The 40854-nt window shown below is 59.2% G+C and carries 37 protein-coding genes and 1 other RNA gene; 17 read left to right on the top strand and 21 right to left on the bottom strand.

Annotated elements, in window-relative coordinates; all coding sequences use genetic code 11:
* Window positions 1-136: 136 nt before the first annotated feature.
* From ACVW0C_RS10345 to ACVW0C_RS10330, 4 genes are all read right to left on the bottom strand, one after another.
* Window positions 137-538: a SaoD/DsrE family protein gene (locus tag ACVW0C_RS10345; RefSeq protein WP_457385289.1), complete on the bottom strand. Its 402-nt coding sequence runs from the start codon at window positions 536-538 to the stop codon at window positions 137-139.
* Between the two features lie 268 nt (window positions 539-806).
* Window positions 807-2129 carry a dihydroorotase gene (locus ACVW0C_RS10340; RefSeq protein WP_457385287.1) on the bottom strand — a complete coding sequence of 441 codons (1323 nt, stop codon included), beginning with the start codon at window positions 2127-2129 and terminating at the stop codon, window positions 807-809.
* A 101-nt stretch (window positions 2130-2230) separates the two neighbouring features.
* On the bottom strand, window positions 2231-3424 hold the full coding sequence (locus ACVW0C_RS10335) for an RNA-guided endonuclease InsQ/TnpB family protein (RefSeq protein ID WP_457385300.1): 1194 nt from the start codon (window positions 3422-3424) through the stop codon (window positions 2231-2233).
* A 45-nt stretch (window positions 3425-3469) separates the two neighbouring features.
* The gene (locus ACVW0C_RS10330) at window positions 3470-3967 is read right to left on the bottom strand and encodes a MarR family winged helix-turn-helix transcriptional regulator (protein WP_457385298.1); all 498 of its coding nucleotides are present in this window, start codon (window positions 3965-3967) and stop codon (window positions 3470-3472) included.
* A 409-nt stretch (window positions 3968-4376) separates the two neighbouring features.
* On the opposite strand from ACVW0C_RS10330, the gene ACVW0C_RS10325 reads away from it, so the two are divergent.
* From ACVW0C_RS10325 to ACVW0C_RS10315, 3 genes are all read left to right on the top strand, one after another.
* The gene (locus tag ACVW0C_RS10325; RefSeq protein WP_457385285.1) at window positions 4377-5669 is read left to right on the top strand and encodes a D-alanyl-D-alanine carboxypeptidase; all 1293 of its coding nucleotides are present in this window, start codon (window positions 4377-4379) and stop codon (window positions 5667-5669) included.
* 197 nt (window positions 5670-5866) lie between these two features.
* Window positions 5867-6163 (top strand): IS630 transposase-related protein, encoded by a 297-nt coding sequence (locus ACVW0C_RS10320; protein ID WP_083757663.1) that lies wholly within the window; start codon window positions 5867-5869, stop codon window positions 6161-6163.
* A 161-nt stretch (window positions 6164-6324) separates the two neighbouring features.
* Complete coding sequence (locus ACVW0C_RS10315) at window positions 6325-7248, top strand: fructosamine kinase family protein (RefSeq protein WP_457385283.1); 924 nt, start codon at window positions 6325-6327, stop codon at window positions 7246-7248.
* 72 nt (window positions 7249-7320) lie between these two features.
* Here ACVW0C_RS10315 and glyS read toward each other — a convergent pair whose 3' ends face one another.
* On the bottom strand, window positions 7321-9513 hold the full coding sequence (glyS, locus tag ACVW0C_RS10310) for a glycine--tRNA ligase subunit beta (RefSeq protein WP_457385296.1): 2193 nt from the start codon (window positions 9511-9513) through the stop codon (window positions 7321-7323).
* 482 nt (window positions 9514-9995) lie between these two features.
* Window positions 9996-12074 (bottom strand): cation:proton antiporter domain-containing protein, encoded by a 2079-nt coding sequence (locus ACVW0C_RS10305; RefSeq protein ID WP_457385282.1) that lies wholly within the window; start codon window positions 12072-12074, stop codon window positions 9996-9998.
* 277 nt (window positions 12075-12351) lie between these two features.
* On the opposite strand from ACVW0C_RS10305, the gene ACVW0C_RS10300 reads away from it, so the two are divergent.
* A complete protein-coding gene (locus ACVW0C_RS10300) occupies window positions 12352-14001 on the top strand; it encodes a serine/threonine protein kinase (RefSeq protein ID WP_457385280.1) in 1650 nt (549 codons plus the stop codon).
* Between the two features lie 97 nt (window positions 14002-14098).
* Here the strand turns inward: ACVW0C_RS10300 and ACVW0C_RS10295 are convergent, their stop codons facing one another.
* The 3 genes from ACVW0C_RS10295 to ACVW0C_RS10285 form a co-directional block, all read right to left on the bottom strand.
* The gene (locus ACVW0C_RS10295; protein WP_414407224.1) at window positions 14099-14698 is read right to left on the bottom strand and encodes a superoxide dismutase; all 600 of its coding nucleotides are present in this window, start codon (window positions 14696-14698) and stop codon (window positions 14099-14101) included.
* Window positions 14699-14961: 263 nt separating this feature from the next.
* On the bottom strand, window positions 14962-15342 hold the full coding sequence (locus tag ACVW0C_RS10290; protein ID WP_414329401.1) for a hypothetical protein: 381 nt from the start codon (window positions 15340-15342) through the stop codon (window positions 14962-14964).
* Window positions 15339-17327, bottom strand: a complete 1989-nt coding sequence (locus ACVW0C_RS10285; protein WP_457385279.1) for a transglycosylase domain-containing protein — start codon at window positions 17325-17327, stop codon at window positions 15339-15341. Before ACVW0C_RS10285 ends, ACVW0C_RS10290 begins: the two co-directional genes overlap by 4 nt.
* A 202-nt stretch (window positions 17328-17529) precedes the next feature.
* Between ACVW0C_RS10285 and tyrS the strand changes: the two genes are divergently transcribed.
* Window positions 17530-18771, top strand: coding sequence for a tyrosine--tRNA ligase (gene tyrS, locus ACVW0C_RS10280; protein WP_457385278.1), 1242 nt, complete (start codon window positions 17530-17532; stop codon window positions 18769-18771).
* 39 nt (window positions 18772-18810) lie between these two features.
* Here the strand turns inward: tyrS and ACVW0C_RS10275 are convergent, their stop codons facing one another.
* Window positions 18811-19521, bottom strand: a complete 711-nt coding sequence (locus ACVW0C_RS10275) for a hypothetical protein (protein WP_414330718.1) — start codon at window positions 19519-19521, stop codon at window positions 18811-18813.
* A gap of 447 nt (window positions 19522-19968) precedes the next feature.
* Between ACVW0C_RS10275 and ACVW0C_RS10270 the strand changes: the two genes are divergently transcribed.
* The 6 genes from ACVW0C_RS10270 (at window position 19969) to ACVW0C_RS10245 (ending at window position 27185) form a co-directional block, all read left to right on the top strand.
* Complete coding sequence (locus tag ACVW0C_RS10270; RefSeq protein ID WP_457385277.1) at window positions 19969-21027, top strand: vWA domain-containing protein; 1059 nt, start codon at window positions 19969-19971, stop codon at window positions 21025-21027.
* 158 nt (window positions 21028-21185) lie between these two features.
* On the top strand, window positions 21186-21374 hold the full coding sequence (locus ACVW0C_RS10265) for a hypothetical protein (RefSeq protein ID WP_457385275.1): 189 nt from the start codon (window positions 21186-21188) through the stop codon (window positions 21372-21374).
* A 20-nt stretch (window positions 21375-21394) separates the two neighbouring features.
* On the top strand, window positions 21395-22012 hold the full coding sequence (locus ACVW0C_RS10260; RefSeq protein ID WP_457385274.1) for a hypothetical protein: 618 nt from the start codon (window positions 21395-21397) through the stop codon (window positions 22010-22012).
* A 497-nt stretch (window positions 22013-22509) separates the two neighbouring features.
* Window positions 22510-22773, top strand: coding sequence for a hypothetical protein (locus ACVW0C_RS10255; protein WP_457385272.1), 264 nt, complete (start codon window positions 22510-22512; stop codon window positions 22771-22773).
* Between the two features lie 501 nt (window positions 22774-23274).
* Window positions 23275-25881 carry a choice-of-anchor Q domain-containing protein gene (locus tag ACVW0C_RS10250; RefSeq protein ID WP_457385270.1) on the top strand — a complete coding sequence of 869 codons (2607 nt, stop codon included), beginning with the start codon at window positions 23275-23277 and terminating at the stop codon, window positions 25879-25881.
* 197 nt (window positions 25882-26078) lie between these two features.
* Window positions 26079-27185, top strand: a complete 1107-nt coding sequence (locus ACVW0C_RS10245) for a peptidylprolyl isomerase (protein ID WP_457385269.1) — start codon at window positions 26079-26081, stop codon at window positions 27183-27185.
* Here the strand turns inward: ACVW0C_RS10245 and ACVW0C_RS10240 are convergent.
* From ACVW0C_RS10240 to ACVW0C_RS10230, 3 genes are all read right to left on the bottom strand, one after another.
* Window positions 27169-28209 carry a succinate dehydrogenase/fumarate reductase iron-sulfur subunit gene (locus ACVW0C_RS10240; RefSeq protein ID WP_457385294.1) on the bottom strand — a complete coding sequence of 347 codons (1041 nt, stop codon included), beginning with the start codon at window positions 28207-28209 and terminating at the stop codon, window positions 27169-27171. The genes ACVW0C_RS10245 and ACVW0C_RS10240 overlap by 17 nt on opposite strands.
* A gap of 86 nt (window positions 28210-28295) precedes the next feature.
* The gene (locus ACVW0C_RS10235; RefSeq protein ID WP_457385267.1) at window positions 28296-29063 is read right to left on the bottom strand and encodes an MlaE family lipid ABC transporter permease subunit; all 768 of its coding nucleotides are present in this window, start codon (window positions 29061-29063) and stop codon (window positions 28296-28298) included.
* Window positions 29064-29073: 10 nt separating this feature from the next.
* A complete protein-coding gene (locus ACVW0C_RS10230) occupies window positions 29074-29736 on the bottom strand; it encodes a GerMN domain-containing protein (protein ID WP_414383625.1) in 663 nt (220 codons plus the stop codon).
* 190 nt (window positions 29737-29926) lie between these two features.
* On the opposite strand from ACVW0C_RS10230, the gene atpD reads away from it, so the two are divergent.
* The gene (atpD, locus tag ACVW0C_RS10225; RefSeq protein WP_414407185.1) at window positions 29927-31360 is read left to right on the top strand and encodes a F0F1 ATP synthase subunit beta; all 1434 of its coding nucleotides are present in this window, start codon (window positions 29927-29929) and stop codon (window positions 31358-31360) included.
* A gap of 184 nt (window positions 31361-31544) precedes the next feature.
* On the opposite strand, the gene rppA is transcribed toward atpD, so the two are convergent.
* Both rppA and rsmI read right to left on the bottom strand, forming a co-directional pair.
* Complete coding sequence (gene rppA, locus ACVW0C_RS10220) at window positions 31545-32246, bottom strand: two-component system response regulator RppA (RefSeq protein WP_457385266.1); 702 nt, start codon at window positions 32244-32246, stop codon at window positions 31545-31547.
* 28 nt (window positions 32247-32274) lie between these two features.
* Window positions 32275-33264 carry a 16S rRNA (cytidine(1402)-2'-O)-methyltransferase gene (rsmI, locus tag ACVW0C_RS10215; protein WP_457385264.1) on the bottom strand — a complete coding sequence of 330 codons (990 nt, stop codon included), beginning with the start codon at window positions 33262-33264 and terminating at the stop codon, window positions 32275-32277.
* Between the two features lie 206 nt (window positions 33265-33470).
* On the opposite strand from rsmI, the gene ACVW0C_RS10210 reads away from it, so the two are divergent.
* From ACVW0C_RS10210 to ACVW0C_RS10200, 3 genes are all read left to right on the top strand, one after another.
* Window positions 33471-33926: an Rrf2 family transcriptional regulator gene (locus ACVW0C_RS10210; RefSeq protein WP_457385292.1), complete on the top strand. Its 456-nt coding sequence runs from the start codon at window positions 33471-33473 to the stop codon at window positions 33924-33926.
* 13 nt (window positions 33927-33939) lie between these two features.
* The gene (gene cbiB, locus ACVW0C_RS10205) at window positions 33940-34944 is read left to right on the top strand and encodes an adenosylcobinamide-phosphate synthase CbiB (RefSeq protein ID WP_457385262.1); all 1005 of its coding nucleotides are present in this window, start codon (window positions 33940-33942) and stop codon (window positions 34942-34944) included.
* A 324-nt stretch (window positions 34945-35268) separates the two neighbouring features.
* Window positions 35269-35463 carry an IS630 transposase-related protein gene (locus ACVW0C_RS10200; RefSeq protein WP_071818172.1) on the top strand — a complete coding sequence of 65 codons (195 nt, stop codon included), beginning with the start codon at window positions 35269-35271 and terminating at the stop codon, window positions 35461-35463.
* Between the two features lie 65 nt (window positions 35464-35528).
* Here the strand turns inward: ACVW0C_RS10200 and ssrS are convergent.
* Window positions 35529-35715, bottom strand: a non-coding RNA gene (ssrS, locus tag ACVW0C_RS10195) — 6S RNA.
* Between the two features lie 85 nt (window positions 35716-35800).
* On the opposite strand from ssrS, the gene ACVW0C_RS10190 reads away from it, so the two are divergent.
* Complete coding sequence (locus ACVW0C_RS10190; protein WP_457385260.1) at window positions 35801-36325, top strand: YIP1 family protein; 525 nt, start codon at window positions 35801-35803, stop codon at window positions 36323-36325.
* A gap of 270 nt (window positions 36326-36595) precedes the next feature.
* Here the strand turns inward: ACVW0C_RS10190 and ACVW0C_RS10185 are convergent, their stop codons facing one another.
* The 4 genes from ACVW0C_RS10185 to ACVW0C_RS10170 form a co-directional block, all read right to left on the bottom strand.
* Entirely contained in the window at window positions 36596-36823 is a 228-nt protein-coding gene (locus ACVW0C_RS10185; RefSeq protein WP_011434056.1) for an indolepyruvate ferredoxin oxidoreductase subunit alpha, read from the bottom strand.
* Window positions 36824-37211: 388 nt separating this feature from the next.
* A complete protein-coding gene (mreD, locus tag ACVW0C_RS10180) occupies window positions 37212-37856 on the bottom strand; it encodes a rod shape-determining protein MreD (RefSeq protein ID WP_414331966.1) in 645 nt (214 codons plus the stop codon).
* Window positions 37834-38586, bottom strand: coding sequence for a rod shape-determining protein MreC (gene mreC, locus ACVW0C_RS10175; RefSeq protein ID WP_414387913.1), 753 nt, complete (start codon window positions 38584-38586; stop codon window positions 37834-37836). The genes mreD and mreC overlap by 23 nt, the downstream gene beginning before the upstream one ends.
* A gap of 59 nt (window positions 38587-38645) precedes the next feature.
* A complete protein-coding gene (locus ACVW0C_RS10170; RefSeq protein WP_011434052.1) occupies window positions 38646-39674 on the bottom strand; it encodes a rod shape-determining protein in 1029 nt (342 codons plus the stop codon).
* A 483-nt stretch (window positions 39675-40157) separates the two neighbouring features.
* Here ACVW0C_RS10170 and ACVW0C_RS10165 point away from each other — a divergent pair, with 483 nt between their 5' ends.
* A complete protein-coding gene (locus ACVW0C_RS10165; RefSeq protein WP_457385290.1) occupies window positions 40158-40544 on the top strand; it encodes a VOC family protein in 387 nt (128 codons plus the stop codon).
* Here the strand turns inward: ACVW0C_RS10165 and ACVW0C_RS10160 are convergent.
* Window positions 40541-40780, bottom strand: a complete 240-nt coding sequence (locus ACVW0C_RS10160; protein ID WP_457385258.1) for a hypothetical protein — start codon at window positions 40778-40780, stop codon at window positions 40541-40543. The genes ACVW0C_RS10165 and ACVW0C_RS10160 overlap by 4 nt on opposite strands.
* Between the last annotated feature and the right edge of the window lie 74 nt (window positions 40781-40854).

Raw genomic sequence — 40854 nt, 5'->3', positions numbered from 1 at the left:
GGAAAACGAGTTCCTGCCCGGCGACCGCATTTTGGTGGATGTAGCCAACGAGCGGTTGATCTTCCGCAAGATCGGCTCTCAGCCCAGCCAAGAGCCGCCGGCGGCTGTGGCCGTCAGCTAAGTCGGGGTCCTTCCGTCAAAGCGTAATCACTTGGTCAGGTGGGTTGTCTTTCAAGGCCTCGTAGAGGTCGGGGAAGCAGCCCACCTGCACGCCTTTGACCACGTTTTTAGGAACGCAGTAGCCCGGCTCCTTGCACCCACGTCCCTGGGCGTCGCACCACTTGGGTTCCCCTTCCGCCAGGTTGCGCTCCAGGGCGCACATGTCGCACATCATCAGAAAAATGTTTTGCGCTTCGGCAATCTTGGCTAGGCGCTCGCCGATGGGATCCCCCTGCCGCAAAACAAAGCAGTTGTCGTCGAAAAAGAACATGCCCACCACCTGCGCTCCATGCACCCCTGCTTCTAGCTGGGGCAGGATCATCTGGCCCAACTTATAGGTGCCGCAGCGAGGGTGAGTGAACACGTAGGCAACTTTCATGAGGCCCCCTTGCCGTTTTCAATTTTGATTATCAGTAATTATCATTTTCAGAGTAACACGAGTTTCTGGGCCAGAGTTGCCGGACCCAGCAGGCCGAGGTGTGTGGTGATCGGCAAACCAGCCTGAGACCGTTCCTGAGGCTTTTGCGCCATCCCGCCCTCAGGCCTGGCTTCTCTCCCACAAAGGGAGAGGGAAGCTAGGATAGGCTACTGCGCCACTTCTGTCCTGCTGCTATCGGAAGCCCTTGCGGGATAGCAGGGATCCCTGGCTAGCGCTGAAACTGAAGAGCCTTTCCCCGCACCGAGGGATCCACCTGGCCGTTTTGAAAGGCAATCTGTCCGCCCACGATCGTGACTAGGGGCCAGCCCACCAATTCCCAGCCCTCGAAGGGACTCCAGCCGCATTTGGTCAGCAGCTCTTCCCGCCGCACCGGTTTGGGTGTGTGGCGATCCACCAGCACCAGGTCGGCGTCGTAGCCCACCTGCAGCCGCCCTTTGTTGGGGATCCCGTAGAGGCGGGCCGGCGCCTCACACATCCACCGCACCACCTGCGCCAGCGTACAACGCCCCTGCTGGGCTGCCGTCAACATCAGAGGCAAAGCGGTTTCCACGCCGGGCATACCGGAAGGGGAGTGGGGATAGGGCTGAGCCTTTTCTTCCAAAGTATGAGGGGCATGGTCGGTGGCAATGCAATCCAGGATCCCGTCCTGCAGCCCCTGCCACAGTTGGGCCAGGTTAGCGGGATCCCGCAGGGGGGGGTTCATCTGGGCCAGGGATCCCAGCCGGGCGTAATCGGCGGTGCTGAGCAGTAGGTGTTGGGGGGTCACCTCTGCCGTCACCCAGGCCGGCTTGTGCTGGCGCAGCAGTTCCACCTCTAGGCCGGTGGAAAGGTGCAAAATGTGTAGGCGATGGCGGTAGCGGGTGGCCAAGTCCAAAGCCCGCCGTGAGGCGATCAGGGCCGATTCCTCGTCCTGAATTTGCGAGTGAACGGCTACATCTGTGCGTCCGGCGAACAGGGCCTTACGAGCTGTGATGCGAGACAGATCTTCGGCATGGACGGCAATTAAAAAGTTGGGATCCGTTTCCCCGAAAATCCGCTCCAGCGCCGCCTGATCATCCACCAACAGGGGCCCATGCATGGATCCCATGAAGATTTTGATGCCACAGGCTCCCTGCACCGTTTGCAACTCTTCTAAGTTATCGGCAGTGGCCCCGATGAAAAAGCCGTAATTGACCACACACTTGCTGCCTGCACGGGCCAACTTGTCATCCAGCGTCGCTTGGTCAATCGTCAGCGGGTCGGTGTTGGGCATCTCCAAAAAGCTGGTCACCCCGCCCCGGGCACAGGCCCAGGATCCCGTCTGCAGGTCTTCTTTGTGCTCTCGGCCCGGCTCGCGGAAGTGAACTTGCGGATCGATCACCCCCGGCATCAAGGTATGGCCCTCGGCGTCGATGACCTTGGCCACCCCTTCTGGCGAGAGGTTTTGGCCGATTTGGGCAATGCGCCCCTCCCGCACCAGCACATCCCCCCGCCAGGGATCCCCTTCCGGCACCAGCAGCTCAGCATTTCGGATCAGCAAATCTCCAGACAAAGCTCCGCCCTCCCCCAAAGGCGCTCTCAAGATAAAGACTATTGACTTGGCTCCGCCAGCACAGCCGCATCTGGATCCAGTAAACTACCCGGCTCCGACCGCTAAGCGGTACGGAGCGGGCTTTCAGTAGCCCTGAGCCTGCTCTGCTCTACCAGAGAACAAAACAAGCCCGAACCTCTAGGCTGGTTTACAGCAGCCCCCAAGAGCGCAATCATATTCGCACCATTCAAATCCGCATCCCCTTCCCATCCACAGTGCCCACACTTGAACGACTTGCCACTGCGATAGGATTGCGCAGGGTCGGGATGGATGTGCAAACACCGGTGGCAGGTCTGCGACGTGTAAGCAGGCGGAACAAGAATCAGAGAAACCCCTGCAACCCTCGCCTTGTATTCCAGAAATTGACGTAGTTGGTAGAACGCCCAACTGTTGGCCCTGCGCCGCTCGGCTTTGCTGCGGGGTTGTTGATTGACTCTTTTCCGGATCCCTGTCAGGTCTTCCAGAGCGATAGCGCTGTTGGTAGCTTTTGCCCTGGAGACAATAGCTTTGGAGATGCGATGATTGACCCACGTTTGAAAGCGTCTCTCCTTGCCAGACAGCCGTTGCAACAGTTCTCTGCATCTGCGCCGCGAACTGCGTGTGCCCTTACTGGCTTTGCGTTGGAGTGCCGCCCTCAGTCGGGAGTAGTGGTCTCGGACTTTGTTCAACTGCTGTCCATTCCAGTTGTCCCCCTCTGACGTATGGGCAATATCCGTCCTTCCCAAGTCCACCCCGATCACCTTGTCGGTATCTTGTTGCTTGGGTGGTTTTTTCTCTACGCAAATCTGGATGTAGTAGGAGCCGTCCTTCCGCTGGACTAGGGTGGCCGATTTGGGGTTAGAACCAGCCAGCATCCCACGCTGGTAGTTGCCAATGGCCAGTTCAAAGCGTTCTCTCCCTTCCACCGTGGTGAGCGACACCGTCCAGTCTTTTTGACGGAACGAAAAGATGCGAGCGTCGTAGGTAACAAAGCCGCTCTTAAACTCCTTGACGGGACGCTTTTTCTGCTTAGCCACTTTGCGGGAACCCGCTACCCGTCTGCACACCTGTTGAGCCAAGTTACTGGACAAGCCAAACCGGGCTCGAATCTCGTAGTAGCAAAGGGATTGCAGCTTGACCGCGTTGACGATCTTCTCCGGCGTGTTCTGGTTGACCCAGTTCAATGCCTGCACAAAGACATCCATCGTCGCGTCCAATTTGGCGGCTTGTGACGGGAACGCCTTGAGCTTACAGGATATGGTCAGGACTTGGCTCATAAGTTCATTGTACTTCATCAAAGCGCATTCCTTCCGGCAGTGACCCTACGGGTACAGTGCGGGGCTCCTGCGATTTCTAGCTGACAGATGGGCGATCAGCCGATCCACCAACCGCGAGAGGGTTGCCTGTTCTTCTGGGCTGAGACAGCCGTAGGTTTGCTCCCGCAACTGCCAAATCAGAGGGGGTAAAACGTCTTTCAGCTCCTCCCCCGCAGGTGTGAGGTAGACCCGCCAAATCCGCCGATCCTCAGGATCTCGCTGCCGCCGGATCAGCTCCCGTTTTTCCATGCCATCCAACACCCCGGTCATGGTGCCCCCCAACTGCTGCAAGCGCTCACAAATAGTGGAAGTAGGGATCCCGTCTTCTTCCCAAAGGCAGCAGAGCACCACCCAATGGGAGATGGTTAGGCCAAAAGGCTCTAAATAGGACTGGAACTTCCGCCGCACCAATTGAGACAACAGCCGAATGCGGTAGCCCAGGGAGTTGGGGGCGAGAATGTCATTCCACCGTTCTAGGAAAGCCTGCTTTTCCGATTGAACCATCTCCCCGGTTTGACTGTTTCCCATCGGCGGCCTGGAATGCTCGGAGTCTAAATCGCCCTATTTTATCTTTTACTCAGGAGAGAAGGAGCTTGCGATCCGTTCTGCACGAGTGTATGAGCCATCTCCCACCCTCTCCAGTACAGCCTAGCCCTTGCACAGCCAACGGACGATCTGCAGCCATTGCCGTTGCAAAGGATATCCATCAGGCAACACAGCATTTTCTGGCTTCGCATCAGGCTACAGCCGACTGGGATCCCTGACAAGCAAAAGATGGGCTTGCCTTGGCCGGAGTCGATAACGCTGGAAAAGGCTGGCACAGAGATTTGCCAAGGCAGTTCGGATGGCACTAGAGTAGCGTCAAGTCTTTTGCCAGCCCGTTGTCCTTTGCAAGTGTCTTTGTGAGGTCATCATGCCGCTTATCCCACAGGGGTTGCGCCCCCATCGTCGTCTCCTCTGGGCAGGGATCCCGTTAGCTGGTGCTTTGGCCTTGGGGGCCTGCTGGAGCAACCCCACAGGTGCTGAAGTCGAGTCTCCCACATTGACTCAGAATCCCTTCCCCCCCATCCCCACTCCACCGCCGCCGCTGCCTTCCCCAAGTGGGACGCCGGGCCTTCCCCCTTGGTGGCCCCGCGCCCAATCGCCGCAGTGGGAAGATTCTCCTTACGCTTCGGTCTTGTCCGGCTTTTTGCAAGGATTGGCGGCCCAAGGGGGAGCGCTCTCTCAACAGGGGATCCTGCTCTGGACGCCGGAAGGGGAGCTGTTGGCGGAGCATGGGCTGGATCGACCTTTGCCGGTGGGAGCCTTGGATCAGTTGGCCATCAGCTTGATGGCCCTGGAGACTTGGGGTTACGAGCATCGCTTTGAGACCCGCTTCTACACCACAGGCCATCGGTTGGGCCATCGCTTGACGGGAGATTTGATCCTGGTGGGTGGCGGGGATCCCTATTTCACGGAAGCGAATGTGGCAGAGCTGGCCCGCCATTTGCATAGCCTCAACATTCGCCAGATCGACGGGGATGTGAAGGTGTTGCCCCCCTTCCGTTTGCTGGGCCAACCCGATCCTTTGGGCGGCGCTCAGCGTTTGGCAGAACTCCTCAGCAATACTCAACAACCCCATCCGGTTGTCATTCGCGGCTCGGTGTCAGTCCTAACAGCCCTCCCCGCGGACGCCCACTGCCTGGCCAGCTACACCTCGCTACGGCTGGGATCCCTGTTGCAGATCCTCAATGGCAGCAACGACCGAGCCATGGCAGAAGCCCTGTTGGCGGAACTGGGGGGCGAAACAGCCCTGCTGGAGTACCTGCGGCAGCGGTTGGTGGCTCAGCCCATTTCCCGCCTGGATTCCCAAATGGCCCCCGCCGAGCAAGACATTCGCCTGGGGCAAAGAGGGCGAGCGCTGTACCTTTCCCCCCGCGCCCTAGCTCATCTCTGGGAACACCTGGTAGATTTCACAGATGGGGATCCGACTCGGATCTTGCCCAGAGCGGGCACTGGCCACAGCACCCTGCGGGCGCGCACCTTGCCCCCAGGCACGGCTGCTCAGGTGGGATCCGCTGCGGATCGGCTGATGACGATGGGGCAGCTGCCGAATGGCATCCACTTTGTCCTGCTCAACCAAGGTCCTGACCTGGGCATTTTGCGCCAGCAACAGGATCAGTTTCTGCAGGATGTGGTGGCCATTTCTGAGCCTCTCCGCTGCTAATGCTGACCTCAATTCGAACTTAATTTGAGATACAGCTCTCCCCCCACTTTCCCCATAGGAGGCGGAAGCTCAAGACCCCAGAGCCCCACAGGTTAGGAACAGGGTCAATTCATTTAAGAATGAGACGGCCCTGCAGCTAAGAAGGCATGGAGGTAGACCTCAGGAGGAAGCTTAGACCTGAGAGAGAGTCATAGGGTATGTCCAGGAAGGGAGCAGTTGCACGGATGAACAAGGTTAGTCGTGCAACAGTTTATCGCTGGCTGAACCGAGAAGACCTGAGGCCGACAACAGTCAAGACCCGCAAGCGCAAGATAGACTCGGCTGCCCTGCAGCAAGACGGAGACCAGTACCCAGAAGCTCGACTGAAGGATAGAGCCCGGTCTGGCGTCCAACCCGTCCTGCCAGCGGGACGGAGTCCTCGCGCTATTGACTGTGCTCTTGAGAATGAGAAGGTGAAAGTAGCACAAAAAAAGAGTTATGGTCATTTCAATTAAACCAGGAGACTGCGCCCACACCTAAAACTTTGAATGCACGGGGCCATAGGGCTTTTCTCAATGGCCCAGGCAATGGCTCAGGCGTCTCACCCTAACCTGAAATGACTACCCGAAATGACCATAAGTACCTGTTTTTCTCCGACAATTGACTTTTGCTGCTGATGCAAACTCTTTGGCAGACCATCGCCCAGCACCTTTCAGAAGCAACAGGGGATCCCATCCAGCCCCTGCAGTATCGTTCTGTGGGCGGGGGCAGCATCAACGCCACCTATCGGTTTTCTTGCGCTTCCCAAAACCCTCTTGCAGAAGGGGCAAGAGACTACTTTGTCAAATTGGCCCGTGGGGGAGAAAGAGCGCTGGAGATGTTTGCAGCGGAAGCTGCGGGCTTGCGAACCCTGGCGGCTGCCCAGGCCATTCGCGTACCTCAGCCCATTGTCTGGGGATCCGTAGGAGAGCAGGCCTACTTGGTGCTGGAATACCTGGAGCTAACCTCGCCCCGTCCGCACACTGCGGGTTTGTTGGGATCCCAGTTGGCCCAGTTGCACCGCACCCTATCCCCCAACGGCAGCTACGGCTGGGAGCGCGACAACACCATCGGCTCTACGCCTCAGATCAACAGTTGGCGGCAGAATTGGCCGGATTTTTATCGGGAACAGCGGCTGCTCTACCAGGTGAAATTGGCTTGCCAACAGGGGTATCGCGGCACGTGGGTGGCCCAAGCCGAACGGGTAATGGCGGAGCTGGAAGCCTTTTTTCAGGACTACAGGCCAGAACCCGCTCTGTTGCATGGAGATCTGTGGGGCGGCAACTACGGGGCCTTGCCCGATGGATCCCCGGTGATTTTCGATCCGGCCACCTACTACGGGGATCGAGAGACGGATCTGGCGATGACAGAATTGTTTGGGGGCTTTCCAGCCGAGTTCTATCGGGCTTATCAGCAGGCCTACCCCTTGGACGAGGGGTATCCCCACCGCAAGCCCCTCTACCAGCTCTACCACTGGCTCAACCATCTCAACCTGTTTGGAGAGGGCTACCTAGGCTCGGTGCAGCGGGCTTTGCAGCAATGTCTGCGCTTCCTTGGATAATAGGTTGCATGTCCATTCCCAAGCTCCCGAGGGGCCGGGAGTGAGGGTTCCAAGCGTGTCTGGATTGGCCAGCTAGGAGGTCTTCTCCGGCGACGACTCCCCTGCCATAACCACAGCCCCCATGTCCCCCAACAGGCGGGACTGATTGCGCAATACCCCCAGCAAATTAAGCCGGTTGGCCCGCCGACCAGGATCCGGATCCATCACCAGAACGGCTTCAAAAAACTGGGCTACCTGAGGGGCTGCCGCTTGCAGAGCTTCCACCAAGGGAACAAAATCTCCCCGTAAGGCCGGCTCCACCCCCAGACGATAGATTTTCTGGCAAGCCTCGTACAACTCCCTTTCTGCCGCCTCCTGCAACTGACCGGGATCCACGGCGGCTGCCGGATCCACCACGGCGTAGTCCAAATCCCCTTGGGCTGCCAGGCGGGCACAGCGATTGAGGGTGGGATAGAGATCCGCCAATTCCCCGGTGGCCCGCAGGTGTTGCAGGTACTCCGCCCGCAGCAAAGTCAAGGGCAGGTTGCCCAGGGCCCGCAAGGTGAGCTCGGCCTTCTGGGGATCCTCGGTTTTGACGGACTCTGGATCCCCCACCACAGCCCTGACCAAGTCGTAATCAATCCGTTTTTCCTCCTGCAAAAGGGTCTGTATCCGTTGGGCCAAAAACTCCTGCAAGGCTCGCAAGGTGTGGACATCGCCAAAGGCATAGTCCTGCACCACGCTCTGCAACAGCAAGTTGAAGTCAAAAGTCCAGCCGGCATCCCAGGCAACCAGCACCAGGCTGTTGGCGGCCCGCCGCAGGGCAAAGCGATCCGAGGAACCGCTGGGGATCCGCCCCAAGCGAAACATGCCCACTAAGGTATCCAGGCGATCCGCCCAGCCCACCACCCGCCCGGTCAAGGAATTGGGCAAAGCGTCCCCCGCTCCCAAAGGCCAGTAGTGTTGCTCAATCCCCTCGGCTACCGCCTCCGGTTCCCCATCCTGCCGAGCGTAGTCGGCCCCCATGATCCCCTGCAGCTCCGGGAATTCGTACACCATTTGGGTAACTAGATCCGCTTTGCACAGTTGGGCGGTGCGCTCCACCAGCGCTTGTTCCTGGGCATCCAAGTTCAAGGCAGCGGCAATGAGGCGGCTGATGTGGCGGATGCGCTCCACCTTGTCCCGCATGGAGCCCAGCCCTTCGGCAAAAGTAACCGCCTGCAGGCGTTCCACCCGCTGCGCCAAGGGGATCCGCCGATCCTCCTCGTAGAAAAAGCGGGCATCCGCCAGGCGCGCCCGCACCACACGGCTGTTGCCTGCCCCGATCCGCTCCGATTGCCGGGGGTCGCCGTTGGAGATGGTGATGAAATAGGGCAGCAATTTTCTGGGATCCCGGCCATCCCGTACTGGGAAGTAGCGCTGGTGAGTGATCATCACCGTCTCGATCACCGCAGGGGGCAAGCGCAAAAACTCTGGCTCAAAGCGCCCCAAAACCGCCGTCGGCCACTCCACCAAGTGCACCACCTCCCGCAGCAAAGGAGCAGGGATCTGGGCTTCCCCATTCACTTGCCTGGCCAGCTTGGTCACCTCAGCCTGAATGTATGCCTCTCGCGCTGTTGGATCGGGGCTGACCCCCGCCTCTTGCATTTGCTGAACGTAGCTCTCGGCCCGCTCCAGGACAACCTGCTGGGATCCCAAAACGCGGTGCCCCCGGCTCACCCGCCCCGCCACCAAGCCCGGCATGGAATTGTCCTCGTGGGTCGGCAGCAGCAAAGGCAGCACCTGATCATCCCAAAGGGAGACCAGCCAGCGGATGGGGCGCGGAAACTTCAGATCCCCGCAGGCCCAGCGCATCAGCCGTTCACCACTCAAGTTGGTAATCCAGGCGGGTGCCAGTTCCTGGAGCACAGCTGCTGTTGGCCGGCCTCGCACCCGCTGCACCGCAAACACAAAGGAGCCCTTGCCCACTTGCCGGATTTCCAGGCTGCCGGGATCCACCCCTTGTTTTTGGGCAAATTTTTCCCCGGCAGGGGTGAGCTGGCCATCTTGGTAGGCGACCTGAACCGGCGGCCCCTTCACCTCCAAAGTGCGATCCGGCTGCTGGGTGGGCAACCCCTGCAACAGAACCGCCAGGCGGCGCGGCGTACCGAAAAGCTGCATCTGCTCCGCTTGCAGATGAGCCTCCGCCAAAGAGGCCGGGATCCCGGTTCGCCACTGCTCTAGGGCCGAATCCACAAAACTGGCCGGGAGTTCCTCACAGCCGACTTCCAGCAAATAGGCAACCATACTGATACATTTACGCTGAACACTGCTGAACATCACTGTTCAACTATGCAGCGATAGCATTCTGTTTGTTTCCATTCGCGTTAGCGGGACGGAGTCCAAACAGAATGGCGGTATCCCGCAAAGCTTTGAGTAGAATACCCAAAGCGCAGTTTCCGTGTCGTCTTACTACCAATTTTCTGCTTTGCTTTGGCTACCATGTTGGCAGACTCGAAAGTAAACAGAAAGATCAGCTGGTAGTAATCCGTACTGAACATATTATACATCATTTTCAGTATAGTTGAGCTTATTATTGACTAGAGTCATGCTCCTGTGCTCCGTAGGGTACCATCCCCACTTCCTCAATCAACATAGTCTATGGCTCTGGGCCTCCCTTCTGGCTCACGACTGCTCCGAACCTAGGGTATCCCAGTTTACCAGGGGAGCCGGGGCGTCGTTGAGACAAGAGCTCCAGTCCGCCAGACAACACCCCAATGCCATCCCTGTCAAGTGGGCTCTGCGGCCGCCAGAACCCCATCTCCTTGGCGCAAGGGATGAGCTGAATCCCGCGGCAAATGCACCACGATGATGGGAAGGCTGGGTCGGTTGCGGGCGATGGTCTCCGGCTCTCGGCCCAGACGCGACCGGTTGCCGGTTTCGCTGGGAACCAATACCAACACATCTCCTGGCTGCAGCGCTTTGAAGGCTTCCGCCACCACCCCCCCCTGCACCCGCTGAACCGGCAAGTGGGCATAGCTTTCTGCCGGCAAGGCTGGGGAGCTTTTCCGCCCAGGTCGGGTTTGCACCAGCAGGATCTGCAAACCTGCTTTCAATTCGCCGGCCAGCGTTTGCGCCAGCCCAATGGTCTGCTGCAGGGATCCGGGAGAGACCTCCAGCTCCGGTGCAACCAAGAGGATGCGGCGCGCCGTCTCGATGGGTACCGGAAACCGCGTAATCAAGACTGGGATCCCCACCTGCCGCACCACCGCGTCAATGATGCTGCCGAAAAAGTTCTCCGCATAGGTGGAGTAGCCCTTCCAGCCCAGGATCACCAAGGTTGCCTGCCGTTCCGCCGCCGAGCGAATGATCCCTTTTTCCACCGAGTCATCCACCCGCCGAATCGGCTCCACTCGGGTCACGGCGCTGTGGGCCAGAGCTTCTGCAAAGGTCAACAACTGCTCCTGCCGGGCCAGGGCTGCCGGCGAGATCCCGGCGCGGTCAGACAAAACATGCAGCGGCAGCAGCGTTCCCCCATCTTTTTTGGCCAAAATCAACGCCAACTGCAGCAGGTTGCTTTCGGTATCCGGGTTGGCCACCGGCACCAAGACGCGAGCTCCCCAATCCGGCTTGGGCAATTCGGTGGACTCTGCCGCCACTTCGGCTGGCTGCATTTGCTCTCCCCAGCGGGCCACAATCCAAGGCGAGGCAACACAGGTCACGAGGATCATGGCAATGATGCCGTTCACCGTCAGCTCATCCACCAACTCCACCTGAAAAGCCACCGTGATCGCCGCCAGGGTAGCCGCCGCCTGAGCCATCGACAAACCGAACATGATCATCGTGCTGGCAAAGCGCCAGCCAAACAATTGGGCCGGGATCCAAGCGGCCAGAAACTTGCTCACCACCTCCGCTGCAATCATCACTCCGCCCACCAGCAGCGTGCGCGGCTCCCCCAAGAGAATGCCGGGATTGATCAGCATCCCCACCGAGATCAAGAAGAAAGGCACAAACAGGGTGTTGCCGATAAACTGAATCCGGTTCATCAGGGGGCTGAGAGGCGGGATGATAGGGGTGATGGCCGTCCCGGCCAGAAAGGCTCCCACCACCGGCTCAATGCCAATTAACCCTGCTCCATAGGCCACCACAAACAAAGTGGCGATCACGAAAGTAAACTCTGCTCCCTCGTCGTGACCAAAGCGTTGAAAGAACCAACTGCCCAGCTTAGGCACCCCCCACAGGGTGGCAAACGTGTAGAGGGCAATGGAAGGGATCAACGTCAGCCAAAATTGCAGCGACAGCTCCCCTTGATGGGCGCGCACCACCACCGCCAACACCAACAAAGCCAGGACATTGGTGATGAGGGTGGCCCCCAAGGTAGCCGTTACCGTCTGCAGACGCATCAGGCCCAACTTGGAGACGATCGGCAGGCCGATCAGGGTATGGGAGGCAAAACAAGAGGCCACCAGCACCGCCGCCAGAAAGCCATACCCAATGGCCAACATGGCTGCTGTGCCGATGAGCATGGGCAACAGAAAGGTGAGCGCCCCGAAGAGGGTGGCCTTCCCGGCATTGAGCTTCAAATCTTCCAGACTGGTCTCCAGCCCCGCCATGAACATGAGAAACAACAGCCCCACTGTGCCCAGCAGGATGATGGTCTCGTCCCGCCGCAAGATGCCCAAGCCGTAGGGCCCCACCACCAGCCCAGCCAAGATTAACCCGATGATCCCCGGCAGGCGCAGCCGCTCAAACAGCAAGGGAGCCACCAGCATGATGGTCAGGATGATCAAAAACACCAGCACCGGATTCTCAACAGGGCCAATCATGGCTAGAGGGATCCCCGAAATTTGCAGCCAGTTAGCCAGCATAAATCACCCGACAGACAGCTAATGAACAGACCCGGCAAAGCGCCCGCATGAGTCTATCAGATCCCTCCAGATCCAAGTAGCTCTCGATGCCCCACAGACTTTGTCCGGCCTTCAATTACTGGCAGGGCGTTTAATAAGTATTCAAAAGTAAGTACATCAGACACATTAAGACACATTAAGCAGTGAAAACAGCTTGGCAGTAGTGCCCAGAGAAAGGCGGGAGAAACCCCCGAGAAACACGCATTAGAATCAGAGGGTACATGCTCTTGGGCTGCCCATGAACCAGCTTGCTCCTGGAAAAGTGATCGGCCAGCGCTATCAACTGGTTCACAGCATTGCAGCAGGTGGCATGGGGCAGGTGTTCAAGGCTGTCGATACGCGCCTGTTCAACCGTCCGGTGGCGGTCAAGCTGTTGCACCAAAACTTAGCAGGCGATGACAACACCCGACGCCAGTTGCACAAACGTTTTCAGCAGGAAATTCGCATCAGCACGCTGCTGGGGGAGCACCCTGCCATTGTCAAGGTATTGGACTATGGCCTAGAGAACGACCAACCTTACCTGGTGATGGAATACCTGACGGGGCGCAGTTTGGGGGAGCTAATGCTCAAGCAGCCGGTGCTGCCGCCTCAACAGGTGGTGAGGATGGCCCGCCAAGTATGCGCCGGTCTCTATTACGCCCACAACCTAGAGACCGAGCAGGATGGCCATCTCATCAAGGGGGTGATCCATCGCGACATCAAACCCAGCAACCTCTTCGTCCTGAAAGATGAAACCCTGGGGGAAACCGTCAAAATCTTGGATTTCGGCATTGCTAAGCTCCTCAGCGAGGTTTCCCTTGCCCTCGGCACCCAGACCACCGGCTTTTTGGGTACGGTGCGCTACGCCTCTCCCGAACAGCTGCGCGGGGAAGCCTTGGATGCCCGCTCGGATATCTACTCGTTTGGCGTGGTGCTCTACCGCATGTTGACCGGGCAACACCCCCTCCAGCCGAAGAGCGATTCTTTCCCCGGCTGGTACGAGGCCCACAATTACCAGCAGCCCCAACCCTTCAATCGCGCAAATTTGCCCTATGAAATTCCGCTGCAGCTGGAACAGGTGGTGCTCTCCTGTCTGGCCAAAGATCCCGACCGGCGGCCCCAAGATATGAAGGTTCTCAGCGCCCAATTGGAGGGATCCCTGCACTCCCAGAGCGCTGCCAGCTCTTCCCTCGCGCCCCCCCCAACCGCACCCATCTTCTCCGAGCGCACCCTGGCGGCGGTGGATGCAGGGCAGTCGGGCACACACCTGCTCAGTACCCAGGCAGAGCCCGAGGCCAAGCCGTTTCCCCTCTGGGCTGGGATAGCCCTTTTTGTTGTCATTGCGGGGAGCACCTTCTGGGGCCTGCGTCTGCTGTTGGATCCGGGCCCAGGCAGCGAAAGACCGCCTGCTGCCCCCGAACGCCCCCTTCCAGTCGGCGGTGCAGAGCACCCTGAGCGGGATCCCTCAGCCACTCCTGAACCTCTGCTGGACTGGCTGCTACGGGATCCGGAGGGCAAACCGGTGTTTGAGGATGATCCCGCCCCAGATCTGGGAATGGGTGAGTCCGCAAGCGAGCCCACACCCAGGCCAGCGGCAACTCCAGAGGCAGTGTCCTCTACCCCTCAGCCCCCTGCTCCAACTCAGCAGGTGTCACCTCCTCCTCCAGCCCCTGCTGTGCCTCCACCCCGACCGGTTGCAGTGCCCACACCCCCTCCCCCTGCTCCACCTTCTCCAGCCCCTGTCCCAGCCAAACCTCTCCCGCCGCAGCCCATCAACCAACCCCTGTTCCCCCAGATGAACCGGGTTGCTCCAACTCCTGCTCCCCTTGCAGCCCCTCCAACCCAACCCCCTACCCCCGGCTTTCTGGAGCGGTTGCGCGAGGAGCGAGAACGCTTGGGGAAAGACTAGGCGCAAAAAAGGGATCCCCAAGGATCCCTTCGCAAACAGAGACATAGGGCTAGTCTTCGATGGGATCCCCCGTCAGAGGATCCCAGAACAGGTAGAGTCAGGCGGCAGCCAGCCGGGCATTGGCAGCATCCCAGTTCACCAGGTGCTCCAGGTAGGCATTGATGAAGTCAGGCCGCCGGTTTTGGTAATCCAGGTAGTAGGCGTGCTCCCACACATCCAAAGTGAGCAGGGGCGTTTGGCCGTAAACCAGGGGGTTTTCGGCATTGGGGGTTTTGGTAACCTTCAGCGTGCCGTTGTCCAGCACCAGCCAGGCCCAACCGCTGCCAAATTGGGTGGCGGCTGCCGTCTTGAAGGCTTCTGCAAACTTGTCATAGCCGCCAAAGTCGGCGTTGATCTTGTCGGCAATAGGCCCGGTAGGCGCACCTCCCCCGCCTGGCTTCATGGATTCCCAGAAAAAGGTGTGATTCCAAACTTGGGCAGCATTGTTGAAGATACCCGCTTTGTTGGGATCCCCAAAGGTGGCCTTGATGATTTCTTCCAGAGACTTGTTGGCCAGATCGGTGCCCTCGATGAGCTTGTTCAGGTTGGCTACGTAGGCCGCGTGGTGCTTGCCGTGGTGGTAGGAGAAGGTTTCTGCCGACATGTAGGGCTTCAGCGCGTCGGCAGGATAGGGCAGAGCCGGGAGTTCAAAAGCCATAATCGTCTGTCCTCTGTGTCTTGTGCAAGGAATGCAAGAAAGAACGCGGCGAAGGGTCAGGATAACCAGAAAAAGGCGTTACCTTTCTTTGCAGTCTTAGTGTAACTCAGAATCAGTACGCGCTGGGATCCCTTGGACACCTCGATTCCGGTTGGAACCCTGCTCGACCCCAGAGAGGTGGAATCGCGGCTGTCTCAGCGCAATTGCCGATAACCACTTGTTGGCCAGCGGTCGGAAAAGCGAGATGTCCCAGCTACAGAGGGCTAACGGGATCCCTCCCGCAACAGCTCGATCAGCAGGGGAGCGACATCCCTGAGCAGGGGGATCAAAACAGCCGTGATGGCGGCAATGGTAACCACATTGCGGGTGAAGTTGAGGGTATCGCGGCTGAGCTGGAAAAACCGCTCGTCCCAGCGTTTGACCTCGGCCTCCAGACGTTCTTCGGCGCCAGCAATGCGTTCCTCGGCTTTGGCAATGCGTTCCTCGGCTTTGGCAATGCGTTCCTCGGCTCTGGCAATGCGCTCCTCGGTGCCGGCAATGGTTTGCATCAGCTCTTGGTTTTGCCGGGCCAGTTGGGCGATGGCCTGAGCGTTGGCCTCGACAGTGCGCTCGATGCGCGCCAGCCGCTCCTCGCTGTAGGTCATGGTCGGGGAGGGGGAAATTGATGCGGGCTGGGGAAGTCCTGAGGTGGGATCCCTTGCAGAGCCTCAGTCATAAAGCGCTTCCAGGTGGGGGCAACAAAGGCCCCGCCGGCGGTGCCGGGCAGCATGGGGGAGTTGTTGTCGTTGCCAATCCAAATGGCGGTAGACAGTTGCGGCACATAGCCGATGAACCAAGCGTCGCGGAAATCAGAGGTGGTGCCGGTTTTGCCGGCTACAGGTCGCCCATCGTCCAGACGAGCTGCCCTCCCGGTGCCTTGGGTCACCACCCCTTTGAGGATTTGGTTGAGCGTAGCCACCGCCCAGGGATCCAAAACCCGCTGCGGCTGAGGCCTGGCCTCGAAGAGGATTTGGCCGTTGCGATCCACCACCTGGGCCAAGAGGGTCGGCTCCACCCGATATCCGCCATTGGCAAAGACCGCATAGCTGGCCGCCATCTCCAGGGGGCTGACGCTGGCCGAGCCCAGAGCTGTAGCCAAGTTGGGAAACATCTCGGCACTGATGCCGGTGGCCTGAGCCGCTGCGATGACGTTGCGGATCCCAACATCATCGGCCAACTTGACCGTGGGCACGTTGCGGGAGAGCTCCAAAGCCCGAGCAAAGGTGAGGGAGCCATAGAAGGTGTTGTCGTAGTTTTTCGGGCTGTAGGGTGGCGAGCCGGGATAGGTGACGGGGGTATCTTCCAAGATGCTGCCGGGTGAATAGCGCCCGCTGGCCAGAGCCGCGTAGTACACATAGGGCTTAAAGGTGGATCCCGTTTGGCGAAACGCCTGGGTGGCGCGGTTAAATTGGCCCCGCTGAGCGTTGATCCCGCCCACAATGGCTTTCACATAGCCGGTACGGGGATCCACTGCCGCCAAAGCCATTTGATCGGCACGACGAGCTGCCCCAATGCGGGGGCCATCTTCGTTGACAATGCGCTGGGCAAGGCGCTGCAGACGCAGATCGATGGTGGACTGAACCCGCAGCCCTCCCTGCATCAGAGCTTGTTCCCCATAGCGGCGCCGCAGCTCCGCCTCAATGGCGTCGGTGACCGCCGGAGCATTGCTTTGAAAGGAGGTAATGCGGCCTAAGGTCAGCTTTTGCTCCCGCGCCGCCTGGGCTTCCTCGGGGGTAATCCACTTCAGCTCCACCAGACGATCCAGCACCAGGTGTTGCCGCCGTTTGGCTCCCTCCAGGTTGCGAAAGGGGCTGAGGGTTTCCGGGGCCGGCAGGATCCCAGCCAACATCGCCGCTTCAGCCAAGTTCAGTTCAGACGCATCCTTGTTGAAGTAGCTGCGGGCCGCCGCCTGGATGCCGTAGAGATTGTGCCCCCAGTACACCTGGTTGAGGTACATCTCCAGGATCTCGTCTTTGCTGAAGACTTGCTCTAGACGCACCGCCAACACGATCTCGGCGACTTTACGGCTGAGGGTACGCTCCGGCCTCAAAAACAGGTTCTTGACCAACTGCATTGTCAGGGTGGATCCCCCCCCCGCCGAGCCTATACCCCCCTCCACACTGCCTAGGATCGCCCGGCCCAAGCTGACCGGATTAATGCCTGGATGGGTGTAAAAGTGGCTGTCTTCAATGGCCAGCAAGGCCTTTTTCATTTCCGGTGAGACCTGTTCAAGGGAGATCACTTCCCGGTTGGCCTCCCCGTGTAGGTTGGCAATGGGCTCGCCCCGAATATCGACAATGTGGGTGGTGGCAATGGGCACGTAATCCCGCAATTGATGCACGTCCGGCAAGTTGCGGAAGCTAATGGCCAGCCCCACCAATCCGGCAGCCGTCGCCGTGGATCCCAAGAGCAGGGATCCCAGCAACAGATTGCCCACCACACCGGCAACCTGGGCGATCCGGGAGGGGCGGGTGGGTGGGGTATAGTCGGCATGCTCGTCAAACCCCGATCCGGAAAAAGGGGAATTGGAGACACGCTCCAACCCCGGCTTTCTCGCCCGGCGGGCCAATGGTCTGCGACCGTAGGTCACGTCAAAAACCCTGTCACGTCCGTGTTGCAAAGCAACAACAAGCCAGACCCATTATAGGGCGGCGTCTATTGGGGCAGCAGGATGGCCAACCCTGCCCATCGACAACTCCAACCGGGCTAGGGGGAGAAGATCTTGAGTTGAGAATCGAGCATCTTTTGCGTGGGCTTAAAATGGCTCATGGGTTCAGCCGGAGGAGCAGGATTTGAGTTTATCGTCAGCCTCAGTTTCGCCAACGTACCGGGATCCGTTGATAGCCCAAATTGTTGAGCGGGGGGTGGCCGAGATCTTTCCAGGAGGAGCTGCTGCCCTGGCGGAGCGCTTGGCGCAAGCGGATCGTCCCCTGCGGGTGAAGCTGGGCATCGATCCCACCCGACCGGATCTACACCTGGGCCATTCAGTGGTGTTGCGCAAGTTGCGCCAGTTCCAGGATGCGGGCCATGTGGCTATTTTGCTCATCGGGGACTTCACAGCGCTGGTCGGGGATCCCACTGGCCAATCGGAGGCCCGTCCCCGCCTCACCCCGGCAGAAGTGGAGGAAAACGCCCGCACCTATCTGGAGCAAGCCGGCAAGATTTTGGATTTTGAGACCCCCAGTCGGCTGGAGGTGCGCCGCAACAGCGAGTGGCTGGCCCGCCTGACTCTCAGTGAGCTGATCGAACTCCAGGCCCAGATGACGGTGGGGCAGATGCTGGCCAAAGAAGACTTTGCCCAGCGCTACCGAGCTGGAACGCCAATTTATCTGCACGAATTTCTCTATCCCCTCCTGCAGGGCTACGACTCGGTGGCTCTGGCAGCCGACGTAGAACTGGGGGGAACCGACCAGCGCTTTAACCTGCTCACCGGGCGAGATCTGCAAATCTGGAAGGGCCAAGCGCCGCAGTTCTGCGTGACGGTGCCGCTTTTGGAGGGGTTGGACGGGTACCAGAAAATGTCCAAGTCCAAAAACAACTACGTGGGGCTGACTGAGGATCCCCTCACCATGTACTCCAAGCTGGAGAAGGTGCCGGATCACCTGGTGGAGCGCTACTTTGAGTTGCTCACCTCAGTGCCCCTTGCCGAGCTGCCGCAGGATCCCCGCCAGCGGCAGATCCTCCTAGCCAAGACCCTAGTGGCCCAGTTTCACTCCCCTGCAGCGGCAGAAGAGGCCCAGCGCACCGCCCAAGCCCTGGTGCTAGACGGTATTCTTGCCGAAACGGGATCCATCCCCACCTTTGCCATCGATGGGTTGTCTTACCCTGTTAAACTCAGCTACATCCTGCGTGAGTGTGGCCTGTGCAAGAGTGCCGCCGAGGCCCGTCGGCAGATTCAAGGGGGCGCCGTGCGGCTGGATGGGCAAAAGGTGGAGGATCCCGACCTGGAGTTTGCCCATGCCTCGGAGCTGGCCGGGCGGATTTTGCAGGTGGGCAAAAAGGCCTTTCGTCGGCTAGTGAAAGGCGCAGATTAGTCTTCTCCTCTCCCTGTGGGAAAGGGGTGAGGGGATCCATCAACGGGCAGGCTTGAAGCCGAGTCCGGTTTTTTTCTGCCTGGTCTTGGCTGGGGGATCGGACAGAGGAGAAGCTGACGAAGTTGGCGGGAAAACGGGCTCCGGTTTGGGCCGGATCGAGCCCGCCTCGGCTACTGCCTCAGAGAGCTTTTGCCGCACCAGCTCCTGAGTCTCCAAAATGTTGGGATCCGCCGCCCATTCCGGGGCCTCTCGAACGGGATCATCCTCGGAGGTGAACTCCAGGTCGTAGGTCTCGGCGCGGTAATCGAGGCTGAAGCATTCCCAAGCCCGCAGACTGTAAAAATAGGGGAACAAACGCACAATGCGCTCAATATCCAGGTGCGCAGCAAAGCGACGAAAAGCCTCTTCTTCAGACACCGGAAAAGGGGCGTAATGTTCTGAAACAAACCACCGCAAGAATTTCCGCGCCTCTGGGATGATCTGCTGGGCAGGCAGGGATCCCAGCACCGCTGCGTTGAAGCAGTTGACCAACAGGTGCTCCAGCATTACCGCGTTGTACTCGGCAAAGCAGGTTTGCTCGCGGCTTTCCACCGGCTGCCAGGGCATGTTGCCGTTGGCGGCAATGAGCAGGTGAACCAGGTCATGGGAGGGGTTGGTTTGGATGTAGCCGTGCCCCTCCAACTTGGCGCCATCGCAGCTAAAGAGCTGGTGTTGGGGGCTCCAATAGAACTTGAGTTGCTTTGCCGCCATGTTCAGTTCTCCTCCTCACCCAGGGGATCCTTTTAGAGCTTACACCTGCACTGATGAGCTGCTATGAACTATAGGCCACGGAGGAGAGCGCCGGCTTATTTGACAATTGGTCAGCGAGAACGCTTGCCACAAGTGGCAAAACAAAGGGGTCTTTATCTCGAAGCAATTCTCGGAGCAGACAGGCTTTAGCCGCCCTACTAGGCTCAAAGCTGAGACCCGCTGTGCTCGCATTGTGAAAAAAGATGAACTCGAGATCCTCTAACTGCAGTAAAAATCTTTACGCCTACACCAAGTGCTACAGTAGCTTTCGGAATTACTGGGTGGTATTGTAACTCCCTACTTTCATGCCACCCCACTATGCTTGCACTGGCAGCTGCAATGGCTGTAAAAATACAGCCCGGTCAAGTAAAAAGCCAAAAAGCTGGTTGGCTGCTTCTCCTGGTGCTCGTGGGAAGCTGCCTTGTCGGCTGTGGCTCTTCCGGCGGTACAGGCATTGAGCCGTCGGCTGTGGGATCCCAAGCTCGCCTGACGTTCAATGGGGCTCTGACCCGCTCCTTTTCTGGCACACAAGGGGAAATGGAGTTCAACATCGCCCTCCTGCAAGGCGGGGATCCACCCCAACCAATAACCCAGCTCTCTGCCAGTCAGGTCAGCCTGCAGGTAAACCGGGTAACCGACTTGCTAGGGATCCCGCAGCCGGTAACCTTGACCCTGACACCCACCCGGATCGAGAACCCCCCGCCGGATCTGGCTCAGCGGCCTTTGCTCATGGCAGTGCTGATGGATGGCTCAGGCAGCTTGCTGGTTTTGGATCCCCAATCTCGGCGCTTCCTGGCTGTTTTTCGGCTCTTGGATCAATTTCGCCCTGCACCCCTGGATCTGGGCGCCATTCTGCGCTTTGACAACCGGGGAGCAGGCTTTGGCGTTACAGCCCTGGGGCAGCCTCTGCGCACGGCTCAGCTGTTGCAAGACTTCACCGGCGACAGAGAGCTGCTGAGACGAGGGGTTTTGCGTGCTGTTCCCGGAGGGAACACCGCCCTTTACGATGCCACGGTAGAAGCCGGGCGTTTCTTGAGCGACTTTCGGCCCACCGAGCGTTTCAACCGCCGCTTGGTGGTATTCACCGATGGGATTGACAACGAAAGCACCCGCTCCATCAACCAAGCTACTCAGGAGCTGACAACTTTGGCCAGAGAGCGAGGACAAAAACTCACCGTGTATGTGGTTGGGTTGGGGGTCGATTTGAATCTTCTGGAGTTACAGCGTCTGGCTGCAGCTACTGAGGGGACTTTTGTGCTGGCACGGTTTTCTGAAGGGCTGGAAGCTCCCTTTGCCAACTTATTCCCTGCTGCTATTGGGGAGCACCGCCTGCAAATGAGGGTGCAAAGCAATGTTCCGCTATCTGCTGGTTCTTATCTTCTCAGTGGCGAGCTGAGAGTTGAGAGAGAAGGCAGCCGTTTTGTGGCGCCATTCAGCGACGCTGTTCTCACGGTGGGATCCCGCTAGAGTCATTCCGCAGGCTGACAACATCCCTAATCGAGAGCGAGGCGATAAGCAAATGTTTCGACGACTCGGTATACCCAGAAGATTTTGGCAACCGGCTGCGCTTGTCCTGGCGGCAGTGCTTACAGGTTCCCTAACGGTTTTCCTGAAAGGTTGCGGTGGTGGTACCTCCAGCAGCCCCTCGACCGTGGGGTCGCCGCCAAGGGATCCCGGCTCTGGCTCTACCTCTGCCATTTTGGGGTTGGTGGTGGATCCCTTTGCTCAGCTTTGCCCTTCAGGCTCAACAGCCGCCCTTTGTTCGGGAGGGCCGCTCTTTTCAAGAGGCAATAAGGTTGAGTTGTTCAACCTAAGCTCAAGAGGGGACATTTTGTTGCCTGCCTTGTCAACCACTGCCTTGGAGGGCAACTTGCGGTTCACCATCCCCTTTTCCGGATCGATTATTCAACCGCCGGGGAAATTGGTATCGGTTCAGTCCAACCTATTGGGCCAAGGGCGTCAGTCCGGCCAGTCTATACCCCTGCGGGGATTTGTTTTCAGTGCTGCTGTGGATGTTTCCCCTTGGAGTGAAGCCCTTTATCGCATCTTGCTGCGGGAGCGGGATAGAGTACCTTTCTCCAACTTAGCTCCCCCCGAAGTTAGGGATCTGGAGAATATTCTGTTTGTCAGCGTACCTCTTTCCAGAACAGCCCGAGACCTGGAGGAAATCATTACGGACATTATTCGACAAGCGGATCAACTTAGTTTTAATCAGCTTCGCTTTGTGGAAGATCTCATTCGCGTTTGCTATGCCCCAGAAGGTAATCAATCGGATCAGCCCTGCCGCCTCCGCATTCCGGTACCCCTACCGCCGGCACCTACGCCGACTCCATTTGTGCCTGCTCCTGAAACTCCCGCTCTTCCCACCATCATCACCAACAGAGCTGTGGTTCGTTCAGTATCGGGCTCGTTGCTCTTTAGCAACACGGTTTCGGTGAGGGTAGATAACTGATGGCTGCCTCGTTTTAGTCAAGTTTGGTCAAGATGGTTTTGTGTTCTTAGAGAACGCGCTGAGAGAGCCGAGAAGTGTTGAATGCTGACCTCAAAACCGTCTTCATTTCGTCCTGGTCAACTGGAAAGATTGCTTTGCTTTTTTAGTCGCAGCTTGGGCACCGTTTCCACAGCCCTGCTAATGGTTCTCTTGGGGGTAGAGCAAGCTAGCTTCCTCCGACACCCACACCCACCCCGACGCCCACGCCCACTCCAACACCCACACCCACCCCGACACCGACGCCCACACTCACTCCGACGCCCACACCCAGCCCAGCACCTCCCCCAGGCGAAGGGATCCGACTGGTCAAGCGGATTACCGCTCTCAACGGAACTCCTATCCCCGAATTCTTCGACGAGCCCACCGACCCCAACGACAACCCAGGGATCCCTTGGCCAGGCGGAGCCAGCACCTTCCTGCAGGGGGCCATCAACCTGCCGGTGCGCCCAGGAGCGCGGGTGCAGTTTGCCATCTACTTCCTGCTGGACTCGCCCGCTTCCACCTTTGTGGTGTGTGATCCCCTGGCGCCTGGCTTGCAGTATGTGCCGGGCAGCCTGTCGGTGAGCACAGGGGGAGGGGGAGCCTTCATTCCGCCGGGTGGGGCCGTGCCGCCTGCTTGTGGGGGCATCAGCAACCCCAACGGTGTGGTGGTGGTGAATGTGGGGGGAGGCAGTTCTGGCTCAGCCGGTGTCGTCCGCTTCGAGGTCACTGTTCCCAGGTAAAAGCCATTCCACCGTTGCTCCTCAACTGGGAGCAGCCTCTCATCCCGAGGTGAGGCCATGCCTTATCGGCTGGCGGAAGGGAAGTGGGAGTGGAATGGGAAATCCACTGCAGCCGGCGGTAGATTTAGGGAGAGGAGATCCATGATATGAGGGTGGCTGATTGCCAAGGCCCTCTCCCTGTCTATGGCTTGTTGCCGCAGGTGAGCAGGTGTGGATCCTCTTACTAGGCCATCTTGATTGACAGAGAGGCAAGGTGTGGGCAAATACAGCTCTAGGTTCGTATTGCCTTTGTTGGCGAGTATAGCAGCAGCAGGTTTGCAATTGCCTTCGCCGGCACAGACTACGATCTACGTCACCACCTCAACGGATGCTATAGCCGCTGATGACCTCTGCTCTCTGCGGGAGGCCGTGATAGCCGCAAACACCGATTCAGCAGTGGATGGGTGTCCTGCGGGCTCAGGTGCGGACACGATTGTGCTGTTGGAAGGGAGGACCTATACCTTGTCGAAAGACGACGATGGGTCGGGACATCAAACTGACTTTGGAGCGGACAACGACGATTTGGACATTACCAGCACCATCACCATTCAAGGCAACGGGGCGACGATCCAGCGAGATACTTCGATAGCATGCGATCTAGACGGTAGTGCAGCCAAAGGCGAGTTTCGCATTTTCCATGTCAGCAGCGGAGGCAAGCTCAATCTACAAGGTGTAGAGATCAAAAGTGGCTGTGCGGATGGAGCCAATCCTCCAAATCCAAATCCAAATACTGCAAATACTGCCGGTGGCGGTGTTTTTGTGGAGGTCGGCGGTCAGCTTGCAGTCTCCAATGTTCAGATCTCCAATAATGGGGCTTTTTCTTTCGGGGGCGGCATCTACAACCTGGGCACAGTAACCATTGACGCAGCGGGCATTTCCGACAACGGTGCCGGCCAGGAGGGAGGCGGCATCTACAACGGCGGCGGCGGCAAGGTAACGGTTACCAACGCCGGCATTGTCAACAATGGTGCTGGCAAAGAAGGGGGCGGCATCTACAACCTGGGCACAGTAACCATTGACGCAGCGGGCATTTCCGACAACCGTGCCGGCCAGGAGGGAGGCGGCATCTACAACGGCAGCGGCGGCAAGGTAACAATTACCAACACTGGCATTTCCAACAATAGCGTTGGTGACAAAGGGGGCGGCATCTACAACCTGGGCACAGTAACCATTGACGCAGCGGGCATTGCCAACAATGGTGCTGGCAAAGAAGGGGGCGGCATCTACAACGGCAGCGGCGGCACGGTAACGGTTACCAACGCCGGCATTGTCAACAATGGTGTTGGCCAAAGAGGGGGCGGCATCTACAACCTGGGCACAGTAACCATTGACGCAGCGGGCATTTCCGGCAACGGTGCCGACCAGGAGGGAGGTGGCATCTACAACGGCAGCGGCGGCAAGGTAACAATTACCAACACTGGCATTTCCAACAATGGCGTTGGTGACAAAGGGGGCGGCATCTACAACGGCAGCGGCGGCACGATAACGGTTACCAACGCCGGCATTGTCAACAATGGTGCTGGCAAGGAAGGGGGCGGCATCTACAACGGCAGCGGCGGCACGGTAACGGTTACCAACGCCGGCATTGTCAACAATGGTGCTGGCAAGGAAGGGGGCGGCATCTACAATTTAGGCACGACAAACATCAGCAAAACAGGGATCTCCGGCAATAACGTTAGTGAAAAAGGGGGTGGCATTTACAACGGCAACGGCGGCAAGGTAACCCTCAACGCCAGCGAGATCTCCTTCAACAACGCCAGCAAGATCCCCTTCAACAATGTCAACCAGGAAGGGGGAGGGATCTATGTTTCCAGCAGCAGTACAGTAAACATTACCAACAGCACCCTATCAGGAAATAGTGCTGGCACAAAAGGCGGTGGCATTTACAATCTCGGCACCAGCAGTCTAAGCTTTGTAACAATTGCATCGAACTCAGCTTCAGAAGGTGGAGGTATTTTCAACGGCGCCACAGCCAACCTCAGAAACTCAATCGTAGCAAACAGTACAAGCGGAGGTAATTGTTCCAACGCTGGCACTCTCACCCCCAGCGGGGCGAATCTCGACACCGATGGAAGCTGCCCAGGACTTACGGCTGTGACCTCAGCAGCTTTGAACCTTGGGCCACTGGCCAACAATGGTGGGCCGACCCAGACCCATGCCCTTCTGGCAGGCAGTGTAGCCATCGACGCTGTGCCAGCCGGGCAGTGTACCGACCTGAACAGTAGCCCTGTCAACCAGGATCAGCGGGGTTTTTCCCGACCTGCTGGAGTTCGGTGTGATGTAGGAGCATATGAGGAGCAAGCTCCGCCCACCCCCACCCCAACACCGACGCCAACACCCACACCCACCCCGACGCCCACGCCTACGCCGACGCCCACCCCAACACCGACACCCACACTCACTCCGACGCCCACGCCCACCCCAACACCGACACCCACACTCACTCCGACGCCCACGCCCACTCCAACACCCACCCCCACACCCACGCCCACACTCACTCCGACGCCCACACCGACTCCGACACCCACACCCACTCCAACACCCACACCGACTCCAACACCCACACCCACCCCGACGCCCACGCCCACTCCAACACCCACCCCCACACCCACGCCCAGCCCGGCACCTCCCCCAGGCGAAGGGATCCGACTGGTCAAGCGGATCAGCGCCCTCAATGGCCTCTCCATTCCCGAATTCTTCGACGAGCCCACCGACCCCAACGACAACCCAGGGATCCCTTGGCCAGGCGGAGCCAGCACCTTCCTGCAGGGGGCCATCAACCTGCCGGTGCGCCCAGGAGCGCGGGTGCAGTTTGCCATCTACTTCCTGCTGGACTCGCCTGCTTCCACCTTTGTGGTGTGCGACCCCTTGGCAGCGGGTTTGCGGTACGTGCCGGGCAGCCTGTCGGTGAGCACAGGGGGAGGGGGAGCCTTCATTCCGCCGGGTGGGGCCGTGCCGCCTGCTTGTGGGGGCATCAGCAACCCCAACGGTGTGGTGGTGGTGAATGTGGGGGGAGGCAGTTCTGGCTCAGCCGGTGTCATCCGTTTCGAGGTCACCGTTCCTAGGTAGGAGAGCCGTGTAGTCGTGCCCTCTGAGAACTCCGTCTTTGCTATCGCGGTTGCAAAAGCGTTGCGTAGCGATAACGGCTTTCCCCCAGGTGGAGTGAGCCAGTCGTGGAGATATCTATCGAGGTTTGACAGCGCTTGCCGCCTGTGACGGTGGGATGTCACGCTGAGACAGGAGTGGTTTTGCAGTCGGTAGGAACCATGACGCAGCGTGCCCAAGGATTTTGGCAATGGGGATCCCTTTGCCGGATTGGCCTCTACGTAGCTGCTCTGCTCTGCGGGGTGGCGCTCTGGGGGATCCCGGCCTTGGCTCTGCCCCAGGGGGATGCCATTACCGATCCCCGTACCCTCTTGCGGCGGGCGTTGCCTATTCAGGAAACGAAGCTGCTGGAAATTGATGAGGCCATCTCCAAAATCGACACCGACCTGAAGTACAACCGCTGGTCAGCGGTGCGGGGAGATGTGCGCCAGGTGGAGCACCTCTTGGATCGCTATGGAGATTCCCTGCTGGCCAGCTTGCCCCCGGATCGGGTGACCCCAGCCTCTGAACAGATGGCTGCGCTGCGGGAGCAGTTGCGGGTGATCGGCCAAGCCAGCGAGCGCAAATCCAAGGGTAAAGAAGAGGCCCGCGCTGCCTACGACCGCCTGCTGGACAGCCTGGGATCCCTGGAAAACAACTGGGTGGGGGCTTTCCCCTACACAGTGCCTGCTGAGTATGCCGACAAACCTCAGCTCTTGGGGCGGGCAGAGGTGGAGCTAAACACCACCGCTGGGCGCATGGTGATCACCTTAGATGGCTACAGCGCCCCCATCACTGCCGGCAACTTTGCCGACCTGGTGCAGCGGGGCTTCTACGATGGCCTGACCTTTGACCGGGTGGAGACCTTCTTCCTGGCGCAGGCCGGGGATCCCCCTGGCCCTGCCGATGGCTATGTGGATCCGGCCACGGGCAAGGTTCGCACCATCCCCATGGAGATTCGCGCCAAAGGCGAGGTGATGCCCCGCTACGGCCAGACTTTTGATCAGATGGGCCTGTGGGATGTGGAACCGGCTCTGCCCTTTTCCGCCGAAGGGACGGTGGCCATGGCCCGCTATCCCGACGATCCCAACAGCGCCTCTTCTCAGTTCTTCATCTTTATGGCTGAGCCGGATCTCACCCCGGCGGGGTTAAACCTCATGGATGGCCGCTATGCCGTGTTCGGGTACGTTACAGAGGGAACGGAGGTGCTGCGCCACATCAAAGTGGGGGATCGGATTTTGAGTGCCAGATTGATTTCCGGCCAAGACAACCTCAAAACTGGAGCCTAGAGGGGATCCCTTCCTGCCTAACTGTGTCGATAAGCCGCCGTACCGCCGCCGCCCCTGCAGAGGGCTGGAAGCGAAAGGGAAATTTGCCCCTGGCCAACAGGCGCAGACCCAAAGGCACCAAGCTGAGCAGCCCTTTGGGATCCCGGCCCACCACCTGCAGGGCAAAGCGGCGCTCATCTATCCAACCACCGGAGCGCACCAGTTGCACCAGAGTCTTGCGGTGGCGGATGGCTATGGGCAAGGACTCCGTCCGAATAGCGCGAACAGCGTGCTGGCGGGAACGGTCGGTGGGCAGAGCAGCGGTCTTGTCTGCATGGCGGGAGAGGATCCCCTGTTTGAGTTCGGTGATTTGATCCAGAGGTGCCACGCCCATCGGGCAGACGCTGTTGCAGTTCCAGCAGCGGGTACAGCCCCAGACACCAGCCAAGCTATCCAGAGCCTGCAGGCGTTGTTCCCGTTGGCTGTCGCGGCTGTCTTGGACGAGGCGGTTGGCTCTGGCCAGAGCATGGGGGCCGACAAACTCTGGGTTCACCTCTTTGGCATTGCAATCGGAATAGCAGGCTCCGCAGAGAATACAGCCACCGGCAGCGTTGAGATGCTCCCGTTCGGCAGGCAGCTGTAAAAACTCTCGCTCCGGGATGCGTCGCCCTGCCGTGCTGACAAAGGGATCCACCCGGCTGAGATCGTTCCAGAAGGGCTGCATATCCACCACCAGATCCCGCAGAACGGGCAGGTTGCCCAGAGGGCCGATGCGAATGGTCTGTGGCTGGGAGCTGCGGGGATCCAGCTCTTCGCCCACATGTCGGCCACAAGCCAAGGCTGCCCTACCGTTGATGCGCATGGCGCAACTGCCACAGATGGTGTTGCGGCAGTTTTTGCGGAAGGCCAAGCTGCCATCCTGCTCCCACTTGATCTGGTTGAGGCAATCGAGAATGGTGGCGCCAGGGGATGTCTCCAGCCAGAAGGACTGCCAGCGGGGCGGCTCCGGCGGCAACTGTCGGAAAATCTGAAATTCTACTCGCAAAGTGCTCTGCACCGCTGAAGGGAAAGGGGATCCCATCCTAGCTCTCTCCCTATTGCTCCGCAACGCTAACGGGACAGCAGAAGTGGCTACAACGCGCGGCTGAGGGCGCTCCCCGGCCCCTGAAACAACAGCCAAGAAATAAGGAAGTTGGTAACAAACACGCCCAGCAGCGCCGTAACCACTGCATCGGTGGTGGAGCGACCCACCCCCTTGGCTCCCCCGCTGGTGGAAAGGCCCCAGTTGGAGCCGACAATGGCGATCAAAGACCCAAACACCATCGCCTTCAAACAACAGACGAGCAAATCCCAGGAGCTCAGAAGGGTTTGCGCCGAGTTGAGAAACACTGCAGGAGAGATGTTGTAGGCCGAAGCGCAGATGATCATCCCCCCCACCAGCCCCGTCAGCAGGGAGAGGATGGTGAGCACCGGCAGCATCAGCCCCGCAGCCAGCACCCGCGGGATCACCAGATAATCCACCGGATCGGTGCGTAACAACAGCAGAGCGTCGATCTGCTCCGTGACTTTCATGGTGCCCAGCTCGGCGGCAAAGGCGGATCCCACCCGTCCGGCCAAGATCACCGCCGTCACCACCGGCGTCAGCTCGCGGGCAAGGGCAATCGCCAAAACTCCCCCAATTAGGGAGGAAGCGCCAAAGTTGATGAACTCCCGCGCCAACTGGATGGTGAAAACACCGCTGATCACCACCGCCGTAATCAGAACAATCAGCAGCGACTCCAGCCCCACCGCCGCAAGCTGATCCAGGGTGTTGCGACGATGGATACGGCCCCGCATCAGATGCAAAATCACCTGACCGGTCAGGAGAAAACTGCTGCCCACCCGCTGCAACCAGCTCATGGTTTCCGTCTCAAGAAGCCGTTATCGCTAGGCGACGCTTTGGCGACCCCGTTAGGGGGGCGGAGTCCTTCGGGGTTGCCGGCTCCGCTGGCAGCTGAAAGCTGGGCACAAACGAGGCCCGTGTCAGGGGTTGATCCAGGATCAGCCCCTCTCCCCCCAGCACTTCTAGGGCACGGCCTTCCACCGAGATCCACACCCGCGCGCCGGGGTTTTGGCTGGTGGCCGTGTAGAGCACCTGCGCAATCCGGCTCATCATCGCCGTGGATCCCCCCCCTTGCGTGAATTCGGGGGAGAAGTTGAGGAAAATATCGTCGCCCTCCACCCGCACATCCAACACCCGCGTCTGGGGGGGAATGGCCGTGGTGAGGTGGGGATCCCGGGGGCCGGCAATCAGCTCCTCCAAGGCCAGGCGGATGGCTTCTTGAGTGTCAAAGGCGCGAACCCTGCGCTCCTGCTGCACGTAGTCAATAGAGTTGTCAGCACTGGTCAGCCAATACAGGGAAAGGGTTTGCCGGGGCCCGATGCTGTACCACCAAGCTCCCCCCATCACCCCTAACCCCAGCAAAAAGCCGAGGATCCCCAGTTGTAGGGCCCGGCCCCGACGCGGGCGGGAACGCCGTCCTCCCAACCTAACGGAGCTGAGCTGTGCAATACGGCCTCCGTAGTGGCTCATCGCTGGCGATCCCCCTCTCTAACCTAGCTCTAGGGTAGCGAAGAAAAGCCCTCCCTGCCGGGGATCCCCCATAGGCTGGACAGGCAAAAGTGCGGCAGCAACTGGGATCCCTTTATTTGTATGATGATAATGATTTACACCCGGCATTGCTGAGTCGATAACTGAGCACACAAGGAGCTGAGCCTCAATCATGGTTACTGCCACCGCTACTGCCACCAATGTTGGCTACATCACTCAGGTCATTGGGCCTGTGATCGACGCCGAGTTTCCCAGCGGCAAGCTGCCCGAAATCTACAATGCCCTCAAGGTGGAGGGCACAACCGAAAGCGGCCTGAAGGTTAACGTCACCTTTGAGGTGCAGCAGCTTTTGGGGGATAACCGCGTGCGTGCGGTGGCCATGTCCTCGACCGACGGCCTGGTGCGGGGCATGCCGGTGGTGGATACGGGCGCTCCGATTACTGTGCCGGTCGGGCAGCCCACCCTGGGGCGCATTTTCAATGTGCTGGGAGAGCCGGTTGACCAAGGAGAGCCCGTTCAAGCCCAAGAATTTGCCCCCATCCACCGCAGTGCGCCTCCACTTGTCGATTTGACGATTAAGCCAGAGCCCTTTGAAACCGGCATCAAGGTGATTGACCTGCTGGCCCCCTTCAAAAAGGGGGGCAAGGTGGGCCTGTTTGGCGGTGCCGGCGTCGGCAAGACAGTGCTCATCCAGGAGCTGATCCACAACATCGCTGAGGAGCACTCTGGCCTATCGGTGTTTGCCGGCGTGGGAGAGCGCACCCGCGAGGGCAATGACCTCTACAACGAGATGAAAGAATCCGGTGTGCTGGACAAAGTGGCGCTGGTCTATGGCCAGATGAACGAGCCACCGGGTGCCCGCATGCGGGTTGGCCTGACTGCCCTGACCATGGCAGAGTACTTCCGCGACGTTAACAAGCAGGACGTGCTGCTGTTCATCGACAATATCTTCCGCTTTGTGCAGGCCGGGTCGGAAGTGTCGGCGCTGTTGGGCCGCATGCCCTCGGCGGTGGGTTACCAGCCCACCTTGGCTACCGAAATGGGCAACCTGCAAGAGCGCATCACCTCTACCAAGCAGGGATCCATCACCTCGGTGCAGGCGGTGTATGTGCCTGCTGACGACTTGACGGATCCGGCCCCAGCCACCACCTTTGCCCACCTTGACTCCACGGTGGTATTGTCCCGCAGCTTGGCAGCCAAGGGTATTTATCCGGCGGTGGATCCCCTGGATTCCTCTTCCACCATCCTGCAGGCGGACATTGTGGGCGAAGAGCACTACAACACCGCCCGGGCAGTGAAGCAAACGCTGCAGCGCTACAAAGAGCTGCAAGATATCATCGCCATCCTGGGGCTGGACGAGCTGTCGGAAGAGGACAAGCTGGTGGTGGCCCGCGCCCGCCGCATCGAGCGTTTCCTGTCCCAGCCGTTCTTCGTGGCGGAGGTGTTCACCGGCTCCCCCGGCAAGTACGTGAAACTGGCAGACACCATCAAGGGCTTCCAGCGCATTTTGTCGGGAGAACTGGACGATCTGCCGGAGCAAGCCTTCTACTTGGTGGGCACCATCGAAGAGGCCATCGAGAAAGCGGAGAAGCTCAAGTCCAAGTGAGCCCTCACCCCCAGCCCCTTTCCCACAGGAGGAGAGGGGAGTTGCCGATAGCGCGGCGACTGGGCTCCCCAGGGTTGAAGGGAGGAACGCCCTGGTGGCATTGCTGACTGAAAGCGCTCCCCAGACCCGGCAGGGCTCCTTCTTTTCGGGGGAGCCTTGGTTTTATCTACAGGTGGGACGGCTGCTAGGGATCCCCGGCGACAGGCCCGAAGCGATAGCCCTTGCCGTAGACGGCGTGGATCAATTCTGCTGCTCCGGGCAACCTGAGGCGGCGCCGCAGCAGGCGCACCTGAGCTGCCAAGACATTGCTGCTGGGGGGATCCTCTCCGGCCCACACCTGCTCGTAGATCTGGTCGTGGGTGAGCAACTGGCCGGGGTGGGTCATGAAGTACTCCAGCAGGCGAAACTCTTTTTGGGAGAGGTGGATCATCCGCCCCTGCCGGTAGGCCACCTGGTTCTCCCGATCCAGCTCCAAATCCCCGACCTGCAGGCGAGGGATCCCTTCTCCAGGGCCGGTGGCCCGCCGCAGGAGGGCTCGCACCCGCGCCAGCAGTTCCCGCAGCTCAAACGGCTTCACCAAGTAATCATCTGCCCCGGCATCCAGCCCTTCCACCCGGTCGTCTAGGGTATCTTTGGCCGTCAGAAACAGGATAGGGGTGGTGCAATCCACCTGCCGTACCCGCTGGCAGAGGGAAAGCCCAGAGAGCTCCGGCAACATCCAATCCAAGACCAGCAGATCGTAGGGCAGAGCGGGGGACTTTTGCAGCAGCTCCCAGGCCCGCCCTCCTGTGTAGGCGACGTCCACCGTGTAGCCCTCTCGCCTCAATTGCTGGGCCAGAGAATCGGCCAACTCCACTTCATCGTCCACCAACAAAATCCGTGCCATAGGACTCCGTCCCGCTAACGCGAACACCTCAGGACTCGGTCTCGCTGTTGTCTTGGAAACAATGTGGAGCGCTGACGTACTCAGAAAAGGACTCCGTCCCGCCAGAACTGGAGAGCGGCTCAAGCTGCAAGGATAGATCGTAAAGGCGGCGCCGCGTCCAGATGGGGGATCCCTGCAGACGCTGGGCCAACTGGCGGCTGGCTGCAGACCGGGACAGGCCTTCGGCCAGCAATCGGGCCATTTCTTGACGAATTTCCGCTTCCGATTCACTGTCTCCCCGCCCATTCAAGGACTCCGTCCCGCCTCTGGCAGGGTTAGGGCTGGGAACGGCACCCACATATCCCTCAAGCAAGAGGGTGAACTCCCCCCGCGGCGGCTGGGCGGCGCAGTGCTCCAGAGCTGCTGCCAGGGATCCCCGCCAGAAGGACTCATACAGCTTGGTCAGCTCCCGCGCCAGCACGATCTGCCGCTCTGGGCCGCAGTGATCCAGCAGATCCTGCAGAGTTTGGCGCAGGCGATGGGGAGCTTCATAGAGAACGACGGTGCGCTCTTCTTGGGCCAACTGTTGCAGGCGGGCCTGTCGCTGACTGGGTTTAAGCGGCAAAAATCCCTCGAACACGAATCGTCCTGTAGGCAGGCCCGAAGCGGTCAAGGCGGCAACAGCAGCTACCGGCCCCGGCACAGGGATCACCGGGATCCCGGCCTGAATGCAGGCGCGCACCAACTCTTCTCCCGGATCGGAGATGGCAGGAGTGCCGGCATCGCTGATCAGGGCCACCGACTGGCCCGCCGACAGATACTTCAGGAGTTGCGGGATCCGTTGGGCAGCGTTGTGCTCGTGATAGCTGATGAGGCGGGCGGAGATTTGAAAATGTTTAAGAAGCTGGCCGGAGTGGCGAGTATCTTCTGCTGCCACCCAATCCACCTCGCGCAGAACCCGCAGCGCCCGCAGGGTGATGTCTTCGCGGTTGCCGATGGGGGTAGCCACCAAATAAAGGCTGGCGGTGGGGTGTTCCATCCCGAGCTCCAAGGCTGAGCTGCCGATAACCAGACAATAGCCAATTAGAGCAATTAGAGATCGCCTCGGATCCCCAGATTAACCTCTCTTGGCCGGTGCCCCGATACCCAAGCATCTGCCTTTCGCGGTAGCGGGACGGAGTCCTTTCGCGGTAGCGGGACGGAGTCCTATGGCAGGATCGAGAAGTGCTGCGGAGAGGGATCCCGGTGCGCTTGACAACGCGGGCCACCTATAGCATCAAAGCTTTGTTGGATCTGGCGATGCTCGGCTCCGGGCAAATGGCTTCGGTGCGGGCCATTGCTCAGCGACAGGGGATCCCAGCTCCCTACCTGGAAAAGTTGCTGATTGAGTTGCGCCAGGCTGGCTTGGTTTGTTCCCAACGGGGGGCCCAGGGAGGCTACCGGCTGGCACGGGCACCGCGGCGGATCCCGATCAGCGCCATTTTGGCGGCAGTGGGAGAATCCCTGCATCCTCTTGTGGAGAGTTCTGACGCCACAGCCGTGCATCCGGCGGAGCGGCTGGACTGGGTGACGGAAGCCCTGTGGAAGCGGATCGCTCGGCAAGTGCAGCAGGTGCTGGAGGAAACCACCTTGGAAGATCTGTATTTTGATGTTCGTAGCTGGCAGGCGGCTCAGGATCAGGAGAGTGGATTTGTGGTTTGAGCCTGCTGGCGGGATGGAGTCATCGCTGTTTTTCCCGGCCCAACCAACTGCCGGGGTGGTGCTGGCGGCAGCTTTGGTACTGGATTACCTGCTGGCGGATCCCTGGGGTTGGCCTCATCCGGTGCGGGTGATGGGGGCTGTAATTGCCTGGGGACAAGGCTATATCCTCAAGCACTGCTCAACTCCGCGAGCACAACGGTGGGGCGGGGCAGTGCTCACCCTGGCTCTGGTGGGGGGATCCTACGGCGTGGGCTGGGGACTGGTCGCCATCGGCAATGCCATCCATCCCTGGGCAGGGATCCTCGTGCAGGTGATCCTGATGGCCAGCTGTCTGGGAGGGCGCAGCCTGCGCTTTGCCGCCTTGGAGGTGTTGGATCCCTTGGAAAAAGAGGATCTGCCGGAGGCCCGTCAACGTCTCAGCCGCTACGTGGGGCGGGATACAGAGCACCTGACGGAGCCGGAGATTTTGCGGGCGCTGATTGAGACGGTGGCCGAAAATACTCCCGACGGAGCAACTGCCCCTCTGTTCTACGCCTTCTTGGGAGGGGCGCCCTTGGCCCTAGCCTACAAGGCCAGCAGCACGCTGGATTCGATGGTGGGCTACCGCCACCCCCCTTTCACTCATTTGGGCACAGTGCCGGCCCGCTGTGAGGATGGGCTGACTTGGCTGCCCTGCCGCCTGACGGTGCTCACCCTGGCCCTGCTCAGCCGGGATCCTTGGGGGTTCTGGCAGCGGTGTCGTCAGGACGCGCAAGCGGATCCCAGCCCCAATTCGGGGTGGAGCGAGGCGGCTTTTGCCTGGCGGCTGCAGATCCAACTGGGGGGAACCAATTTCTATCAGGGGATCCCGAAGGTGAAACCCAAATTGGGGATCCCAGCTCGCCCCTTGACCCCGCAAGTGGTGCGGGAAAGCTTGGGACTGCTGCGACAGGTTGTATGGATTTGGGGGAGTTTGATGGTGGGAGCAACTCTCCTGTTGACCGTTCTGCAACTCATGGTCGTTTATTTCACCCCCTAGGATGAACTAAACAACCGGTTGCTTCCTGCTTCTACGACCCTTACCTAGCTGAGCTTTTGACTCAACCCCGGCAGAGGAATCTCCACAGGCGCAACTTCCCCCAGAACTTGAGGTAGAGTTAGCAAAGCTAACTAGATCGGCGGCAACAAAAACCGTAGCTGCTGTCAACCTGCCGTGAACCTAGAACCGCTGAAATAAACGATGATAAAAACAGCAGCTGCTACAGATATCAAGCACAGGGCGGTGGGGCATCCCGTCCTTTTCGCGTCAGCGGGACGGAGTCCTTGAAGCTCGCACTCTCTCGCTTTAGCGGCGCGGAGCGCTTTGCGTCAGCATGAGTGCGGGAGTTATGTCACTTGTGCAACCGTTTATCGCTGGCTGAGCCGAGCAGACCTCACGACAACAAAAGTCAAGACCCGCAAGCGAAAGACAGACTTGGCTGCCCTGCAGCAAGACGTAGACCAGTGCCCAGAAGCTCGACTAAAGGATGGAGCCCAGCGCCAGAGCAATACCCATTAACTGCAGCATTGACAATATCCGACAATATCCAAACAACAAAAAGGCCCCCTTTCGAGGGCTCTTTTGAGGATACTGTTGCGCCGTTTTACCGTGGTTTTCGACCTGGAAAATCCAGTGTAGGATACCGGGGATGATTGTCGATAGTTTCCAAATCAAGTTTGGCCTACTGCTCTCACATCCACTTCCCATCCTAATTGTCGAAGGGTATAGATCGCAAAAACATAACGGCAGTCACCAACGCCGCAGAATCCTCTCCCAATCATACCCCATTTTTGGGATGTGCCTGTCAAGTGCTCATAAGGGCTAGGATGAAAGATAGCTTGACTTGTTGCCGGCCATGCTCGGTTCCTGGTTAGACAACATCTACGGCGCTTGGTTTCTGCCGGAGCGCACCTTTCGGGCGTTGCGGGAACAGCCTGTTCTCTGGCAAGCCTTTGGGGTGGTGGGGCTGCTCAACGTCCTGGATGCGATTCGCCGCTCTGGGGTAAGCCTGCCGAGCATGGTGCTGGCGGTGCTGATGGGATCCCTGGGCTGGGTGGGTTTGGCGGCTTTGTTGCAATTGCTGGCCTTTTGTTTGGGTCGGGCTGTCCCTTCCTTTTCAGCGCTGCTGTGCTTGACGGGGTTTGCCGGTTTGCCGTGGCTGCTGCTGGGGCCTGCTCAATCGTTGGGTGGGGTGGTGGGATCCCTGCTGGGCTTGTCAGCTCTGCTGTGGTTTGTGGTTTGGCAGGTGCGGGCAGTAGCTGTAGCGCTGGATTTGGAGTGGTGGCGGCTGCTGGGCCTGATCCCATTGGCTTTCCTGGGGGGGATCTTGGCCCTGAGCTGGCTGACCAGCGGCGTCGTTGCTCTGGCTTCCTTGCGCTAAAGCTTATAGTTGTTTCAGGCTAAGGTGAAACGCCTAGGCTACTGATCGCGCCAGCGGGACGGAGTCCTTGAAAAGCCTTCCGGTTCTGCGTATTGTTGCTCCGCAACGCTATTGCTATGCCTACGGCACCCTGACGGGAACCGCAACGCTGACACGACGACGCGAAGACGCGACTAACGTTCTAGGTGTGGGTGCAGCGTCCTGGTTGGAATTGAAATGATTGTAATTCTCGTTGAATCCCGGCGTGTGGCCAGGGATGCTTCCCTGGAATTAGCGGGGCACTCGCTGCAGATGCGGCTTTTCCTCCGGCAGAATAGCGCCCTCTACGGGGCAAACCTGTAAACAGATGCCACAGTCGATGCAGGTGGAAAACTCAATCCAAAAGTAGTCGGTGCCTTTGGCATTTTTGGTATCGCCGGGGTGGATGCAGGCAACAGGGCAAGCCTCTACACAGTCGGCCACACCTTCACAGATATCGGTGACAATTGTATGCGGCATGGATCCCTCCCAATGATTGCTCTAAGTCAAATTCTAAGTGCAGTTGCCACAAGGTCAGCCTTGACGTCGCCTGCGCTTCCTATGCTTTTGACTTTTTGATTGAGATGCGCGACATTAGCCCAAAGCTGTCTGAAAAAGATGGGGCTTATATCCCAGTCCTGGGGTTCATTTTAGGCCAAAATTGCTCCCCCCCGACGAGAAGTTTTCCAGATCGTCGCTTTTTCTGACCAGCGCAGCGCCAATGCAAAAGAAGTAGAATGCCGGAGCGAGCCGGCAAATGGGCTCCCACCGCCTCGAGAGTTCTCTCTTGCCAAAAATGGCAAGGGACATACTCTGCTGTGACCTGGGTTTTAACCGAAAGATAGGATGATTTGGCATAAAACAGGGGCTAAATCTCTCTGGGATCCCGCTCTTGAGATTGCCACCAACGGCTGAGGGGCCAATACAAAGCGGGTGCCCAGAGGCTACTTAAAATAGCAGACGTGAGGGCATTGCGTTGATGGTTCCACCAGATGCTCTCCAGAGAACGGGGGCCATCGCCACCAATGTTGCCGAAAAACCGAAGGGAGTTCTCCAATCCATCCAGCAAGGTTTGCGTTCCTGCTGGATCCAGGTCATCGGATCCCTGCGAGGCCACGAGCCACATCCATTGCAGTGCCATCAAGGTTTCGGCGATCACCACCATACCAAAAACGATCAAGGCCACCGAGATAAAGTCTTCTTGCATGTAGCGTTGTTTTTGCAACTTGGCGGTGAGGATCCCAACTACAGCCAGCCCCAGCGCATGGGTAGGACAAGGGCTGGTCAGCGCATCTTGCAGAAAACCCAGGGTGACCCCGGCAACAGCCCCCTGCCAAGCTTTGCGCCGCACACTCCAGCACACCACCCAGATCAAGGGCCAATCTGGGGTTAAGCCTGCTAGCTCCAAGCCCGGCCCTCGCCACCAAGGGGCCACTGCTGCCAGCAATCCCGACAGGACAGTCACCAGCCAGTTAAGGTGAGACTTAAGCTTAGGAATCAGAGGGTTGAGCATAGCGGTAGATCAAGGCCCATTCCAAGAGACCCAGCGGCGCCGACAGTTCGACAGTGGCTTGAGGGGCAGGGCTGGCATCCAAGTTGACCGCTCGAACCGTTCCCACCACAACCCCGGCTGGGTAAAAGCTGCTCAGGCCCGAGGTCACCACCACATCCCCCACCTCTACTTTGGGGGCCTTGTCGAAAAAATCCAAAATGGCACTCTGGGTGCCCGTACCCCTCAGGATGCCCATGTGTCGGCTGCGACTCAGCATTACCCCGACACGGCTGGTGGGATCGCTGATCAGGAGCACTCGGCTGGTGTTGGGCGTGACCGACTCGACTCGCCCGATCAACCCTCCCGGCGCCATGACTACATCTCCCACCCTGACTCCATGCCGGCTGCCGCGGCTGAGGGTGAGCTGTTGCCACCAGTGATCGGCGCTGCGACCCACCACGGCTGCTGGGATCCCCGCTTGGGGCATTTGCTCGGTAAATTGCAGCAGTCGCTTCAGCTCGCGGTTTTGGTACTGCAACTCGGCTACCAGGGCTTGCAGCTCACGGTTAGCGGCCTGGCTGAGCACCGCAGCAGGATCCACAGGCGGACGGGCTGGAGCAGTGATCCAACTGTACAATTCCACCAACAGGGATCCCTGGGTTTGGCGCAAGCCCAGCGCTGCCCCCATCGCCAAAGCAGACAGGAGCAACCCCAGGCTATGGCGCCTCCACCATTGGCGTAGCCAATTCAAGCAATACCTCTCCAACCCACTCGACTCACACCTTAGATCAGGGATGGGAAGAAACTCCTCTAGCCCTTGAAGCTGCCGCTCAACACTCGACCTAGGGTTTTGAAATCCTCCAAAACTCGCCCTGTACCGAGCACCACACAACTGAGGGGATCCGGGGCAATGTGAACCAAGATCCCGGTTTCATGGCTGATCAGGGCATCTAGACCCTTGAGCAAGGCTCCTCCCCCGGCCAGCATGATGCCTCGGTCGATGATGTCGGCAGCCAATTCCGGTGGAGTGCGCTCCAGGGTGCGCTTAATGGCTTCCACAATCACCGAGAGGGGCTCGGCCATGCTCTCGCGAATTTCGGTGCTCTTCACCGTGACGGTACGGGGTAAACCCGAGAGCAGGTGTAACCCGCGCACTTCCATGGTCAGTTCCTCTTGAATTGGGTAGGCGGAGCCAATCCGAATCTTGATCTCTTCAGCGGTGCGCTCCCCGATGGTGAGGTTGTGAACCTTTTTCATGTACTGGGCGATGGCCTCGCTCAGCTCATCTCCCGCTACCCGCACCGACTCGCTCAGCACGATCCCCTGCAAACTGAGGACGGCTACCTCAGTGGTGCCGCCGCCAATGTCGATGATCATGTTCCCAGTGGGCTCTTGCACCGGCAGCCCGGCCCCGATTGCTGCTGCCACCGGCTCATCCACCAAATACACCTCCCGCGACCCAGCTTGGAGAGCGGCTTCCATCACCGCCCGTCGCTCCACCCCGGTCACACCGCTGGGGATCCCAATCACAATGCGGGGAGCAATCAGGTACCGGCCCTCGTGTACGCGGTGGATGAAGTGTTTTAGCATCATCTCCGCCGTGTCGAAATCGGCAATCACCCCATCTCGCAGAGGACGCACCGCTACAATGTTGCCGGGGGTACGGCCCAACATTTTTTTGGCATCTTCCCCCACAGCCAGGGGTTGCTTGGTGTTTTGGTCGATGGCGACCACAGAGGGCTCTTGCAGGACAATGCCTCGCCCGGCCACGTAGACCAGCGTGTTGGCAGTGCCCAAATCAATGCCCATATCACGGGAAAATCGGCTGAAGAACCCCACGGTAAGTCGCTCCAGTCTTGACTTGGGAAGAAGCAGCAAGCTTTGGTACCTACTATAGTCTAGTTCTGCAAGAGAATCTCCCCCGAAGATCGGGAATCTGCTCCAGAGAAACCGGCTGTAGCTGTATCCCAGCCAGCTGTGGAAGATCGAATTCGCCGCTAAGGTGCAATCCTGTTGTGATTCGGGATCCCTCGTGCCTAAGGTTGCCATTGCTCCAGCCGGCTATCCGGCCATCGCCCCCTATTCTCCCGGCGTGAAGGTGGGCAAAATACCCTCTACATCTCGGGCACATTGGCCCTGGATCCGGAGGGCAAGACGGTGGATCCGACATCGCCACCCAGACTCGCGTGGTGTTGGAGCTGAGTGACATCCTCCCGACGCTCACCCTGCGGGTACAGCGCGGGGCTTCTCGGCAGTTTAGCTAAGATAGACCAACCCGGTCTTTTGGCGGTTGCGATGCAGCTCTCTGGTGCCTTGGTTAGCGTGGCTACCCTGGACTTGCCTCGTCTACAACGCTTCTATCGGGATCTCTTGGGGATCTCTCCCCAAGTCCAGCTCCCGACAGAGGGGGATCCGGTGTACGTAGAGTTTCGTCTGCCAGGGTTGCGGCTGGGCCTCTATCGCAGCCATCATCTCGATGGTGGTGCCCAAGCCGCAGCGGTGAGCCTCTGCCTGCAGGTGCAAGATTTACAGGGATCCCTGACAACACTGGAGGGGTTGGCGGGAGCTTATCAGATCTCCATTTCCCCTCTGCGACAAGCCTTTCACGGACAGGAGGTGGATTTTCGGGATCCCGATGGCAACCGGATTGTGCTGCACCAGCCCTCTGCTGCTTTTGAGGAAGCGACGGCCTGGGATCCCCAGGGTTAGATTCGCCAGAGATAGATGGTGTAGGTGTTGATAACATCCGATACGGTGGTGGTGGCGGTGGGGAGCCAATCTCCCATGTCGAAGGAGTGGGTGACCAGACGAGCGCCGGGCCGAAGCTGGGAGCGCAGCTTGTCTCGGATCAGCAGGTGGGAGCGGGGCAGCAAATAGCAGCTCACCACCGTCGCCGGGGTTAAGTCCAGAGTGAGCAGATCCTGCTGGAGCATGACTCTAGTCAATAATAAGCTCAACTATACTGAAAATAATGTATAATATGTTCAGTACGGATTACTACCAGTTGATCTTTCTGTTT

The sequence above is a fragment of the Thermostichus sp. OS-CIW-26 genome, from assembly GCF_054058395.1.
Note: the sequence above shows the minus strand (reverse complement) of the source record. Positions and strands in the feature narration are given on the sequence as shown.

Bases quoted from the DNA above. Each gene is read 5' to 3' on its own strand.
- ACVW0C_RS10320 (WP_083757663.1), top strand. From the start codon at position 5,867: ATGTCCAGGAAGGGAGCAGTTGCACGGATGAACAAGGTTAGTCGTGCA.
- ACVW0C_RS10305 (WP_457385282.1), bottom strand. From the start codon at position 12,074: ATGCTGGCTAACTGGCTGCAAATTTCGGGGATCCCTCTAGCCATGATT.
- ACVW0C_RS10295 (WP_414407224.1), bottom strand. From the start codon at position 14,698: ATGGCTTTTGAACTCCCGGCTCTGCCCTATCCTGCCGACGCGCTGAAG.
- ACVW0C_RS10235 (WP_457385267.1), bottom strand. From the start codon at position 29,063: ATGAGCTGGTTGCAGCGGGTGGGCAGCAGTTTTCTCCTGACCGGTCAG.
- atpD (WP_414407185.1), top strand. From the start codon at position 29,927: ATGGTTACTGCCACCGCTACTGCCACCAATGTTGGCTACATCACTCAG.
- ACVW0C_RS10335 (WP_457385300.1), bottom strand. From the start codon at position 3,424: ATGAGCCAAGTCCTGACCATATCCTGTAAGCTCAAGGCGTTCCCGTCA.
- cbiB (WP_457385262.1), top strand. From the start codon at position 33,940: ATGGAGTCATCGCTGTTTTTCCCGGCCCAACCAACTGCCGGGGTGGTG.
- ACVW0C_RS10245 (WP_457385269.1), top strand. From the start codon at position 26,079: ATGACGCAGCGTGCCCAAGGATTTTGGCAATGGGGATCCCTTTGCCGG.
- ACVW0C_RS10190 (WP_457385260.1), top strand. From the start codon at position 35,801: ATGCTCGGTTCCTGGTTAGACAACATCTACGGCGCTTGGTTTCTGCCG.
- ACVW0C_RS10275 (WP_414330718.1), bottom strand. From the start codon at position 19,521: ATGGCGGCAAAGCAACTCAAGTTCTATTGGAGCCCCCAACACCAGCTC.
- rsmI (WP_457385264.1), bottom strand. From the start codon at position 33,264: ATGGAACACCCCACCGCCAGCCTTTATTTGGTGGCTACCCCCATCGGC.
- glyS (WP_457385296.1), bottom strand. From the start codon at position 9,513: ATGGTTGCCTATTTGCTGGAAGTCGGCTGTGAGGAACTCCCGGCCAGT.
- ACVW0C_RS10315 (WP_457385283.1), top strand. From the start codon at position 6,325: ATGCAAACTCTTTGGCAGACCATCGCCCAGCACCTTTCAGAAGCAACA.
- ACVW0C_RS10185 (WP_011434056.1), bottom strand. From the start codon at position 36,823: ATGCCGCATACAATTGTCACCGATATCTGTGAAGGTGTGGCCGACTGT.
- ACVW0C_RS10345 (WP_457385289.1), bottom strand. From the start codon at position 538: ATGAAAGTTGCCTACGTGTTCACTCACCCTCGCTGCGGCACCTATAAG.
- ACVW0C_RS10330 (WP_457385298.1), bottom strand. From the start codon at position 3,967: ATGGTTCAATCGGAAAAGCAGGCTTTCCTAGAACGGTGGAATGACATT.
- ACVW0C_RS10300 (WP_457385280.1), top strand. From the start codon at position 12,352: ATGAACCAGCTTGCTCCTGGAAAAGTGATCGGCCAGCGCTATCAACTG.
- mreD (WP_414331966.1), bottom strand. From the start codon at position 37,856: ATGCTCAACCCTCTGATTCCTAAGCTTAAGTCTCACCTTAACTGGCTG.
- ACVW0C_RS10325 (WP_457385285.1), top strand. From the start codon at position 4,377: ATGCCGCTTATCCCACAGGGGTTGCGCCCCCATCGTCGTCTCCTCTGG.
- ACVW0C_RS10290 (WP_414329401.1), bottom strand. From the start codon at position 15,342: ATGACCTACAGCGAGGAGCGGCTGGCGCGCATCGAGCGCACTGTCGAG.
- rppA (WP_457385266.1), bottom strand. From the start codon at position 32,246: ATGGCACGGATTTTGTTGGTGGACGATGAAGTGGAGTTGGCCGATTCT.
- ACVW0C_RS10230 (WP_414383625.1), bottom strand. From the start codon at position 29,736: ATGAGCCACTACGGAGGCCGTATTGCACAGCTCAGCTCCGTTAGGTTG.